The 55,431-nt window shown below is 67.3% G+C and carries 54 protein-coding genes (2 of these 54 cut by a window edge); 27 read left to right on the top strand and 27 right to left on the bottom strand.

Annotated elements, in window-relative coordinates:
• From ubiA to pgsA, 9 genes are all read left to right on the top strand, one after another.
• Positions 1-332: the end of a 4-hydroxybenzoate octaprenyltransferase gene (gene ubiA / locus LY44_RS10580; RefSeq protein ID WP_055211840.1), read on the top strand. 640 nt of this gene lie to the left of the window's left edge; 332 of the gene's 972 nt are visible here — the last part of the coding sequence; its start codon lies off the left edge, out of view; its stop codon occupies positions 330-332.
• A gap of 61 nt (positions 333-393) precedes the next feature.
• Complete coding sequence (locus LY44_RS10575) at positions 394-2,577, top strand: OmpA family protein (RefSeq protein ID WP_055211838.1); 2,184 nt, start codon at positions 394-396, stop codon at positions 2,575-2,577.
• 12 nt (positions 2,578-2,589) lie between these two features.
• Positions 2,590-2,919, top strand: coding sequence for a cation:proton antiporter (locus LY44_RS10570; RefSeq protein WP_013066134.1), 330 nt, complete (start codon positions 2,590-2,592; stop codon positions 2,917-2,919).
• Positions 2,920-2,977: 58 nt separating this feature from the next.
• On the top strand, positions 2,978-3,805 hold the full coding sequence (locus tag LY44_RS10565) for a S49 family peptidase (RefSeq protein WP_055211836.1): 828 nt from the start codon (positions 2,978-2,980) through the stop codon (positions 3,803-3,805).
• A gap of 1 nt (position 3,806) precedes the next feature.
• Entirely contained in the window at positions 3,807-3,974 is a 168-nt protein-coding gene (locus LY44_RS17945; RefSeq protein ID WP_055211833.1) for a hypothetical protein, read from the top strand.
• A complete protein-coding gene (locus LY44_RS10560; protein ID WP_146707228.1) occupies positions 3,953-4,459 on the top strand; it encodes a hypothetical protein in 507 nt (168 codons plus the stop codon). Before LY44_RS17945 ends, LY44_RS10560 begins: the two co-directional genes overlap by 22 nt.
• A gap of 330 nt (positions 4,460-4,789) precedes the next feature.
• The gene (gene uvrC, locus LY44_RS10555) at positions 4,790-6,685 is read left to right on the top strand and encodes an excinuclease ABC subunit UvrC (RefSeq protein WP_055211829.1); all 1,896 of its coding nucleotides are present in this window, start codon (positions 4,790-4,792) and stop codon (positions 6,683-6,685) included.
• Positions 6,686-6,718: 33 nt separating this feature from the next.
• Positions 6,719-7,771 carry a lysine-2,3-aminomutase-like protein gene (locus tag LY44_RS10550; protein ID WP_055211828.1) on the top strand — a complete coding sequence of 351 codons (1,053 nt, stop codon included), beginning with the start codon at positions 6,719-6,721 and terminating at the stop codon, positions 7,769-7,771.
• Between the two features lie 48 nt (positions 7,772-7,819).
• Entirely contained in the window at positions 7,820-8,449 is a 630-nt protein-coding gene (gene pgsA, locus LY44_RS10545; RefSeq protein WP_055211826.1) for a CDP-diacylglycerol--glycerol-3-phosphate 3-phosphatidyltransferase, read from the top strand.
• A gap of 51 nt (positions 8,450-8,500) precedes the next feature.
• Here the strand turns inward: pgsA and plsY are convergent, their stop codons facing one another.
• The 5 genes from plsY to LY44_RS10520 are packed head-to-tail and all read right to left on the bottom strand — an operon-like array spanning position 8,501 to position 12,414.
• On the bottom strand, positions 8,501-9,115 hold the full coding sequence (plsY, locus tag LY44_RS10540) for a glycerol-3-phosphate 1-O-acyltransferase PlsY (protein WP_055211824.1): 615 nt from the start codon (positions 9,113-9,115) through the stop codon (positions 8,501-8,503).
• A 21-nt stretch (positions 9,116-9,136) separates the two neighbouring features.
• Complete coding sequence (gene pyrC / locus LY44_RS10535) at positions 9,137-10,408, bottom strand: dihydroorotase (RefSeq protein ID WP_055211823.1); 1,272 nt, start codon at positions 10,406-10,408, stop codon at positions 9,137-9,139.
• Positions 10,405-10,974, bottom strand: coding sequence for a hypothetical protein (locus LY44_RS10530; RefSeq protein ID WP_055211820.1), 570 nt, complete (start codon positions 10,972-10,974; stop codon positions 10,405-10,407). Before LY44_RS10530 ends, pyrC begins: the two co-directional genes overlap by 4 nt.
• Positions 10,971-11,456 carry a hypothetical protein gene (locus tag LY44_RS10525; protein WP_146707227.1) on the bottom strand — a complete coding sequence of 162 codons (486 nt, stop codon included), beginning with the start codon at positions 11,454-11,456 and terminating at the stop codon, positions 10,971-10,973. The genes LY44_RS10530 and LY44_RS10525 overlap by 4 nt, the downstream gene beginning before the upstream one ends.
• A complete protein-coding gene (locus tag LY44_RS10520) occupies positions 11,449-12,414 on the bottom strand; it encodes an aspartate carbamoyltransferase catalytic subunit (protein WP_013066145.1) in 966 nt (321 codons plus the stop codon). The genes LY44_RS10525 and LY44_RS10520 overlap by 8 nt, the downstream gene beginning before the upstream one ends.
• 93 nt (positions 12,415-12,507) lie before the next feature.
• On the opposite strand from LY44_RS10520, the gene LY44_RS10515 reads away from it, so the two are divergent.
• Positions 12,508-13,320 (top strand): uracil-DNA glycosylase, encoded by an 813-nt coding sequence (locus LY44_RS10515; RefSeq protein ID WP_055211817.1) that lies wholly within the window; start codon positions 12,508-12,510, stop codon positions 13,318-13,320.
• An 8-nt stretch (positions 13,321-13,328) separates the two neighbouring features.
• On the opposite strand, the gene LY44_RS10510 is transcribed toward LY44_RS10515, so the two are convergent.
• Positions 13,329-14,126 carry a protein-disulfide reductase DsbD domain-containing protein gene (locus LY44_RS10510; protein WP_055211815.1) on the bottom strand — a complete coding sequence of 266 codons (798 nt, stop codon included), beginning with the start codon at positions 14,124-14,126 and terminating at the stop codon, positions 13,329-13,331.
• Between the two features lie 142 nt (positions 14,127-14,268).
• Between LY44_RS10510 and LY44_RS10505 the strand changes: the two genes are divergently transcribed.
• On the top strand, positions 14,269-14,820 hold the full coding sequence (locus tag LY44_RS10505) for a YqgE/AlgH family protein (protein ID WP_055211813.1): 552 nt from the start codon (positions 14,269-14,271) through the stop codon (positions 14,818-14,820).
• Positions 14,821-14,968: 148 nt separating this feature from the next.
• On the opposite strand, the gene LY44_RS10500 is transcribed toward LY44_RS10505, so the two are convergent.
• On the bottom strand, positions 14,969-15,928 hold the full coding sequence (locus LY44_RS10500; RefSeq protein ID WP_081024495.1) for an L-threonylcarbamoyladenylate synthase: 960 nt from the start codon (positions 15,926-15,928) through the stop codon (positions 14,969-14,971).
• A gap of 312 nt (positions 15,929-16,240) precedes the next feature.
• On the opposite strand from LY44_RS10500, the gene LY44_RS10495 reads away from it, so the two are divergent.
• The 3 genes from LY44_RS10495 (at position 16,241) to LY44_RS10485 (ending at position 19,529) form a co-directional block, all read left to right on the top strand.
• Entirely contained in the window at positions 16,241-17,743 is a 1,503-nt protein-coding gene (locus LY44_RS10495) for an acyl-CoA dehydrogenase (protein ID WP_394325859.1), read from the top strand.
• Positions 17,740-18,771 carry an MBL fold metallo-hydrolase gene (locus LY44_RS10490; protein ID WP_055211807.1) on the top strand — a complete coding sequence of 344 codons (1,032 nt, stop codon included), beginning with the start codon at positions 17,740-17,742 and terminating at the stop codon, positions 18,769-18,771. The genes LY44_RS10495 and LY44_RS10490 overlap by 4 nt, the downstream gene beginning before the upstream one ends.
• 128 nt (positions 18,772-18,899) lie before the next feature.
• Positions 18,900-19,529 (top strand): hypothetical protein, encoded by a 630-nt coding sequence (locus tag LY44_RS10485; RefSeq protein ID WP_055211805.1) that lies wholly within the window; start codon positions 18,900-18,902, stop codon positions 19,527-19,529.
• Positions 19,530-19,535: 6 nt separating this feature from the next.
• Here LY44_RS10485 and LY44_RS10480 read toward each other — a convergent pair whose 3' ends face one another.
• Positions 19,536-19,877 (bottom strand): AzlD domain-containing protein, encoded by a 342-nt coding sequence (locus LY44_RS10480; protein WP_055211803.1) that lies wholly within the window; start codon positions 19,875-19,877, stop codon positions 19,536-19,538.
• Complete coding sequence (locus tag LY44_RS10475) at positions 19,874-20,593, bottom strand: AzlC family ABC transporter permease (RefSeq protein WP_055211801.1); 720 nt, start codon at positions 20,591-20,593, stop codon at positions 19,874-19,876. The genes LY44_RS10480 and LY44_RS10475 overlap by 4 nt, the downstream gene beginning before the upstream one ends.
• 133 nt (positions 20,594-20,726) lie before the next feature.
• Here LY44_RS10475 and LY44_RS10470 point away from each other — a divergent pair, with 133 nt between their 5' ends.
• Complete coding sequence (locus tag LY44_RS10470) at positions 20,727-21,311, top strand: GNAT family N-acetyltransferase (protein ID WP_055211799.1); 585 nt, start codon at positions 20,727-20,729, stop codon at positions 21,309-21,311.
• A gap of 86 nt (positions 21,312-21,397) precedes the next feature.
• The gene (locus tag LY44_RS10465) at positions 21,398-22,384 is read left to right on the top strand and encodes a P1 family peptidase (protein ID WP_055211797.1); all 987 of its coding nucleotides are present in this window, start codon (positions 21,398-21,400) and stop codon (positions 22,382-22,384) included.
• A gap of 52 nt (positions 22,385-22,436) precedes the next feature.
• Here the strand turns inward: LY44_RS10465 and LY44_RS10460 are convergent, their stop codons facing one another.
• Positions 22,437-23,210 carry an alpha/beta hydrolase gene (locus LY44_RS10460; protein ID WP_081024494.1) on the bottom strand — a complete coding sequence of 258 codons (774 nt, stop codon included), beginning with the start codon at positions 23,208-23,210 and terminating at the stop codon, positions 22,437-22,439.
• Between the two features lie 88 nt (positions 23,211-23,298).
• On the opposite strand from LY44_RS10460, the gene LY44_RS10455 reads away from it, so the two are divergent.
• The 3 genes from LY44_RS10455 to LY44_RS10445 all read left to right on the top strand — a co-directional run bounded on the left by LY44_RS10455 (position 23,299) and on the right by LY44_RS10445 (position 26,172).
• Positions 23,299-24,777 carry an NAD-dependent succinate-semialdehyde dehydrogenase gene (locus tag LY44_RS10455; RefSeq protein WP_055211795.1) on the top strand — a complete coding sequence of 493 codons (1,479 nt, stop codon included), beginning with the start codon at positions 23,299-23,301 and terminating at the stop codon, positions 24,775-24,777.
• A gap of 232 nt (positions 24,778-25,009) precedes the next feature.
• Positions 25,010-25,471 carry a DUF1178 family protein gene (locus tag LY44_RS10450; protein WP_055211793.1) on the top strand — a complete coding sequence of 154 codons (462 nt, stop codon included), beginning with the start codon at positions 25,010-25,012 and terminating at the stop codon, positions 25,469-25,471.
• 56 nt (positions 25,472-25,527) lie between these two features.
• Entirely contained in the window at positions 25,528-26,172 is a 645-nt protein-coding gene (locus tag LY44_RS10445) for an SDR family oxidoreductase (protein WP_055212007.1), read from the top strand.
• Between the two features lie 70 nt (positions 26,173-26,242).
• On the opposite strand, the gene LY44_RS10440 is transcribed toward LY44_RS10445, so the two are convergent.
• Positions 26,243-26,863: a TetR/AcrR family transcriptional regulator gene (locus tag LY44_RS10440; protein ID WP_055211791.1), complete on the bottom strand. Its 621-nt coding sequence runs from the start codon at positions 26,861-26,863 to the stop codon at positions 26,243-26,245.
• Between the two features lie 115 nt (positions 26,864-26,978).
• Here LY44_RS10440 and LY44_RS10435 point away from each other — a divergent pair, with 115 nt between their 5' ends.
• Complete coding sequence (locus LY44_RS10435; protein ID WP_055211788.1) at positions 26,979-29,015, top strand: NADH:flavin oxidoreductase; 2,037 nt, start codon at positions 26,979-26,981, stop codon at positions 29,013-29,015.
• Between the two features lie 221 nt (positions 29,016-29,236).
• On the opposite strand, the gene LY44_RS10430 is transcribed toward LY44_RS10435, so the two are convergent.
• Positions 29,237-30,745, bottom strand: a complete 1,509-nt coding sequence (locus tag LY44_RS10430; protein ID WP_055211786.1) for a pyruvate kinase — start codon at positions 30,743-30,745, stop codon at positions 29,237-29,239.
• 177 nt (positions 30,746-30,922) lie between these two features.
• Between LY44_RS10430 and LY44_RS10425 the strand changes: the two genes are divergently transcribed.
• Complete coding sequence (locus tag LY44_RS10425; protein ID WP_055211784.1) at positions 30,923-32,182, top strand: aspartate kinase; 1,260 nt, start codon at positions 30,923-30,925, stop codon at positions 32,180-32,182.
• Positions 32,183-32,221: 39 nt separating this feature from the next.
• Positions 32,222-34,468, top strand: coding sequence for a phosphoenolpyruvate--protein phosphotransferase (gene ptsP / locus LY44_RS10420; RefSeq protein WP_055211782.1), 2,247 nt, complete (start codon positions 32,222-32,224; stop codon positions 34,466-34,468).
• Positions 34,469-34,486: 18 nt separating this feature from the next.
• On the opposite strand, the gene LY44_RS10415 is transcribed toward ptsP, so the two are convergent.
• The 3 genes from LY44_RS10415 to LY44_RS10405 all read right to left on the bottom strand — a co-directional run bounded on the left by LY44_RS10415 (position 34,487) and on the right by LY44_RS10405 (position 35,961).
• Positions 34,487-34,750 carry a DUF6455 family protein gene (locus LY44_RS10415; protein WP_055211780.1) on the bottom strand — a complete coding sequence of 88 codons (264 nt, stop codon included), beginning with the start codon at positions 34,748-34,750 and terminating at the stop codon, positions 34,487-34,489.
• Positions 34,747-35,064 (bottom strand): DUF6455 family protein, encoded by a 318-nt coding sequence (locus LY44_RS10410; protein ID WP_065118411.1) that lies wholly within the window; start codon positions 35,062-35,064, stop codon positions 34,747-34,749. Before LY44_RS10410 ends, LY44_RS10415 begins: the two co-directional genes overlap by 4 nt.
• A 144-nt stretch (positions 35,065-35,208) precedes the next feature.
• A complete protein-coding gene (locus LY44_RS10405) occupies positions 35,209-35,961 on the bottom strand; it encodes a M48 family metallopeptidase (protein WP_055211776.1) in 753 nt (250 codons plus the stop codon).
• 127 nt (positions 35,962-36,088) lie between these two features.
• Between LY44_RS10405 and LY44_RS10400 the strand changes: the two genes are divergently transcribed.
• Positions 36,089-36,340, top strand: coding sequence for a hypothetical protein (locus LY44_RS10400; protein WP_055211773.1), 252 nt, complete (start codon positions 36,089-36,091; stop codon positions 36,338-36,340).
• Between the two features lie 104 nt (positions 36,341-36,444).
• Here the strand turns inward: LY44_RS10400 and panC are convergent, their stop codons facing one another.
• From panC to LY44_RS10370, 6 genes are all read right to left on the bottom strand, one after another.
• Positions 36,445-37,284 (bottom strand): pantoate--beta-alanine ligase, encoded by an 840-nt coding sequence (panC, locus tag LY44_RS10395; protein ID WP_055211770.1) that lies wholly within the window; start codon positions 37,282-37,284, stop codon positions 36,445-36,447.
• Positions 37,281-38,105, bottom strand: a complete 825-nt coding sequence (panB, locus tag LY44_RS10390; protein WP_055211768.1) for a 3-methyl-2-oxobutanoate hydroxymethyltransferase — start codon at positions 38,103-38,105, stop codon at positions 37,281-37,283. Before panB ends, panC begins: the two co-directional genes overlap by 4 nt.
• 209 nt (positions 38,106-38,314) lie before the next feature.
• The gene (locus LY44_RS10385) at positions 38,315-39,163 is read right to left on the bottom strand and encodes a L,D-transpeptidase (RefSeq protein ID WP_055211766.1); all 849 of its coding nucleotides are present in this window, start codon (positions 39,161-39,163) and stop codon (positions 38,315-38,317) included.
• A gap of 172 nt (positions 39,164-39,335) precedes the next feature.
• Positions 39,336-40,541: an aminopeptidase P family protein gene (locus LY44_RS10380; RefSeq protein ID WP_055211764.1), complete on the bottom strand. Its 1,206-nt coding sequence runs from the start codon at positions 40,539-40,541 to the stop codon at positions 39,336-39,338.
• A gap of 394 nt (positions 40,542-40,935) precedes the next feature.
• Positions 40,936-44,004 carry an efflux RND transporter permease subunit gene (locus LY44_RS10375; RefSeq protein WP_055211763.1) on the bottom strand — a complete coding sequence of 1,023 codons (3,069 nt, stop codon included), beginning with the start codon at positions 44,002-44,004 and terminating at the stop codon, positions 40,936-40,938.
• A 10-nt stretch (positions 44,005-44,014) separates the two neighbouring features.
• A complete protein-coding gene (locus LY44_RS10370) occupies positions 44,015-45,142 on the bottom strand; it encodes an efflux RND transporter periplasmic adaptor subunit (RefSeq protein WP_055211761.1) in 1,128 nt (375 codons plus the stop codon).
• 298 nt (positions 45,143-45,440) lie between these two features.
• Between LY44_RS10370 and LY44_RS10365 the strand changes: the two genes are divergently transcribed.
• The 3 genes from LY44_RS10365 (at position 45,441) to LY44_RS10355 (ending at position 46,764) form a co-directional block, all read left to right on the top strand.
• A complete protein-coding gene (locus tag LY44_RS10365; RefSeq protein WP_223230723.1) occupies positions 45,441-45,845 on the top strand; it encodes a protein kinase family protein in 405 nt (134 codons plus the stop codon).
• A gap of 113 nt (positions 45,846-45,958) precedes the next feature.
• The gene (locus tag LY44_RS17660; protein WP_013066180.1) at positions 45,959-46,141 is read left to right on the top strand and encodes a hypothetical protein; all 183 of its coding nucleotides are present in this window, start codon (positions 45,959-45,961) and stop codon (positions 46,139-46,141) included.
• Between the two features lie 134 nt (positions 46,142-46,275).
• The gene (locus LY44_RS10355; RefSeq protein WP_055211757.1) at positions 46,276-46,764 is read left to right on the top strand and encodes a cytochrome b; all 489 of its coding nucleotides are present in this window, start codon (positions 46,276-46,278) and stop codon (positions 46,762-46,764) included.
• A gap of 6 nt (positions 46,765-46,770) precedes the next feature.
• Here the strand turns inward: LY44_RS10355 and LY44_RS10350 are convergent, their stop codons facing one another.
• The gene (locus LY44_RS10350; protein ID WP_055211755.1) at positions 46,771-47,553 is read right to left on the bottom strand and encodes an alpha/beta fold hydrolase; all 783 of its coding nucleotides are present in this window, start codon (positions 47,551-47,553) and stop codon (positions 46,771-46,773) included.
• Positions 47,554-47,635: 82 nt separating this feature from the next.
• On the bottom strand, positions 47,636-48,928 hold the full coding sequence (gene glyA / locus LY44_RS10345) for a serine hydroxymethyltransferase (protein ID WP_055211753.1): 1,293 nt from the start codon (positions 48,926-48,928) through the stop codon (positions 47,636-47,638).
• A 182-nt stretch (positions 48,929-49,110) separates the two neighbouring features.
• On the opposite strand from glyA, the gene LY44_RS10340 reads away from it, so the two are divergent.
• Positions 49,111-49,872 carry an NAD kinase gene (locus tag LY44_RS10340; protein ID WP_055211751.1) on the top strand — a complete coding sequence of 254 codons (762 nt, stop codon included), beginning with the start codon at positions 49,111-49,113 and terminating at the stop codon, positions 49,870-49,872.
• Here LY44_RS10340 and LY44_RS10335 read toward each other — a convergent pair.
• The 4 genes from LY44_RS10335 to LY44_RS10320 all read right to left on the bottom strand — a co-directional run.
• Positions 49,869-51,245, bottom strand: a complete 1,377-nt coding sequence (locus tag LY44_RS10335; RefSeq protein ID WP_055211749.1) for a sigma-54-dependent transcriptional regulator — start codon at positions 51,243-51,245, stop codon at positions 49,869-49,871. The genes LY44_RS10340 and LY44_RS10335 overlap by 4 nt on opposite strands.
• Positions 51,242-52,762 carry an ATP-binding protein gene (locus LY44_RS10330; RefSeq protein ID WP_055211748.1) on the bottom strand — a complete coding sequence of 507 codons (1,521 nt, stop codon included), beginning with the start codon at positions 52,760-52,762 and terminating at the stop codon, positions 51,242-51,244. The genes LY44_RS10335 and LY44_RS10330 overlap by 4 nt, the downstream gene beginning before the upstream one ends.
• A gap of 146 nt (positions 52,763-52,908) precedes the next feature.
• Entirely contained in the window at positions 52,909-54,804 is a 1,896-nt protein-coding gene (locus LY44_RS10325) for a propionyl-CoA synthetase (protein WP_055211745.1), read from the bottom strand.
• A 202-nt stretch (positions 54,805-55,006) separates the two neighbouring features.
• On the bottom strand, positions 55,007-55,431 hold the 3' portion of the coding sequence (locus LY44_RS10320; protein WP_055211743.1) for an NADP-dependent malic enzyme. It continues 1,855 nt past the right edge of the window; only the last 425 of its 2,280 coding nucleotides appear in the window; its start codon lies beyond the right edge, outside the window; it ends in the stop codon at positions 55,007-55,009.

Here is a 55,431-nt window from a genome sequence, read left to right as displayed (position 1 = left end):
ACGCGCATCAGGACAAGGAAGACGATGCGCTGATCGGGGTGAAATCGACGGCGCGGCTGTTTGGCGCCAACACGAGCCGCTGGCTGGGGCTGTTTCTGGTTCTGACCGTCGTTCTGATGGCGGCGGCGGTGCTGCTGGCGCTGTTGCCGCTGGGCAATCCGGCGGTGCTGGCGCTCGGTCTTTGCGCGCCCTGGGCGATGGGCTGGCACATGCTCTGGCAGATGCGCAAGCTTGACATCGACGATGCCGACACCTGCCTGATGCTCTTTCGTAAAAGCCGCGATACCGGGCTGTTGGCTGCGCTGTTTCTTGCCGGTGCCGCAATCCTGTGATTGATCGCCAGGGGGGCGCCCCTTAAGACGGGGCGAACCCAAGGCGAGGAACGACATCCCCATGCGTGGCCGCATCACCCTCCTGACGACGACGGCTTTCGTCGGCGCCCTTGTGCTTTCGGCCTTCATCGCGGGTGGCTCGGCCACGATCATCGAGCAGCGCTCGCGCAAGGCGGTGAAGCTGGCGCTGGAAACCGCCAGCCATTCCTGGGTGCAGGTCGAAACCGACGGGCTGCAGGTGATCTTGCTCGGCACCGCCCCCTCCGAGGCGGCGCGGTTCCGCGCCGTCACCCTGGTTTCGACCGTGGTCGACAGTTCCCGCATCGTCGACAACACCGATGCCGAGGTGCAAAAGGCGATCGCGCCCCCCGATTTTTCGCTGCAGATGCTGCGCAATGACGAGGGGATCTCGCTGATCGGGCTCGTGCCCTCGGGCACCGACCGCAAGGCGCTGCTCGAGCGGCTGACGAAAATCGCGGGCGAGGGGGCGGTCACCGACATGCTCGAAAGCGCCGATTATCCGGTGCCGGGCGGCTGGAAATCGGCGCTGGATTTCGGCATCGCGGCGCTGACGGAACTGCCCCGCGCCAAGGTCTCGATCCTGCCCGGCAAGGTCGGCGTCGAGGCGATCACCGACAGCCCCGAACAGAAGGCCGAGGCCGAGGCGCTGCTGAACCGGCGCCGCCCGACCGAGATCCGGCTGGACGCCAAGATTTCCGCGCCGCGCCCGGTGATCACCCCCTTCACGCTGCGCTTCCTGATCGATGCCGAGGGCGCCCGTTTCGACGCCTGTTCCGCCGATACCGACCGCGCCGCGGGGCGGATCATCGCGGCGGCGCGCAAGGCGGGCGCCAAGGGCGAGCTGGATTGCACCGTCGGCATGGGCGTGCCCTCGCCGCAATGGGCCGAGGCGGTGACGATGGGTCTGGCCGCGCTGGCGCAGCTGGGTGGCGGCACGCTGACCTTTTCCGATGCCGATATCGCGCTGGTGGCGGCCGACACGACCGATCCGGCGATCTATGACCGGGTGGTGGGCGATCTCGAATCGAACCTGCCCGATGTGTTCTCGCTCAAGGCCGAGCTGGCGAAGAAGGCCGAGGCGAAGGATGCCGTGCCCGAATTCTCGGCGCTTTTGCGCGAGGATGGGCAGGTGGAGCTGCGCGGCCGCGTCACCTCGGACCGCTCGCGCGCGGCGCTGGAAAGCTTTGCCCATGCGCAATTCGGCGCGACATCGGTTTACGGCGCGACGCGGGTCGATACCGGCCTGCCCGAGGGCTGGCCGCTGCGCACGCTGACCGCGCTCGAGGCGCTGCGGCTTATGCATGACGGCGCGGTGACGGTGACGCCCGATCTGGTGCGGCTGACCGGCGTGACCGGCGACCGGCAGGCCTCGGACAAGGCGGCGCGGCTGTTTGCCCGGCGGCTGGGCGAGGCGGCGCCGATCGCGCTTTCGGTGAAATATGACCGCCGGCTGGATCCAACGCTGGCGCTGCCCGATGGCAACGAATGCGTCGCGCGGCTGAACGGGGTGCTGGCGCGCGACAAGATCGGGTTTGAGCCCAGTTCGGCGACGATCAAGCCCGAGGACGGGCCGAAGCTTGACGCGTTGGCCAAGGCGATGGCGCAATGTCAGGATTTCCGCATGGAAGTGGCGGGTCACACCGACAGCCAGGGCAGCGACGAGGGCAACCGCAAGCTGTCGCAGGCCCGGGCCGAAGCGGTGATCACCGCGCTTTCCGCGCGCCGGGTGCTGACGCGCAACCTGACCCCCAAGGGCTATGGCGAAAGCCAGCCCATCGCCGAGAATGACACCGACAAGGGCCGCGAGGCGAACCGGCGCATCGAATTCGTGCTGCTTGATGCCAAGCCGGTGGGCGGGGCCGGGCAGATCGATCTGCCGGTGACGGCGCCGGAACCGCCGAAGCCCGCGCCCGTCGCGCCGATCGAGGCGGTGCCCGATCTGGTGCTGGATGAAAGCGCCATCGCAGGCGCCGCCCCGATGGAAGACGCGCAGGGCGAGCCGATGCCGAACCCGCCCGAGACGCAACTTCCGGCGGCCCCTGCTCCGGCGGCCTCTGCGCCCGGCGTGGCCGCCCCGGAAGCCCCGACGCCGGAAGCGCCAATGACGGAGGCCGCGACGACAGATGGCGCCGAGGCGGTCCCCGTCATTCCGGTCAACCCCGCCGCGCAATCGCCCGGCCGCCCGAAACCGCGCCCGAAGAAACTGGGCGGGCGGGACAACTGAGGAGAGCCGCAGATGAACAGAACCGAATTCGTCATCGCCACGGCGATCATCCTGTTTCTGGCCTTCTGCCTGGGCTGGTTCGCCTCCTGGCTGATCCACCGGCTGACCCGGGTCACCGCGGCCGACATGGGCGAGCTGGAACAGATGGCGCAGGCGCTGCATGAGGCCGAGGAGCAGCGCGATCAGGCCGTGGCCTATGTCGAAAGCCGCGAGGCGGAGCTGACGAACCAGATCAACCAGACCGAGGCGGAGCTGCGCGCGGCGATGGACGGTCTGCGCGACGCCCGCCACGAGGCCGAGGAATTGCGCGCCTATATCGAGCGTCTGCAGGCCGAGCGGTAACGGCGGATTTCGCCGCCGCCCGCTTGCCTGCCGCCGCGCCCGCGCCTACATCGGGGGCATGGACATCACCCGCTTCCTTCCCGCCCCGTTCTTCAACCGCCCGCTGCGCGTGGCCGTCGTCCGGCTGCAGGGCGCCATCGGCCTCAGCCGTCCCGGGGCGCAGGGCCTGTCGGATGCCGCGCTGGCCGAGACGCTGGAGCGCGCCTTCCGCAAGGGCAAGCCGGTGGCGGTGGCGCTGATCATCAATTCCCCCGGCGGCTCGCCGGTGCAATCCTCGCTGATCGCGGCGCGGATCCGGGCTTTGGCGGTGGAGACCGGCCTGCCCGTCCATGCCTTCGTCGAGGATGTGGCGGCCTCGGGCGGCTATTGGCTGGCCTGCGCCGCCGATGACATCTGGGCCGATGCCACCTCGATCGTTGGCTCGATCGGGGTGATTTCGTCGGGCTTCGGCTTTGCCGATCTGATCGGCCGCTACGGGGTCGAGCGGCGGGTGCATACGGCGGGCTGCTCGAAAAGTTTCCTTGACCCGTTCCGGCCGGAAAAGCTCGAGGATGTGGCGCGGCTGACCCGGCTTCTGGAAGACATGCACCGGGCGTTCAAGGCCTGGGTGACCGACCGGCGGGGCGCGAAACTGGCTGCCGGGGCGGATCTGTTCACCGGCGAGATCTGGACCGGGGCGCAGGCGCTTGACACCGGGCTGATCGACGGGCTGGCGCATCCGGGGCCGAAACTGCGCGCGCTTTATGGCGACAAGGTGAAGCTGGTGCCCTATGGCCAACGCCGGTCCTGGCTGCGCCGCTTCGGGGCCGGGATCGCCGCCGAGGCCGCCGTTTCGGTGCTGGAGGCCGCCGAGGAACGGGCGCTTTGGGCACGGGTCGGGCGCTGACATGCTGATCAAGGCCGCGATCCTTTTCGTGCTGGTGATGGTCGGGCTGGCCTTTTTCGGCCGGTTGCGCCTGCCGGGCCGCAAGCCGCCGCTGCTCTTGCGCAAGACCTGCAAGCAGTGTGGCAGGCCGCGGATCGGGGCGGGGCCTTGTCCCTGCGGAAAGGCGTGACGATGCGGGCGTTGCTGACTGACATTCCGCCCGCCCTTGCCGCGCCGCTGACCGAGGCGCTGGCGCTTTGTGATCTGGTGCCGGTGCAGACCGACGCCTCGGTGCTGCTGCTTGGGGCCGGGGATCCGGCGCAAGCCTTGGCGCGGATCGCCGATTTCGCCGCAAGCCGTCCCGAGGCCGGGCGGGCAGGCGCCGACCGGATCGCCAGCGGTCAGGTAGTCTGGCTGCTGCCCGCGGGGCAGGCGGCGGTTCTGCAGGGCACGCTGGCGCGGGCCGCCTTGGCCCATGCGCCGCAGTTGCGGGTGAATGCGCTCCATCTTGCACCGCGCCGTCCGCCGCCTGCGCCCTGGCAGGCGGCCTGGACTGCCGCGACGCAGCATCCGGGGCCGCCGCTCCTGCCGCAGGCCTTGGCGCAGGCGTTGAGGCTGATCGTGCAGGGGCCTGCGCTGACCGGGCAAGTGGTAAATGTCGTGGCTCGCCGTTAACGCATCCCCAACCTTTCCGGGGCTGAAACGGGGGGGCTGGCGTGTTCCTCAGCGGCAAGTTGTCCACGTTTCGCGCAAGTGTAAACAAAGGGTTACAATTCTCTCAATCCTTTCAGGGGCTTGCTTTTGATGAAAATAATTTCCGATCAAAATCAATGCCTTGCAAGTCTGCCCATTTTTTAATCAACCTTGTGAAAGGGGCTTGATTCAAGGGAAATCTGCAGATCCCCAAATCTTTCCCACGAACTTATCCACAGAAACGGTGGAAAGCTTTCCCCTTGAATTTGGCGAAGCATGGTTGCAACCCGGACAGAGAATCAGAGGGCCAGAATGACGGACGGATTTGATCTTCCCGATGATGCCGCGACGCAGCAGGGTCTGCGGTTGAAAGGCCATGCGCTGATCGCGGATTACGTCAGCCGTCTTGACGGATCTCCGGGCGTCTATCGCATGCTCAATGCGGCGCAGGAGGTGCTTTACGTCGGCAAGGCGCGCAACCTGAAGGCGCGTGTGTCGAATTATGCGCGCACCACCGGCCATTCTGGCCGGATCGCGCGGATGATTTCCGAAACCACCCACATGATGTTCCTGACCACGCGCACGGAAACCGAGGCGCTGCTTTTGGAGCAAAACCTGATCAAGCAGCTCAAGCCGCGCTACAACGTGCTCTTGCGCGACGACAAGAGCTTTCCCTATATCCTGATCGCCGGGGATCACCCGTTTCCGATGATCCGCAAGCATCGCGGCGCGCGCAACGTCAAGGGCGCCTATTTCGGGCCCTTCGCCAGTGCCTCGGCGGTCAATCGCACGCTCAACCATCTGGAACGGGCGTTTCAGCTGCGCAACTGTTCGGATGCGATGTTTTCGTCGCGCACCCGGGCTTGTCTGCAATATCAGATCAAGCGCTGTTCCGGCCCCTGCGTGGGCAAGATCAGCGAAGACGACTACCGCCGCACGGTGGCTGACGCGCAAAGGTTCCTGGAGGGGAAATCCTCAAGCATCCAGCAGGAGCTGGCGGCCGAGATGAGCGCGGCCTCGGAGGCGATGGAATATGAGCGCGCGGCGGCGCTGCGCGACCGGATCGGCGCCTTGACGACGGTGCAGCAAAGTCAGGGCATCAACCCGCGCAGCGTGGCCGAGGCCGATGTGGTCGCGGTGCATCTGGAAGGGGGCCAAGCCTGCGTGCAGGTCTTTTTCATCCGCGCGCATCAAAGCTGGGGCAACCACGATTTCTACCCGCGCACCGGCGCTGGCGCCGAGGAGGCCGAGGTGCTGGAGGCCTTTCTGGCGCAGTTCTACGATGCGAAAGAACCGCCGAAGACGATCCTGCTGTCGCATGAGATCGAGGATGCCGATCTGATGGTCGATCTGCTCTCCACCCGCGCCGGGCGCAAGGTGGAATTGGCCGTGCCGAAGCGCGGCGAAAAGGCGGAACTGGTTGAAAACGCGCTGCGCAACGCGCGCGAAAGTCTGGGCCGCAAGATGTCGGAATCGGCGGCGCAGGCGAAATTGCTGCAGGGGGTGGCGCAGGCCTTCGGGCTGGAAAAGCCGCCCGCGCGGATCGAGGTTTACGACAACTCGCATATTCAGGGCGCCCATGCGGTGGGGGGCATGATCGTCGCGGGGCCCGAGGGGCTGATGAAATCGTCTTACCGCAAGTTCAACATCAAGGGCGAGGATCTGACCCCGGGCGACGATTTCGGCATGATGAAGGAGGTTCTGACCCGCCGCTTCGAGCGGCTTCTGCGCGAGGATCCCGAGCGCAAGACCGATCTCTGGCCCGATCTTTTGCTGATCGACGGCGGCGCGGGGCAGGTCTCGGCGGTGCATGAAATCATGGTCGCGCTGGGGGTGCAGGACATCGCGATGGTCGGCGTGGCGAAGGGCATCGACCGCGATCTGGGCAAGGAGGAATTCCACCGCATCGGCCATCGTCCGATGGCGCTGCCGCGGCAGGATCCGGTGCTTTACTACATCCAGCGGCTGCGCGACGAGGCCCACCGCTGGGCGATCGGCGCGCATCGGGCGAAGCGGGCGAAAGCCACGATGGCCAATCCGCTCGATGAGATCCCCGGCATCGGGGCGACGCGCAAACGCGCGCTGCTGGCGCATTTCGGCTCGGCCAAGGCGGTGTCCCGCGCCGGGCAAAACGATCTGATGGAAGTTCCGGGGATTTCTGCCGCCACGGCCGAGACGATCTGGAACTTCTTCAACGATCGGGGTTGACGGAAGGGCGGCCCCGGCGTAGCGCCCGCCCCCATGACCGCGCCCGTGACCACCGCCCTGACCCGCCCCGAAGACCTTCTGACCGAGGGTCTGGTGACGCCCGCAGACATGCCCGCCTTGGCGCAGGTGGCGGGGCATTTCCGCATCCGCGTCACCCCCGCGATGCGCGCGGCGATTACCGCGCCCGCGGATCCGGTGGCGGCGCAATTCGTGCCCACCGCGGCGGAACTGATCACCCGGCCCGAGGAGCGCGCCGATCCGATCGGCGATGCCGTGCATTCCCCCGCGCCCGGGCTGACGCATCGCTACCCCGATCGGGCGATCTTGCACATTACCAAGACCTGCGACGTCTATTGCCGCTTCTGCTTCCGCCGCGAAACCGTGGGCGAGACCGGGCCGCTGCCCGAAGGCGATCTGGAACAGGCGCTCGATTACATCGCCGCGACCCGCGGCTTGCGGGAAATCATCCTGACCGGCGGCGATCCGCTGACGCTCTCGCCCCGCAGGCTCGAAGACGTGCTGACCCGGCTTTCGGCCATTCCGCACCTCACCACCTTGCGCTTTCATTCCCGCGTGCCGGTGGTGGCGCCCGAGCGGATCACCCCCGCGCTGGTCGCGCTTTTGCGCGCGCAACGCCCCGCGGTCTGGGTGGTGGTGCACACGAACCACGCGCAGGAGCTGACCGCGCCCGCCCGCGCGGCGCTTGCGCGGCTGGTCGAGGCGGGCGTGCCGCTTCTGTCGCAATCGGTGCTGCTCAAAGGCGTGAACGACAGCCACGATGCGCTGCGCGATCTTTTCCGCGCGCTGCAGGACTGCCGGGTGAAACCCTATTACCTGCATCATTGCGACCTGGCCCAGGGCACCGGCCATTTCCGCACCACGATCGTGGCGGGCCGCGCGCTGATGGCCGGGCTGCGCGGGCATTTGAGCGGCGCGGCGATCCCGACCTATGTGCTTGATATCCCGGGGGGCTTCGGCAAGGTGCCGATCACCGCGGATCATCTCGCCCCGGGGGCCCGGCCGGGCCTGTGGCGCGTCACCGACTGGCAGGGCGGCGTTCACGATTACGCCGACCCCGCAAGCTGAGTGTCGCACCCCCTTTCCCTTGCACACGCCCGGGGCTAGGGTGCGGGCATGAGATGGAACCTGCCCAATACGCTGACCGTTTTGCGCCTGATCGCCGCCCCCGGCGTCGCGGTGATGTTCCTGTATTTCGCCCGTCCCTGGGCGGATTGGTTCGCCCTGACGCTGTTCATCGGCGCCGCCATCACCGACTGGTTCGACGGCTATCTGGCGCGGGCCTGGAAACAGGAAAGCAAGTTCGGCGCCATGCTCGACCCGATTGCCGACAAGGCGATGGTGGTGATCGCGCTGGTGGTGATCACCGGCTATTCCGGCATGAACCCCTGGCTCATTCTGCCCGCGACGGTGATCCTGTTCCGTGAAGTCTTTGTCTCGGGCCTGCGCGAATTCATTGGCGCCGATGCGGGCAAGCTCAAGGTCACGAAACTGGCGAAATGGAAGACCACGGCGCAGATGGTGGCGATTGCCATCCTGTTCCTTGGCACCGGGCTGGATTATCTGGAAACCGGCCGCGCGCCCCGCGCGGGCGAGGGGGATCTGCCGAATTTCGCCTCGCTGGCCGATCTGGCCAATCACGTCGGTCTGGTGCTGATCTGGGTGGCCGCGGTGCTGACCGCGATCACCGGCTGGGATTATTTCCGCAAGGCGCTGCCCTTCCTGCGCGATCACAAGGACAGCTGAGGGACCGGGACGGCTGAGCGACCGGGACAGCCGGGAACCCGGCCGAAGGCGTTACGCCTTCTTGCCGATCTTCGGTTCGGTGCCTGCCAGGATCCGCTCGATATTGGCGCGGTGCCGCACGAAGATCAGCACCGCCATCAGCGCAGTTACCGGCATATAGGCCTGATCGCCCAGCACGAAGGCCAGCGGCACCGCCCCCGCCGCTGCCACCAGCGCCGAAAGCGAGGAAATCCGCCCGACCGCCGCCGCGATCAGCCATGTGCCGCAGGCGCCAAGACCCAAAAGCCAGTCCAGCGCAATCAGCGTGCCAAGAAAGGTCGCAACCCCCTTGCCGCCCTTGAACTTCAGCCAGACCGGGTAAAGATGCCCGATGAAAGCCGCGCCCCCCGCGACCACCGCCGCGGTGTCGTTGCCCTCCAGAAGCGCGCGGGCGATCAGCACCGCCACCGCCCCCTTGGCGCCATCGAGGATCAGCGTCGCCGCCGCCGCCGCCTTGTTGCCGGTGCGCAGCACATTCGTCGCGCCGATATTGCCCGAGCCGATCTGACGCAGATCGCCCAGACCGAACGCCTTGGTGATCACCACGCCAAACGGCACCGAGCCCAGCAGGTAGCCAAGCCCCGCCACCGCCAGAAGCAGCATTGCCCCCGCATGCAGATCCGCCATCCTTGCCCCCGTCCGTTCTTGTTATGCCTGCCCGTGAACCTGCACCCCGCCGACGAAAGTGGCAAGCACCTTGCCCGTCAGCCTGGCGCCGTCAAAAGGCGTGTTCTTCGATTTCGACGCCAGCGTGAAGCGATCCAGCACAAAGGGCGCCTCCGGGTCGAACAGCACCAGATCGGCCGGACTTCCCTCGCAAAGACGGCCCTGCGGCAGCCCCATCAGCCGCGCCGGGTTGAGCGCAAGCGCCGCAAAGAGCCCCGGCAGGTCGATGCTTCCTGCGTGATAAAGCCGCAGCGCCGCGGGCAGCAGCGTTTCCAGCCCGACCGCACCGGCTGCCGCCTCCTCATAGGGCAGGCGTTTTGATTCCTCGTCGGCCGGGGTGTGCATCGAACAGAGAATGTCGATCACGCCCTCGGCCAGCGCCTGCACCATCGCCAGACGGTCGTCTTCGGACCGAAGCGGCGGCGTCAGCTTGAAGAAGGTGCGGTAATGGCCGACATCGAATTCGTTCAGCGTCAGGTGATGCACCGAGATCCCCGCCGTCACCGGCAGCCCGTCGGCCTTGGCGCGCGCCAGCGCGGGCAGGGCGCGGGCGGTGGTGATCTGATCGGCGTGATAGCGCACCCCGGTCATCTCGACCAAGGCCAGATCGCGATCGAGCCCCATCCGTTCCGCCATCGGGCTGACCGCGGGCAGGCCGCGCAGGGACGCGAACTTGCCCGAGGTGACGGCGGCGCCTTTCGACAGCCCCGGCTCCTGCGGGTGGCACAGCACCAGCGCCCCCAGACTGCGGGCATAGGTGAAGGCGCGGCTCAGAACCTTGGTATCGGCGCAGACGTGATCGGTGTCGGTGAAGGCGATGGCGCCCGCATCCATCAGAAAGCCGATCTCGGTCATTTCGCGGCCCGCGCGGCCCTTGGTCAAGGCCGCCATGTGACGGATGCGGACCGGCGCCTCGGCGGCGCGGCGGGTGACGAATTCCAGTGTCTCGGGCGTGTCGATGGCGGGGCTGGTGTCGGGACGGGCGATGATCGTGGTGACGCCGCCGCGCGCGGCCGCCAGCCCGGCGGTGCGGAAGCTTTCCTTGTGGCGTTCCCCCGGCTCGCCGATCTTCACGCCGATATCGACGATCCCGGGCGCCAGGCATTTGCCGCCGCAGTCGATCACCCGGGCATCCGCGGGGGCCTGCATCTGCCCGATCGCGGCGATGATGCCGCCATCCACCACCAGATTGCCCAGCGTCTCGGTGCCCGCTTCGGGGTCGATCAGCCGGGCGTTTTCGAAGAAAAGGGTCATCGCAGCGCCTCCCGGGCGTTTCGCAAGATCGCAAAGACTTCGGGCGCATCGAGGATGCCCTGAAAGCCGATCTCCTGAGTTTTCGTGCCGCGCAAGCGGCTGGCAAAGATCACGCCGCCCGTCTTGTCGCCGCCCACAAGCCGCAAGGGCATCTCGGCGGTGATCGGATGGATGTCGAGCTGTCGCCCCCTCAGCGGATGGCGCCGCGCGATATAGGCGGCCCGCGTCGACAGGGTAAAGGCGGTTCCGGTGCGTTGCAGCCGTTCGGCCCAAAGGGCTGCTGCGGCAAGGCCAAGGCCCGCCGCGATCAGCACCCCGCCCGTCAAGTCCGAAAGCACCGCCCCCGCAACGACCAGCCCCCCCCCCGCCAGCAGCGCCGGAGCAAGGTGTTTCCAGCCGATCCGGCGCAACGGATGGCCCTGCCACAGAATGCGTTCGCCCGGGACCATCACGCCCTCCCAGCCTTCGGGGACCGCGGTCGGATCATGCGGGACCTCGGTCAGGGCCCGTTCGGATGGCGGCAGCGGCGGCTCCGCCCCCCGCGGGGTGGGGCGCGGCGGTCTCATCGCACCTCCCGGGCCCGGCGGGACTTGGCCGCTTCGATCGCCGCGACGACCGGCGCGGCTTCGGCCAGATGCCGGATCAGATGCTTGTCGCCCGATTTCGTCACGATCTGCACATCGCCGATCAGCGAGCGCACCCTCTCGATTTCCAGCAGCATCGCCTGCTTGCCCTGCGGCCCGATCAGGCGGCGGTCGGTCAGCTGCCAGCGCCGCGCGAAGGCCTCGGATCGGAACCACGCCGCCCGCGCCGCCATGCCGATCAGGATCGCGAGGATCGCCACCGGGATCTGCTCGGTCTTGCCCAGCCAGACCAGCACCGCCGAGACCAGCACTGCCCCCAGCCCGCCCAGCACCAGATGGTCCATCCAGTAGCGGCGCAGATCGGGCAGGAACACCTGAGAGACCTTCTCGCCGGGTTCCAGCGGCAATTCGCTGTCGGTTCCGGGGCGATAGTTGAGGACGGAATCGCGTTTCATCTCAGACATGCGCCGCCTCCAGCGCGGCGCGGCCGCGTTCGGCGCGCAGGTTCTGCGCCAGCAGATCCATCACCGCCATCCGCACCGCGACGCCCATCTCGACCTGCTCCTGAATCACCGAACGGTTGATGTCATCGGCGATCGTGCCGTCGATCTCCACGCCGCGGTTCATCGGCCCCGGATGCATCACGATCGCATCGGGTTTCGCATAGGCGAGCTTTTCGGCATCGAGCCCGTAGCGGTGGAAATATTCGCGTTCCGACGGGATGAACCCGCCGTCCATCCGCTCCTTTTGCAGCCGCAGCATCATCACCACATCGGCATCGCGCAGCCCTTCGCGCATGTCGTCGCAAATCTCGGCGCCGATATCGCCAAAGCCCGCGGGCATCAGCGTCGGCGGCCCGACCAGCCGCACCCGGTTTTCCATCTTGCCCAGCAACAGCAGGTTCGACCGCGCCACCCGGCTGTGCGCGACATCGCCGCAAATCGCCACCGTCAGCCGCTGGATCCGGCCCTTGGCACGCCGGATCGTCAAGGCATCCAGAAGCGCCTGCGTCGGGTGCTCGTGCCGCCCGTCGCCCGCGTTGATCACCGCGCAATTCACCTTCTGCGCCAGAAGATCGACGGCGCCAGACGAGGGATGCCGCACCACCAGCAGATCGGGATGCATCGCGTTCAAGGTCAGCGCGGTGTCGATCAGGGTCTCGCCCTTTTTCACGCTCGAGGTCTGCATCGACATGTTCATCACATCGGCGCCCAGCCGCTTTCCGGCCAGCTCGAAACTGGATTGCGTCCGCGTCGAATTCTCGAAGAACATGTTGATCTGCGTCAGCCCCGCCAGCGCATCGGTGCGCTTCACGGTGCGGCGGTTCAGATCGACATAGCTGTCTGCAAGATCAAGAACGGAACGGATGTCTTCCGGCGAGAGATGCTCGATCCCCAGAAGATGGCGGGCGCGAAAAGCCATGACGTCCTCCGATGTTGTCGGGCCGCTTATGGCAAATGGGGGGGGCTGCGTCCAGCGGCTTTACCCCCGTGTCGGGGCATGCGATGGAAAGCCATGGAGACTCGCCCCGGCCCCGAGATCAGCTACGATGCCGCCCTTGCCGCTTTCGAGTGGCTGATCGAGCTTGGCGCCACCGATCCGGTGGGCGATGAACCGGTGAACCGCTACGCGCTTGTGACCCCCGAACCCGCGCCGGCCCCCCCGCCCGCCACCGAGACCCGCGCGCCGCGCCCCGCGCCGGTGTTGGTGCCGGTCGACACCGTCGATCCGGTGGCGGTGGCCCGCGGGCTTGCCGCGCGGGCGATGACGCTTGAGGATCTGCGCGAGGCGATCCTCGGCTTTCCGCATTGCCCGCTGAAACTCGGCGCCCGCAACACGGTCTTTTCGGATGGCAACCCGAAAGCCCGGGTGATGCTGATCGGCGAGGCCCCGGGCAAGGATGAAGACGCGCAGGGCAAGCCCTTTGTCGGCCGCGCCGGTCAGCTGCTTGATCGGATGCTGGCGGCGGTGGGGCTGGATCGCGGCTCGCCCGATCCGGCGACGGCGGTCTATATCACCAATGTCATGCCCTGGCGGCCGCCCGGCAACCGCGAGCCGGAGCCCGCGGAAATCGCGATGATGGGGCCGTTTCTGGCCCGGCATGTCGAGCTGGTCGATCCCGATCTGATCGTTCTGATGGGCAATACCGCCTGCGCGGCGGCGCTGAATGCGCGCGGCATCACCCGGCTGCGTGGCACCTGGGCTACGGCCTTTGGCCGCCCCACCCTGCCGACGCTGCATCCGGCCAATCTGTTGCGCACGCCGATCAACAAGCGGCTGGTCTGGGCCGATCTGCTCGAATTGCGCGCGAAGCTGAACGCGCTCTAGGGGCCGGGTCAGGGCGCCGGGCAGCCGTCGATCTCGACCGCATCGCCGTGGCTGACCACCGTGATGCGCAGATCCTTGCGGTCCAGATCGAAGGGCTGCGCGTCCTCGGGCACGAAATCGACGCTGGCCAGAAGCGCCGCGCCCTGCCGGTCGATCTCGGGGTCCGAAACCCACATCGGCCGCGAGCGCAGCTCGAAAAGCGCGGTTTCCCCCGCCGCTTGCGGCAGGTCGATCCGGGCGGCGACGCGGACGCCGTCGCGAATGGGGGTCAGGGTGCAGCGGGCCAGCCCGGGCGCGGGGCGCGGGGCGGCCGCCATCGCCGCCGCGATTTCGGGATCTTCGGCGCCGGGGCCGGACAGGTCTTTCGTCAAGGCGACGCTGACCGGCACGCAGACCTCGTCGCAGATGCCGAAATCCAGGCTGGCGGTCAGCGAGACCGGCGCCTCGGGCGCCTTCGGGGTGATCTGCAACGGCAGCACCAGCGTGTCGTGATAGCCGACGGTGTTCATCCCGTCGCTTTCGAAAACCTCGGGGGCGGGCCAGATCAACTGCAGCGCCGCGACATTGCCCGAGGCGGAGAAATCGAACTGCGGCGGCACGCCGACATCGCCCGGCACGCGCCAATAGGTCTTCCAGCCCGGGGCAAGGACAATGCGGATCGCGGCGATGCGGCTGCCGTCCCTTTCCTGCCAGCCCGGCAACAGCGCGGCGGACAAAAGCCCCTCTCCCAAAGGCGGGACGTCCTCGGCCGCGGCGGCGACGGCAAGGCTCTGGCACAGGACAAGGGCGAAAATGGGCAGTCGCATGATCCTGCGATAGCCGCGGCTCCGGGATCGGCCAAGTCACAAACGCGACAGGAGAATGCGGACAGGGCGTCGCCGGGGCTTGATTGCAACGCCGAGCGGGACCACCTTTGACAAAGGGGCAGGGCAGGCGCGGGAGAGCGGCATGGATCTGAGCGGCAAACTTCTGATCGCGATGCCGGGCATGGGCGATCCGCGGTTCGAGCATTCGGTGGTGGCGATGTGCTCGCATTCGGCCGAGGGGGCGATGGGGATCATCGTCAACAAGCCGCTGCCGAAACCGCCGATGGAGGATCTGCTGGATCAGCTCGGGATTGCCGTGACCGCCTCGGACCGCGGCTCGGCGCCGCTGTTCTTTGGCGGCCCGGTGGAGACCGGGCGCGGGTTTGTCCTGCATTCGGCCGACTGGTTCGCTGCGACGATGCCGGTGGGCGAGGGGCTGGCGATGACGGCGACGCGCGACATTCTGGAAGAGATCGCCGCCGGGCGGGGGCCCTCGCGGGCGATTCTGGCGCTGGGCTATGCGGGCTGGGGGCCGGGGCAGATCGAGCGGGAAATCCTCGACAACGGCTGGCTGGTGGCCGAGGGCAATGCGGCGCTGGCGCTGGATGGCGATCACGCGACGAAATGGACGCGCGCGCTGGGCACGATGGGGATCGATCCGCGCACGCTTTCCGCCGCGGCGGGCCACGCCTGAGGCCGGGCTGGGGGGCGCTGCCCCCCGTCCTGCGGACTCCCCCCGGGATATTTGAGGCAAGATGAAAGCCAATCCGGGTTTTGGTTCATCTTGCCTCAAATATCCCGGGGGTGAATTTTGGCGCAGCCAAAAGAGGGGGCAGCGCCCCCTATCCCCGCGGGGCGGCGGCGCGGCGCAGCCGGTCGTTGATCGCGCGGCCAAGCCCGGTTTCCGGGATCGGCGCGATGGCGATGGTGGTGGCGCCGCGCGCGGTGGCGAGCTTGTCGGCCACCCGCAGCATCGCGAAAAGCTTCGTCGCCGCCTCGACCGGATTGGCCGTCGCCGAGAGTGTCAGATCGGCCGCGGGGCCGGGGCCGAAGCCAAGGTAGATCTCGCCCGGGCGCTTCTCGGTCGCCTCAAGCCGCACCGCCGCACCGGGGGCGTAATGCGAGACCAGCTGGCCGGGCGCGTTCGGCTTGACCGCATCGCCGCCAAAGGCGAGCGGCTGGCCCAGAGCCTTTTCCAGCGTTTCGACATCGACCCCGCCGGGGCGCAAGAGCGTCGGCGGCTCCAGGCCGAGGATGGTCGATTCGACCCCCACCGCACAGGCGCCGCCATCGACCACCGCCGCGATCCGGCCCGAGAGCCCCTCGAGCACGTGATCCGCCTCGGTCGGGCTGACCTTGCCGGACGGGTTGGCCGAGGGCGCCGCGAGCGGCCCGCCAAAGGCCGCAAGCAGCGCCCGCGCCACGGGATGCGCGGGCATCCGCACCGCCACCGTGGCCAGCCCGGCGGTGACCAGATCGGAGATCCCGGCCTCGGGGCGCGCGGGCAGAACCAGCGTCAGCGGGCCGGGCCAGAACCGGGCAGCGAGATCGCGGGCCTGATCCGAGAAGATCGCGACCTGTTCGGCCATCGCCATGTCGGCCACATGCACGATCAAGGGGTTGAACTGCGGGCGGCCCTTGGCGGCATAGATCGCCGCGACGGCCGCCCCCTGACGCGCATCACCGCCCAGGCCATAGACCGTCTCGGTCGGGAAGGCGACCAGCTGACCTGCCCGCAAAAGCGCGGCCGCGCGGGCCAGCCCCGCGGCATCCGTCCCAAGACGTTCGGTCATTTCCTGCATCCCACCCTCGTGACGCTGCGTTGCGGTGGACGGGGGCTTCCCTTGCGGTAACCTTTCCCCGAAACCGACCCGAATTTGCCCCACGCATACGCGCCCCGGCCCCGTTTGCCAAGCGCGCCACAGGAGACCGTCATGGCCTATCGCTCGCCCGTTGCCGATATCCGCTTCATCCTTGACAAGGTGGTGCCGCTGGCCCCGGTGGCGGCGACCGAACGCTTTGCCGAGGCCACGCCCGAGACGGTGGAAGCCGTGCTGACCGAGGCCGGAAAGCTCTGCGACGAGGTGATGGCGCCGCTTTTGCGCGCGGGCGACCTGCATCCGGCGCGGCTGGAAAACGGCGTCGTGCGGAGCTCGCCCGGGTTCAGGGAAGCGTATCAGCAGATCGCCGAGGGCGGCTGGATCGCTGTCGCCGCGCCGCATGACTATGGCGGCATGGGCCTTCCGCAGACGATCTGCGTGGCGGTGAACGACATGATGTCGGGGGCCAATCTGGCGCTGCAGCTCAATCCGCTGCTGACGCAGGGCCAGATCGAGGCGCTGGAACACCACGCCAGCGAGGAGATCAAGGCGCTTTACATTCCGAAGCTGATTTCGGGCGAATGGTCGGGGACGATGAACCTGACCGAGCCGCAGGCGGGCTCGGATGTCGGCGCGCTGCGCAGCCGGGCGGAGCCTTTGGGCGATGGCACCTATGCGATCACCGGGCAGAAGATCTTCATCTCCTGGGGTGATTCCGATGTGACCGAGAACATCTGCCATCTGGTGCTGGCGCGGCTGCCCGATGCGGCGCCCGGCACCAAGGGGATCAGCCTCTTCATGGTGCCGAAATATATCCCCGACGCGGCGGGCAAGCCCGGGGTGGCGAACACGCTGGGGGTGGTGTCGCTCGAACACAAGATGGGCCTGCATGGCTCGCCCACCTGCGTGATGAGCTTTGACGGCGCCAAGGGCTGGATGGTGGGCGAACCCGGCAAGGGCATGGCGGCGATGTTCACGATGATGAACAACGCCCGTCTGGCGGTCGGCGTGCAGGGGATCGGCGTGGCGGAAGCGGCGTTCCAGCAGGCGCTGAGTTATGCGCAGGAGCGGGTGCAGTTCTCGCCGATCATCCAGCATGCCGATGTGCGCCGGATGCTGGCCGAGATGCGCGCCGAGATCTTTGCCGCGCGCGCGATCGCGCTTGCCTGTGCCGTCGCGCTCGACATGGGGCGGGCGACGGGCGAGGAGCATTGGCTGGCCCGCGCCGCGCTTTTGACGCCGATCGCCAAGGCTTACGGCACCGATACCGGGATCTGGGTGGCCGAACAGGGCGTGCAGGTGCATGGCGGCATGGGCTTCATCGAACAGACCGGCGCGGCGCAATATTGCCGCGACGTGCGGGTGACGGCGATCTATGAGGGCACGAACGGCATTCAGGCGATGGACCTTGTCGGGCGCAAGATGGCCGATGACGGCCGGGCCGCGTTCCGTCTGCTGCAGGAAATCGAGGATGCCGCGAAAGCCGCGCGCGAGGCTTTGCCCGATCTGGCCGAGGCGGTCTGGCAATCGGCCGAGACCCTGCGCGAGCAGACGGAATGGATGATCGCCCAGGGCACGCAGGACCGTTTCGCCGGGGCCGTGCCTTACCTGCGTGCCTTTGCGCGGGTGCTTGGGGCGCATTACCACCTGCGCGCGGCGCTCGAAGGGGGCGCGCATCAGAAGCTGGCAGCCGTCTACATCCGCCGTCTTCTGCCGCAGGCCGAGGCGGCTTTGGCGGCGGCACGGGCGGGGGCGGTTGACCTTTTCGCGCTTTCCCCCGAAGACCTTGGGGCATGAAACAACGATCCGGTCTGAGCTTCCCCTTTGAAACCGCCCCCGCCTTCGGCGAGCCCCTGGAGGTCGCCGAGGGCGTGCTTTGGCTGCGCCTGCCGCTGCCGATGGCGCTTGATCACGTCAATGCTTACGCGCTGGATGACGGCGACGGCTGGACGCTCGTTGATCCCGGCATCGACAGCCGCGCCTGCCGCGCGGCCTTGCAACAGGCGCTGGATGGGCCGCTGGCGGGCAAGCCGGTCACGCGCGTCATCGTCACCCATTACCACCCCGATCACATCGGTCTGGCGGGCTGGCTGCAGGCCCGCGGTGCCGAGCTTTGGACGACGCGGACGAGCTGGCTTTTTGCCCGCATGCTGATGCTGGATGAACAGCCCCTGCCGGTGCCCGAAACGCTGGCCTTCTGGAAAGCCGCGGGGATGGACCCCGACCTGTTGGCGCGGCGGGCGCAGGAACGGCCCTTCAACTTTGCCGATTGCGTGCATCCGCTGCCGCTTGGCTTTCGCAACATGGTCGAGGGCGATCTGATCCACGCCGCCGGGCGGCGCTGGCGGGTGCGGATCGGCCAGGGCCATGCGCCCGATCACGCCACGCTCTGGAGCGAGGACGACGGGCTGATCCTCGGCGGCGATCAGCTTCTGCCCGGGATTTCCGCAAATCTGGGCGCCTATGCGACCGAGCCGCTCGCCGATCCGGTGGCCGACTGGCTGGCCGCCTGCCGTGCCTTCCAGCCGCTGGCGCGCGAAGATCAGCTGATCCTGCCCGGTCACAAGCTGCCCTTTCTTGGCCTGCCGCTGCGCCTGCACCAGATGATCGAGAACCACGAGGGCGCGCTCGCCCGCTTGCGCGCGGTTCTGGCCGAGGCCCCGCGCAGCGCCACCGACTGTTTCCCGGTGCTGTTCAAGCGGCCGGTCGGCGAGGCGGAATATGGCATGGCGCTGGTCGAGGCGGTGGCGCATCTCAACCACCTGTTCCTGCGCGGCGAGATCACCCGGCAGGCCCGCGACGGCGTCTGGCTCTGGTCCGCCTGAGGCCCGTGGCGCCGAATAGACACTTTTCGGGAAAACGCGCCCGTGGTCCGCGCGGCCGGTTGCCCCTGCCCGCGGGGCGTGCTTAACCCCCTTTCGACGTTCATTTCCTGCCGCCGAGGGGTCCCCGGATGCGCCGCCTTCTTTCCTGTCTGGTCCTGCCGCTTGCGCTGGCCGCCTGTGCCGAACCGAAATGGGCCCCGGACGAGGCGGTGCAGGCCGCGCGGTTTTCGACCGGCAATCCGCCCTCGGTGACGCTGTTCACGGTGATTTCCACCAATACCGGGGCGGGCGGCCATTCGGCGCTGATGATCGACGGGCAGGAGCGGGTGATCTTCGACCCGGCCGGGACCTGGTATCACCCCTCGGTGCCGGAACGGAACGATGTCGATTTCGGCATCACCGAGCGGATGTACAAGTTCTACATCGATTATCACGCCCGCGAATCCTGGTATGTGCGCGAACAGCGCCTGGCCGTGACCCCGCAGCAGGCCGCGGCGCTTCTGGCGCGGGTGCAGTCGAACGGCGCGGTGGCGAAAATGATGTGCGCCAATGACACCTCCTCGGTGCTGCGGTCGATCCCGGGCTTTGAAAGCATCCCGGCGACCAGCTCGCCCTTGAAGCTCTCGAAGGCCTTCGGGCAGTTGCCGGGCGTGGTGACCGAGGATCATTTCGACAATGATCCCGACGACAATTCCGGCGTGCTGATGATCCAGCAGGCGCCGGTGCGGCATGGCACGGGGTTCGGCAAGTCCGAGTGACCGGGCTCAGCCCAAAAGCCAGAGCGCCAGATAAAGCGACGTCAGGCCGCCGAGGATCGCGGCCAAGGTGTTGCGGCTGGCCAGCCCCACGGCCAGCGTCGCCCCGGCCGCGATCAGCCGCGCCGGATCGGGCTGGCCGTCCGTCGCCGCAGGCCAAAGGACAAGCGGCGCGACAAGGCCGGGCAGCACCGCGACGGCGGTATAGCGCAGATGCCGCAACGCCCATTCGGGCAGCGGCCGGTTGCCGATCCAGCCCAGAAAGGAATAGCGCAGCACGAAAGTGCCGATGCCCAGCGCCAGGATGATCAGCCAGATCGTCGGGCTGCCGTAAAGCTCTGCAACGGTCATTGCGCGGCCCTCCGGCGGATCAGCCAAAGCTCGGTCTGCGCCCCCGCCGCCATCGCGCAAAGCGCGGCCAGGATCAGCCCGGTGCCCGCGGGCAGGACCGAAAACGCCAGCGCCATCACGATCGAGACCGCCGCGGCGACCAGATGCGGCAGCGACCGCAGCATCGGCGCGATCATCGCAAGGAATGTCACCGGCACCGCGAAATCCAGCGCGAAGGCGGGCGGGATCGCCTTGCCCAGCCAGGCCCCGGCCAGCGTGGCGACATACCAGAGCGGACAGACCGGCGTGCAGGCCCCGGCGTAATAGGCAAGCTTTTCGGCCAGGCTCTGTTTCGGCGCGCGCTCATACTCGGCATTGGCCAGCGCAAAGACCTGATCGACCATGAAATAGGCCACCAGCGCCCGGGCCCAGCTTGGCGCCGCTCCCAGATGCGGCGCCAGCGAGGCGGAATACATCGCCATCCGCAGGTTTACCGCCAGCGAAGCCAGGATCACCATCACCGTGCTGGCGTGATCGGTCATCAGCTGCACCGCGGTGAATTGCGAGGCCCCGGCGATCACCAGGATCGAAAAGCCCATCACCTCGGCCAGCGACAGCCCGGCCTCGGTGCCCGCGACGCCGAACAGCAGGCCGAAGGGCAGGATCACCAGGACGAAGGGCAGACCTTGGCGGCAGCCGCGCCAATAGGCGGAGGACAGGGGGCTTGGGGCGGTCATCGAGGCTTTTCCCGGGGGGCTTGTCTGGCGGGGCTTGTCTGAGGGGAAGGGATGCGCGAGTTCTAGGGGCAGCCCCGCAAGGCACCAAGCGGGCGATTGTATCGGGCGCAATTCTCGGACCGGGGGCGGGGGCATGAAGGTTCGGCTTCTTCAGGGGCTGACGGCGGATCAGCGGGCCGAGGCGGCGGCGCTTTACTGGCGCGCCTTCGGGGCGAAGCTGGGCCGGGTGATGGGGCCCGAGGTCAAGGCGATGGCCTTCATCGAGCGGGTGATCGACCCCGCCCACATGATCGCGGCGGTGGATGCGCGCGGCCATGTGCTGGGGGTGATCGGCTTTCGCACCCGCGACGGCGCCTTTGTCGGCGGTGACCGCGCCGATCTGCGGGCGGTCTATGGCCGGTTCGGCGGGTTCTGGCGCGGCCTGGCCCTGCAGGCGCTGGCGCAGGATCTGGCGCAGGGCACGCTTTGCGTCGACGGTTTCGCGGTGACCGAGCCGATGCGGGGCAGAGGGCTCGGCGCGGCGCTGATCGAGGCGCTTTGTGCCGAGGCGCAGGCCCGCGGCTACCGCGTGCTGCGGCTTGACGTGGTGGATGAAAACCTGCGGGCAAAGGCGCTTTACCACCGTCTCGGCTTTGCGGTGACGGGCCGTGTCGATCGCTGGCTGACGGCGGCGATCTTCGGCTATCGTACCGCCGTGGCGATGGAGCGGCCCTTGTGATGCGGCCCGGGCGCCTCTCGCCTCGGGCGGGGGGCGGGACCGTGGTGATCGTCGGGACCAAAGGAAAGCCAAAGGGAGGGCCGCGCATGAAACCCGGACCGCGCAATCTGATCACCGATGTCGCCGGGCTGCGGGTCGGCACGGCCCATGACGCGGCGCTGCGTTCGGGCGTCACCGTGCTGACGGCGGAGCGTCCCTTCACCGCCGCCGTACATGTGATGGGGGGCGCCCCGGGCACGCGGGAAACCGACCTGCTTGCCCCCGACAAGCTGGTGGAAAGCGTCGATGCGCTGGTGCTTTCGGGTGGCTCGGCCTTTGGTCTGGACGCGGCGTCGGGGGTGATGGCGGGGCTGCGGGCGATGGGGCGCGGCTTTGCCGTCGGCCCGGCGCTTGTGCCGATCGTGCCCGCGGCGATCCTGTTCGATCTTCTGAACGGCGGCGACAAGGACTGGGCGGAAAACCCCTATGCGGGGCTGGGCCGCGCCGCCCTTGCCGCGGCGGCGGAAGATTTCGCCATCGGCAGCGCGGGCGCGGGTTTCGGCGCGCTGACGGGCCGGCTCAAAGGCGGGCTCGGCTCGGCCTCGGCGGTGCTCGACAGCGGTTTCACCGTCGGCGCGCTGGTGGCGGTGAATGCGCTCGGCTCGGCCACCGTGGGCGAGACGCGGCATTTCTGGGCCGCGCCTTGGGAATTGGGCGCCGAATTCGGTGGCCTCGGCCCCGCGCCCCTCTCTCCGGCCTCGGCCGAGCCGCTGCCGATGAAACGCATGGGCGAGGCCACGACCATCGCCATCGTCGCCACCGATGCGGCGCTGAGCAAGGCACAGGCGCATCGGCTGGCCGTCGCGGCGCATGACGGCATGGCCCGCGCGCTGGTGCCCAGCCACACGCCGCTTGATGGCGATCTGGTCTTTGCCGCGGCCACGGGCGCCAAGCCGCTGACGGACCCGATCACCGATCCGTTCCAGCTTGGCCATGCCGCCAGCGCCTGCCTTGCCCGCGCCATCGCCCGCGCGGTCTTCGCCGCCACGCCCCATCCGGGCGATCTGCAACCCTGCTGGCAAGACCTGCGCTGATCCCTTTCATCTTGCCGCAAATATCCCGGGGGGTCTGGGGGGCAGCGCCCCCCTAGCCGATCAGGGCAGCCAGCAGCGGGCTTTCGGCTTCCAGCCCCTCGATCACGTCGAAATGGTGCCGCCCCGGCTCGATCGTCAGCGGACAGGCCCAGGCCTCGGCCAGCCCCCGCGCCTGCTCGAGGAAGACCGGACGCTCCTCCGCGCCGACCCAGACATGCACCGGCACCCCGGGCACCGGCTGATGCACCGGGCTTTCGCGCGCGGCTTCGGCCGCATCCAGTCGCAGGGTCTCGTTCATCGAGGTCCGCAGAAGCGGCGCCAGATCCGACACCGGCGAGATCGGCACCACCTTTTCGATCCGCTTCGCCACCTCGTCAGGCAGCATCCCCGGCGCCAGCATCCGCGCCACCAGATGCCCCCCCGCCGAATGGCCGACCAGCCGGATCGGCCCGCTGAAGCGGCGCGCCAGTTCCGCCACCGCCATCGCGATCAGCGCGGTGATCTGCTCGATCCGCATCCCGGGCGCCAGATCATAGCCGGGCATCGCCACCACCCAGCCCGCCTCGACCGCGCCCTTGGCCAGATGCGAGAAATCCTGCGGGGAAAACTTCATCCAGTAGCCGCCATGCACGAAGATGATCAGCCCCTTCTGCCCGCCCATCGGCAAAAACAGGTCGATCTGCCGCCGCACCCCGGGGCCATAGCCCACCTGCACCATCATCGCCTCGTCGCGATAATCGGCTGCGGCCCTGGCCCAGCGGGCCGGATAGTCGGCGCCCCCCGGGATGTAAGGCATATTGGCATAGGCATCGTCCAGATCGGTCACTTCCTCACCCTTTCTTTCCACGGCGGCCAATTTACATCCGCGCCGCCCCGTGCTTCCCTCTCATATCCCTCAAACCATGAGATGCGCCATGCTCGACACCGCCACCAATCTGAAATCGCTGCTCAAGGATCCGAGCCTTCTGTGCACCCGGGCGCTTGTCGCCGGGGAGTGGGTCGATGCCGAGGACGGCAAGACCTTCGCGGTGACGAACCCGGCCCGCGGCGACGTGATCTGCACCGTGCCCGATCTGAGCCGGGAGGAGACCGCCCGCGCCATCAGGGCCGCCGAGGTCGCGATGAAGGACTGGGCCGCCCGCACCGGCAAGGAACGCGCCGCGGTGATGCGCAAATGGTTCGAGCTGATGATGGCGAACCAGGAGGATCTGGCGCTGATCCTGACCGCCGAAATGGGTAAGCCCCTGCCCGAGGCCCGCGGCGAGATCGCCTATGGCGCGTCGTTCATCGAATGGTTCGGCGAGGAAGCCAAGCGCATCTACGGCGAGACGATCCCGGGACACATGCGCGACAAGCGCATCACCGTGCTGAAACAGCCGATCGGGGTGGTGGGGTCGATCACGCCCTGGAACTTCCCGAATGCGATGATCGCGCGCAAGGCCGGTCCGGCGATCGCGGTGGGCTGCGGCTTTGTCTGCCGTCCGGCGTCGGAAACCCCGCTTTCGGCGCTGGCGATGGCGCTTCTGGGCGAGCGCGCCGGTCTGCCGAAGGGGATCCTTTCGGTCATCACCTCCTCGCGCGCCTCCGACATCGGCAAGGAATTTTGCGAAAATCATGCGGTGCGGAAGCTGACCTTCACCGGCTCGACCGAGGTCGGCCGCATCCTGATGCGGCAGGCGGCGGAACAGGTGATGAAATGCTCGATGGAGCTGGGCGGCAACGCGCCCTTCATCGTCTTCGACGACGCCGATCTGGATGCGGCGGTCGAGGGCGCGATGATGTCGAAGTTCCGCAACAACGGCCAGACCTGCGTCTGCGCGAACCGGATCTATGTGCAGGCGGGGGTTTATGATGCCTTTGCCGGGAAGCTGGCGGCGGCGGTGCGCAAGCTGACCGTGGGTGACGGGCTGAAAGACGGCGTGACCACCGGGCCGCTGATCTCGGCCGAGGCAGTCGAAAAGGTCGAGGACCATATCGCCGATGTGGTGGCGGGCGGCGGCACCATCGTCACCGGCGGCGCGCGGCACGAACTGGGCGGCACCTTCTTCCAGCCGACCGTCGTCACCGGCGTCACGCAGGAGATGAAAGTCGCGACCGAAGAAACCTTCGGCCCGGTCGCGCCCTTGTTCAAATTCGAGACCGAGGCGGAGGTGATCGAAAAGGCCAATGCCACGATCTTCGGTCTGGCCTCCTATTTCTATGCCCGCGACGTCGGCCGGATCACCCGGGTGCAGGAGGGGCTGGAATACGGCATCGTCGGCGTGAACACCGGGATCATCTCGACCGAGGTGGCGCCCTTTGGCGGGGTCAAGCAATCGGGCCTGGGTCGCGAGGGCAGCCATCACGGCGTCGAGGATTATCTGGAACTGAAATACATCTGTCTGTCGATCTGAGGGCGCTGCGGATTTCGCCTCGGGCTTGCGCCCGAGGCGACCCGCCGGGGGCTCCGCCCGTCGTCCATCGGGTCTTGAACTGATGGCGCCCCAATGGACGACCCCCCGGGATATTTTGGGCAAGATGAAGGGGGAGGTGTCGCCGCGGTTGCGGGGCTTCGGGGTTTTGCGACGGCGCTTGCAATTTCCGGGCCGAGCCTGTCAGATGTGAGCCTTCGAAACGGGCCCGACGATGATCCGCTACACCCTGAAATGCGACAAGGAGCACAGCTTCGACAGCTGGTTCGCCTCGGCTGCGGCCTATGAGGCGCTGCAGGCGCGCGGCATGGTCAGTTGCACCATCTGCGGCTCGACCACGGTCGACAAGGCGCTGATGGCGCCCGCCGTGCGCCCGGCGCGCAAGGCCGCCGCCGCGGCCGCGCCCGAGGCCAGAGCCGGGGCCGGGGCGGAGGCGCCGCTGAGCGCGCCGCAGACCGGCATCGAGGAGGCCTTTGCCGCGATGCGTCAGGCGGTCGAGGCCAATTCCGATTATGTCGGCGTCAATTTCGTCGCGGAAGCCCGCGCGATGCATGAGGGCGCCATGCCCGAACGCGCGATCCATGGCGAGGCCCGGCTTGATGAGGCCAAGGCGCTTCTGGATGATGGTATCCCCGTGATGCCGCTGCCCTTTTTGCCCAAAAGGTCGCGGAATTGATTCAGGTCCTTGCGCTTGCCTGAAGGCTGGCCATGATGGCCGGACAGGAGGCGACCATGACAGTTCTCATCACCGGGGCGAACCGCGGCATCGGCGCCGCGCTTCTGGCCCATTACCGCCACACCGACACCGCGGCCTTCGGCACCGCGCGCAATCCCGAGGGCGATCTGCTGCCGCTCGACGTCACCCAGCCCGAGAGCGTCAGGGAATTGGCGCGGCGGCTGAACGGGCTGCCGATCGGGCTTCTGGTCTGCAATGCCGGGGTCTATGCCGATCTGGGGCAGTCGCTGGAAAACGGCTATGCGCCGATGCTTTGGGCGCGCAGTTTCTCGACCAACGTCATGGGCGTGTTCCTGACGATCCAGGCGCTGTTGCCGAACCTGCGCGCGGCGCATGGCAAGGTGGCGATCCTGTCCTCGGCGATGGGCTCGGATGCCCGCGCGCCCGGCGGCAGCTACATCTATCGCGCGTCGAAGGCGGCGGTGCTGAACCTGGGCCGCAACCTGGCCACCGATCTGCGCCCCGAGGGGATCGCGGTCGGCATCTATCACCCCGGCTGGGTGAAGACCGACATGGGCGGGCCGCAGGCCGAGATCACCGTGGCGCAATCGGTGTCCGGGCTGACGACGCGGTTCGACGCGCTCAACCTGACCAATTCGGGCTGTTTCGAAAGCTATGACGGGGCGGTGATTCCGTTCTGAGGCGCTGGCGGGTCAGCCCGCCAGCCCCGGCCCTGCCGGATTGCGCTTGGCCGGGCCGGGGAAGGCGTTTCTATCCGCCCGCCCTCAGCCCCGCTTCGAACCGCGCCAGTTCCGCCGCGCTTGGCGGCTTGCCGGTATAGACCTCGACATAATGCGCGATCCGCGCCAGCCGCGTGTCCAGGCTTTCGCGCGTCTGCATCGAGATATAGCCGATCTGCACCAGATAGATCGTCCGCGCCCGGACGTCGGCATCGTCCGGCGCATGGCCCCAGCGCCGCAGCAGCGCGACCAGCGCCGCCAGCCGTTCGGCATCGGCCGCGTGCAGATCCGCCGCCACCGCAGGATCGGAAAAGCCCCAGCTGCGCAGCGCGAATTCAAAGCGCGGATCGAACCTTTCCGACAGGAAACAGGCCAGCAGGTTCAGCATCGCCTCGGTCTCGGTTTCGGCATAAGCATTTGTCGCGGAAAGCAGAACCTCGGTCGTCACCGCCCGCCAGCGGTCCCGCAGCGCGGCCAGAAGATCCTCGCGGTCGGGGAAGAACCAGTAAAACGATGTCCGCGACAGGCCGAGTTTCTTCGCCAGGGCCAAGATCTTCACCGCCGCGACGCCGCCCTCGATCAGGGCGTCGCAGGCGGCTTCCAGCCACCCCTCGCGCGAGCCGCGCCAACCGCTGTCTTTCGTCTCCGTCATCCCCCGACCCTAGCCCGGGCCGCGCCCGGGCTCAAGAAAATGTTCAGGCGTGATTGCAAACTTGACATGTGTGAACATTTCGCAAATCCTGCCCGCAGGAACCCCGGAGGCCCCGATGTCGAACGACCCGCTCTTGCAGCCTTACCAGCTGCGCCACCTGACTTTGCGCAACCGCATCCTGATCACCGCGCATGAGCCCGCCTATGCCGAGGACGGCATGCCGAAGGAGCGCTACCGCGCCTATCATGTCGAACGGGCGCGGGCCGGGGTGGCGCTGACGATGACGGCGGGCTCGGCCTCGATTTCCCGCGACAGCCCGCCGGTCTTCAACAATATCCTCGCGTGGAAGGACGAGGTGGTGGGCTGGATGCGCCAACTGGTCGAGGAATGCCACGACCACGGCGCGGCGGTGATGATTCAGCTGAGCCACCTTGGCCGTCGCACCCGCTGGGACAAGGCCGACTGGCTGCCGGTGGTGGCGCCCAGCCATGAACGCGAGGCGGCGCATCGGGCCTTTCCGAAGCGGGCCGAAGAGTGGGATCTCGACCGGATCAAGGGCGATTTCGCCGATGCGGCCGAGCGGATGAAGGCCGCGGGCGTCGATGGCATCGAGCTGGAGGCCTATGGCCATCTGCTCGAACAATTCTGGTCGCCGCTGACGAATGATCTCGACGCCCCCTACGGCGGGTCGCTGGAAAACCGGCTGCGCTTCACGATGGAGGTTCTGGGCGCGATCCGGCACCGCTGCGGGCCGGATTTCATCGTCGGGCTGCGCTATACCGGCGATCAGGGTCTGCCCGGCGGCATGGACAGGGCCGAGGGGCTGGTGCTGTCGAAAAAACTGCGCGACTCCGGGCTGGTGGATTTCCTGAACGTCGTGCGCGGCCATATCGACACCGACCCGGGGCTGACCGATCTGATCCCGATTCAGGGCATGCGCAACGCGCCGCATCTGGATTTCGCGGGCGAGATCCGGGCCGCGACCGGCTTTCCGACCTTTCATGCCGCGAAGATCCCCGATATCGCGACGGCGCGGCATGCGATCGCCAGCGGCAAGCTTGACATGGTGGGCATGACCCGCGCGCATCTGGCCGATCCGCATCTGGTGGCGAAGCTGATCGCGGGGCGCGAGGACGATATCCGCCCCTGTGTCGGCGCGAATTACTGCCTTGACCGGATCTATCAGGGCGGCATGGCGCTGTGCCTGCACAACCCCGCCACGGGGCGCGAATTGACCGAGCCGCAGGTGATCCTGCCCGCTTTGACGAAAAAACGCGTCACCATTGTCGGTGCCGGGCCGGGGGGGCTGGAAGCCGCCCGGGTCGCGGCGGAACGCGGCCATGCGGTCACCGTCCTCGAGGCCGCCGATCAGCCCGGCGGGCAGGTGCGGCTGACCGCGCTTGATCCGCGGCGGCGCGAGATGGCGGCGATCACCGACTGGCGCTATCAGCAATGTCTCAAGCGCGGGGTGCGCTTTCATTTCAACAGCTTCGCCGAGGCTGAGGACGTGCTGGCCACCGCTCCCGAGGAGGTGGTGATCGCCACGGGCGGCCTGCCGCATACCGAGGTTTTGAGCGCGGGCAATGATCTGGTCGTGTCGACCTGGGACATTCTTTCGGGCGCGGTGAAGCCCGGGCGCGAGGTGCTGGTCTTTGACGATGCGGGCGATCATGCCGGGCTGATGGCGGCCGATCTGATCTCGGCCAGCGGCGCGAAGGTGGAGATCGTCACCCCCGACCGCGCCTTTGCGCCCGAGGTGATGGCGATGAACCTTGTGCCCTACATGCGGGCGCTGCAGGGGCGGGATACGACCTTCACCGTGACCTGGCGGCTGGTCTCGGTCACGCGCGCGGGCAACCGGTTGCAGGCGGTTCTGGGCAGCGATTACGGCCCGGTGACGCGGGGGCGCGAGGTCGATCAGGTGGTGGTGAACCACGGCACAAGGCCGCTGGACGCGCTTTATTTCGCGCTGAAACCGCTTTCGTCGAACCAGGGCAGCGTCGATTACGAGGCCCTGGCGACGGGCCAGCCGCAAGCCGTGGTGGCGAACCCCGAGGGGCGGTTCCGGTTGCTGCGGATCGGCGATGCGGTCGCTGCGCGCAACACCCATGCGGCGATCTACGATGCGCTGCGACTGATGAAGGACGTGTGAGACGGTGGGGGCGGGCGGAGAAGGAAAGGCGCCGCCTTTCCCCGCCCGCTTGCGGCCGCGCCGTGGCGGGACCGGTGTGTCCCGCGCAACAGAGGCCAGCGTCCCGCCATCGGCGGCGCGAAAGCGCCCGCCGATGGCGGGGCGGGCGGCTCACCGAGTGCCTTTGGGCCCTCGGCGGTCAGGGGGCGGATGTGTCGCAGGGCCTCGGCCAGATCATCGGGTCACAGGTCGTGCCAGAGCCCCAGCGCCCCCAGCCGGGGCGATTTCTTCGAGGTGTGCCGGTCCATCCGCATCAACACATCGCGGAGGAACGTCACCGCCTGCACAAGATGCGGGCCCTTGTTCAGCATCACGCATTCGGCGCGCTGGCTCATCGCGGCGTCCGTCATCTCGGCCCGGCTGGCTTGTCCTTCCTTGACCATGCCTTCCAGCACCTGCGTCGCCCAGACGACGGGAACCTCGGCCGCTTCGCACAGCCACAGGACTTCCTCCTGAATCTCGCTCAGCCGCTCGAAGCCGATCTCCACCGCCAGATCGCCGCGCGCGATCATCGCGCCCACCGGCACCCGTCCGCCCGCCTCGACGATCAGCGCGGGCAGGTTGCGCAGCGCCAGCGGCGTCTCGATCTTCAGCATCAGCGCCGGCCAGTCGCGCGCGGTGCCGCCATCGGAACGCGCATCGAGTTCCGCAAAGAGCGCCCGCAGATCGGTGCCGGTCTGCACGAAGGAAAAGCCCAGAATGTCGGCATGGCCCAGCACGAAATCGAGATGACCCAGATCCGCCTCGGTCAGCGCGGGCACGCGCAGATCGACGCCGGGCAGGTTCACCCCCTTTTCGACCTTGATCTTCGCGCCCTTCGAGGGGGTTGAGGTCACCTCGGCCAGCACCTTGCCGGGCCGCACCTTGAGGATCTTCGCCCGCAGCTTGCCGTCGTTGATCCAGATCGCGCCGCCCTCGGCCATCGCCTCCATCAGCGCCGGATGCGAAAGCCGCACCTGCGGCAGATCGGCGTCATGGCCGAGCGTCTCGACCACTTCGAACCGATCGCCCTCGAACAGCCGCCCGGTCTCCTCGACGCTTTCCGAAAGCGCCTCGACCCGCAGTTTCGGGCCTTCGATGTCCATCTGCACCGGCACCCGCCGCCCGGCCTTCATCGCCGCATGGCGGACCTGACCGATCATCGCCGCCCAGACATCGGGGTTGTCATGGGCGCAATTGATCCGCACGCAATCCGCCCCGGCCGCGATCAGCCCGCCGACCAGATCGGGGTTCACCGCCGCCTCGGTCGGCAGCGTCACCATCACCCGCGAGCGCGGCGCCTCGCGCCGGGCGCCAAAGAGCGCATCGCGCCGCGCCGCCAGACGCGCCGGGCCCGCGGCAAAGGTCTCCACCGTCGGATAGCTTGCGATCCCCTCGCCGCCGATCATCGCCAAGGACGCCAGAACCGCATCGATCGAGGGGCGCACATGCGCCTCGGCCCGGCCGAGCGAGGAGAGGCCAAGCGAGGCCAAGGGCGCCTGAAACGGCACCAGATCGCCGCGCCGCAACGCCAGATAATCGGCCAGATTGCGCGCCGAGGGCAGGAATTCCGGCCGCCGCACCAGCCCCTCCCAGCCCTCCATCGTCGCATCCGACCGCCGCACCAGATCGTCGCGCAACGCCTCCAGCGCCCGTTGCAGCCCACGCGCCTGCGCCCGCCTTTCGCGGTATTCAACCTCATCGAGACTCATCACGTCCTCCTGCCCTGATCGGGGCAAGCTTGCCCGGCCCGCATGACAGGGGAATGACGGGGCCATGACGGCCCCCGCAGGCGTTTCGCCGCAGGCAAACCCTTGCAAGCTTCGCCCCCTTCCGATAGCAGAAGCGCGACGCCGGACACAGGGTCCGGACCAGAATTGGGGGGGAAGATGCCGCTTCTCGTGATGAAATTCGGCGGCACCTCGGTGGCGGACCTCGACCGCATCGCGAATGCGGCGGCCAAGGTGAAGCGCGAGGTCGACCGTGGCTACGATGTCATCGTGATCGTCTCGGCGATGTCGGGCAAGACGAACGAGCTTGTCGGCTGGGTCGAGGGCACATCGCCCCTTTATGATGCCCGCGAATACGATGCCGTCGTGGCTTCGGGCGAGAATGTCACCGCCGGTCTGATGGCGCTGCGGCTGCAGGAAATGGGCATCCCGGCGCGCAGCTGGCAGGGCTGGCAGGTGCCGATCAACACCACCTCGGCGCATGGCTCGGCCCGGTTCAAATCGATCCCGCGCGAGAATATCGACGCGAAATTCGCCGAAGGGATGAAGGTCGCGGTCGTTGCCGGTTTCCAGGGCCTGTCGGCCGAAAACCGCATCACCACGCTGGGCCGGGGCGGCTCGGACACGACCGCGGTGGCCTTTGCCGCCGCCTTCGCCGCCGAGCGTTGCGACATCTACACCGATGTCGATGGCGTCTACACCACTGATCCGCGGATCAGCTCGAAGGCGCGCAAGCTTGACAAGATCGCCTTCGAGGAAATGCTCGAACTCGCCAGCCTTGGCGCCAAGGTGCTGCAAACGCGCTCGGTCGAGCTGGCGATGCGCTTTGGCGTGCGGCTGCGGGTGCTGTCCTCCTTCGAGGACACCGACGAAACTTCAGGAACCCTTGTCTGCGGGGAGGATGAAATCATGGAATCGAAAGTCGTCTCGGGGGTCGCCTATTCGCGCGACGAGGCCAAGATCACCCTCTTCACCATCGAAGACCGTCCGGGCGTCGCGCAGGCGATCTTCGGGCCGCTCTCGGAAGCGGGGGTCAATGTCGACATGATCGTGCAGAACATCTCGGAAAAGGATTATGACGACAACCATCCGGGCGCCGTCACCGACATGACCTTCTCCTGCCCGATCAATCAGGTCGCGCGGGCGCAAAAGGCGCTCGAAGATGCCAAGACCGCGGGCAAGATCAAATATGACGAGCTGATCATCGACACCGATGTCGCCAAGGTCTCGGTCGTCGGCATCGGCATGCGCTCGCAGGTCGGCGTCGCCGCGCGCACCTTTGAAGCGCTGGCCGCCGAAAACATCAACATCAAGGTCATCTCGACCTCGGAGATCAAGATTTCCGTGCTGATCGATCGGAAATATATGGAACTGGCCGTGCAGGCCCTCCATGATGCATTCGAGTTGGAGAAGGCCTGACACGCGGTTCAGGCCTCTAGAAACGGGGGCGCTCAGGCCATGGTGGATCGCAGCGAAAGTGACAGCCGCACGCTGTTGCGCCGGTTGCGCGATACTTTGGCCACCCCCGGCGACGGACAGGACCGGCTCGACCGGATCACCCATCTGATCGCCCATTCGATGCGGACGCAGGTCTGCTCGATCTATCTGTTCCGCGACCCGGAAACGCTGGAGCTTTGCGCCACCGAGGGTCTGAACCCCGAGGCGGTGCACAAGACCCGGATGCGGCTGGGCGAGGGTCTGGTGGGCCGCGTCGCCCGCACCGGCCAGCCCGCCAATACCGCCAATGCCCCCGCCGAGCCCGGTTTCCGCTACATGCCGGAAACCGGCGAGGAAATTTATTCCAGCTTCCTTGGCGTGCCGATCCAGCGCGTCGGCGAAAAGCTGGGCGTGCTGGTCGTGCAATCGCGCGAGGCGCGGCTGTTCTCGGATGACGAGGTCTACGGGCTCGAAGTCGTCGCGATGGTGCTGGCGGAAATGACCGAACTCGGCGCCTTTACCGGCGATCAGGGCGGCATCGGCGCGGCGCATCGCTTCCCGGTGATGTTCCGCGGCTCGACGGGCCAAGAGGGCGCGGCCGAGGGCCGGGTCTGGCTGCATGAACCCCGCGTCGTGGTGACGAACCCGGTCGGTGACGACCCGGATGCGGAAAAGGCCCGGCTCGACGAGGCGGTCTCGACGCTGCAGGCGCAGATCGACGACATGCTGATCGGCTCGGCCAGCATGGACAAGGAACAGCGGCAGGTTCTGGAAGCCTACAAGATGCTGGCCCATTCGCGCGGCTGGGTGCGGCGGATGAGCGAGGACATCGACCTTGGCCTGTCCGCCGAAGCCGCGGTGGAAAAGGAGCAATCGACGGCGCGGGCGCGGCTGGAACAATCCACCGATGCTTATCTGCGCGAACGTCTGCACGATCTGGATGACCTGTCGAACCGGCTGTTGCGGCTTCTGACCGGGCAGGGCAAGGACACCGGCGCCGAACTGCCGGAAAACCCGGTGCTTGTGGCGCGCAACATCGGCCCGGCCGAATTGCTGGATTACGGCCGCAAGCTCAAGGGGGTGGTGCTGGAGGAGGGCTCGGTCGGCAGCCATGCCGCCATCGTCGCCCGGGCGCTGGCGATACCGCTGGTGATCCATGCCGCGCGGCTCACCAACGAGGCGCTGAACGGCGATCCGATTCTGGTCGACGGCGATCAGGGCATCGTGCACCTGCGCCCCGAGGAAACCGTGGCCGCCGCCTTCCGCGACAAGATCGCGATGCAGGCCGAGGCGCAGAAACGCTATGCCGATCTGCGCAACCAACCAGCGGTGGATCGGGCGGGCAACCGGGTCAGCCTGATGATGAACGCCGGGCTGATGGCGGATCTGCCCTCGCTCAAGGGCTCGGGCGCCGATGGCGTCGGGCTGTTTCGCACCGAATTGCAATTCCTGATCCGCTCGCGCGTGCCGCGGCGGGGGGAATTGGCGGCGCTTTACAAGCGGGTGATCGATGCGGCGCAGGGCGCCAAGGTGCAGTTCCGCACCCTCGACATCGGCTCGGACAAGGTGCTGCCCTACATGAAGCCGCAGGAGGAGCCGAACCCGGCGATGGGCTGGCGGGCGATCCGGCTCGGCCTTGACAAGCCCGGCGTGCTGCGGATGCAGTTGCAGGCGCTGATCCGCGCCTCCGAGGGGCGGCCGCTCTCGGTCATGTTCCCCTTTGTCGCCACGCCCGACGAATTCGACGCGGCGAAAGCCACGCTGCTGCGCGAAATCGACCGCGAGGCGACCTTGGGCCGTCCGGTGCCCTCGGATCTGCGGGTGGGGGCGATGCTGGAAACGCCCTCGCTCGCCTTTGCGCCCGACAGTTTCTTTGCCGGCTGCGATTTCATCTCGATCGGCGGCAACGACCTGAAGCAGTTCTTCTTTGCCGCCGACCGCGAAAACGAACGCGTGCGGCGGCGCTACGACACGCTGGATGTCAGCTTCCTGGGCTTCATCGAGCAGATCATCGGCCGCTGCACCGCCAGTGACACCGCGCTCAGTTTCTGCGGCGAGGATGCGGGCCGCCCGATCGAGGCGATGACCTTCGCGGCGCTGGGCATCCGCAAGCTGTCGATGCGCCCGGCCTCGATCGGGCCGGTCAAGCATCTGTTGCGCCGGGCCGATCTGACCGAGCTGAAAGCGGTGATCGATGCCGCGCGTGCAAGCGGCGTGCAGACCGTCCGCCCGGCGGTCACCGCCTATCTCGCCGGGCTGCAGGGCTGAGACGCCGCGGCGCGCGGCTCAGCCCATCGCGCGGATTTCGCGCAGCAGGTTGCCGTTGCCGCACCAGTCCGGGGCCGAGCCGCGTTCCTCGGAATGTTCCGACAGATAGGCCAGACAGCCTTCCGACCCGGCGCAGCAGCGGCAGCGGTTGATCATCTGCGCGAAATCCGCCTGTGTCAGCAGCCCCTCGTGCATCGCCTCGGTGATGTTCACCCCCAACCGCCGTCCCATGCCGCGGGCAATCCAGAAATACAGATCGATATTGCCCTGAATGCCCATCATTTCTCTCCTTCGGCGTCTGCAAGAACCTGATCCGCGGCCAGCGCCGCCCGCAGCCGGGCCATCATCTCGCGATTGGTGCAATAGTCCGGCGCCTCGGCCGCGGGCTTCGCGCGCCCGCTCTCCTCGTCATGCTCCGACAGCCAGTGCAGGCAGTCGGTCGGCTCCGGGCAATCGGAACAGCGCACCACCGCCTCGCGCCAGTCGTCACCGCCCAGCTTCCCTTGCAGCATCATCTCGGTCAGATTGACGCCAAGCGCCTGCGCCATGCGGTTCATCAGGGCAGCATGCCGATTGAGGGTCTTCCGTCCGTGCATAAGCCATTCCTTGTTCCGGGCAGCATCGCAGGAAGCATCCGCCGCGGCGGCTGAATTGCCATGATTCAGATCAATCTTTGCGCGAGGGGCGGGGTGTTGCCGCTCGCGCCGGCGGATATGCCGGGGAATTGGGCAGATTGCGGATCAGAAACCGCGGAACGTGCCCTTGCGCAGCGCCGCGGTGACCCGGTGCACCACTGCGATGCGCTCGCCATTCGCCGGATGGGTGCCCAGAAAGCTGTGCCCGGGATCGGGCAGCCGGGTAAAGAACAGCGCCCCGCGTTCCGGGTCGTAGCCCGCGTTCCAGGCGATCACCGTGCCCAGCGCATCGGCCTGCAATTCGTAATCCTTGGAATAGGCCCGCGCGCCCATTTCCGCGCCGAAATCGCGCGCCTGCGCGACGCCATCGGCATCCGCCCCCGAGGCCGCCGCCAAGGCCCCCAGAATCAGCGCACCCTTGGAGGCATCCGAGCTTTTCTGCTCCAGATGCCCCAGAATGTAATGCGCCGCCTCGTGGCCCATGACAAAGGCCAGCTCGTCGCGGTTGCGGGCCTCGGCGATCAGCGCGAGGTTGAAGGCGACGATCGGACGGCCGCGGTCATCCAGCGTCTGAAAGGCGTTCGGCTGCGGCTCGGGGCGTTCATCGACCATCACCTGATAGTCGCAATTGCGCCGCCCGTGCGAGCGCGCCAGACATTCGCTTTCGATCCGCGGCTCCATGTCCTGCGCCACGGCGAGGAAATTCGCCGCTGCCGTCCGCGCATCGGGGCCGGTTTCCACCGTCACCACCGGCGGCTTCGGGCGCGGCAGCGATGCGCCATTCATCCCGGAATGCGGGGTGTCGCAGGCGGCCAGCGCCAGCGGCAGGGCAAGAACGACAAGGAAGCGGCGCGGCATGGATCGCAGGCCCGGAACAAACTGTGACGCGATAGTAACGGGGCTGCCCGCGGGTGCAATCACCTTCGGCCAGATCACCGAAATGTTTGCCCTTTTCGTGCTTCGCCCGCCGCGCTAGCATGCCCACATGTTCACCATCGAGCACGAATTCGACGCCACCGTGATCACCCTCGTCGACGAGGGGGACGATCCCCGCGACTATCTGCAGGAAGACATCACCATCCAGTCCTTCGAGGATTGCGTGGTGGTCGAGCAACTCGACGAGACCACCGATACGGTGGTGCGCGTGGTGTTCTCGCATGCGCAGCTGCGCGAACTTGCCGCCGCCCTCGACCTGCCCGAGGGGGTCTATCGGTTGCAGTCAAAGCCCCAGGCCTGATCCCGGCCCCGCCCGCGCAAGGGCGTATTTGGACCAGGAAAAGCCATGGTCTTTTTCTTGGTGCAAATACGCCGGGGGTCCGGGGGCAGCGCCCCCGGCCTTTGTCACACGGCGATATTGTCGATCAGCCGCACATCGCCGAGGTAAACCGCGGCCAGCATCCGCGCCGGTTCCGACAGCTCGGTCATCGGCCGCAGCCCCTCGGCGCTGCGCAGCTCAAGATAATCCCAGCTGCCGAAGCCCGCGGCGCTGATCGCGGCCTTTGTCGCCTGCAGCGTCGCGGCCACCGGGGCCCCGGCGCGGATCGCCGCCGCCGCCGCCTGCATTTCCGCATGCAGCCGCGGCGCCACGGCGCGCTGCTCCGGGTTCAGCCGCACATTGCGCGAGGACATCGCCAGACCGTCTTCCTCGCGGATGGTGGGGCAGGGGATGACGCGGATCGGCACGTTCAGATCCTCGACCATGCGCTTGACCACCTGCACCTGCTGCCAGTCCTTCTCGCCAAAGAAGGCGCGGCCCGCCTGGGTCATGCCGAAAAGCTTCGACACCACCGTCGCCACGCCTTCGAAATGGCCGGGGCGGAAGGCGCCTTCCAGCGGCTCCGACACGCCCGAGACGGCGACCACGGTGGCGAAACCGTCCGGATAGACCTCGTGCACGCCCGGGGCAAAAAGCACATCCGCCCCCTCGGCCTCGAGCAGCGCCAGATCGTGATCCTCGTCGCGCGGATATTTCTCCAGATCGTCCTTGTTGTTGAACTGCATCGGGTTGACGAAGACCGTCACGATCACCCGGTCGGAGTGTTTGCGGGCCTCGCGCACCAGGCTCATGTGGCCGTCATGCAGCGCCCCCATCGTCGGCACGACGCCCACCAGCATCCCCGAGCGCTTCCAGGTCGCCACCTTCTCGCGCAGTTCGGCCGAGGTGCGGATCACTTGCGTCATTTCTTCACCTCGTCGAAGAAGGAATATTCCGGGGCGGGAAAGGCCCGGCTGCGGACTTCGGCGGCATAGGCGGCCACGGCCTCGGCGGCGGTGCGGCCCAGTTCCGCATAGCGCTTGACGAATTTCGGCCGGAAATCGGTGAACAGCCCCAGCATGTCGTCGATCACCAGCACCTGACCGTCGCAATCGACCCCGGCGCCGATGCCGATCGTCGGAATCGCGATCATCGCCGAAATCTCGCCCGCCAGTTCCGCCGGCACCTTTTCCAGCACCACCGAAAACGCCCCGGCTTCGGTCACTGCCAGCGCATCGGCCTTGAGCCGGTCACCATCCGCGCCGCGGCCCTGCACCTTGTAGCCGCCAAGCGTGTTCACCGATTGCGGCGTCAGCCCGATATGCGCCATCACCGGGATGCCGCGCGCCACCAGAAAGGCGATGGTCTCGGCCATGTGCACGCCGCCTTCCAGCTTCACCGCGCCCGCGCCGGTTTCCGCCATCAGCCGCGCCGCATTGCGGAAGGCCTGCTCCGGCCCTTCCTCGTAGCTGCCAAAGGGCATGTCGATCGCGACCAGCGCCCGATCCGCGCCGCGCATCACCGCCCGGCCGTGCAGGATCATCATCTCCATCGTCACGCCCAGCGTCGAGGGCAGGCCATGCAGCACCATCCCCACCGAATCGCCCACCAGCAGCACGTCGCAGGCCGGATCGGCCAGCCGCGCGACGGGCGTCGTATAGGCGGTCAGCACCACCACCGGCGCCTTGCCCTTCAGCGCCAGAATATCCGAAGGCATCAGCCGTTTCAGGCTTGCGGTCGCGCTCATGCTTGTCTCCCTCTCCCTTGCCCGCTTCCTAGCCGTTCCATTCGGTAAATGCAAAGTGACAACGCCGCGATGCAGCATCCGCCGCAGCCGCAAGCCGGGCCGTCGCGCCTGTTTCACCTTGGGGCAAATATCCCGGGGTCCGGGGCAGAGCCCCGGCCGCCCGGGCCCGCGTGACCGGCCCGCCCGGGGCCGGGTTTCGGCCCGTCCGGTCAGTTTCCGGCCCCGGCCTTCCGCGCGGCCGCGACCGCGGCGGCATGCTGCTGCGCTTCCAGCACCGCCGGATCGGTGATCTGACCGGCGGCCCAGGCGGCGTCATCGGCGGCAATCAGCGCCACCTCTGCCTCGGGCACGACATAGCCGGTGTGCAGCTCATGCATCGGCCCTTCCAGCTCCAGGCTTTCGGCGAGGCTGCGGACCTTGACCCTTGTTCCCAGCGGCGCTTCGTCGAACATGTCGATGATGTCCTGGTTGAACAGCCGGATGCAGCCCGCCGAGGTGGCCTTGCCGATCGAGCTCGGGTCCATCGTGCCATGGATGCGGTAATAGGTGTCGCGGCCGTTGCGATAGAGATACAGCGCCCGCGCACCAAGCGGGTTGTCGAGCCCGCCCGAAAGCCCGCCCGCCAGCGGCCCGTAAAGCGCCGGATCGGCGCGGACCATCCGCGCGGTGGGTTGCCAGGACGGGTATTCTTCCTTCCGCCCGACCACCGCCGCGCCGGAAAAACCCCGGCCCGCCTTGCCGACGGCAATGCCGAAGCGCATCGCCTTGCCCGGTTCGACGACGTGGTAAAGCACCCGCGCATAGGGGTCGATGATGATCGTGTCCTTGCCCTCGGAACCGGCATAGTCGACCCAGCGGCGGCGGTTGCGTTCGGTCAGATAGACCGGGTTTACCGCGGGCACGACGCGCTCGCCATCGGGGCGGGCCTGATATTCGGGCGGCACCCCCCGCAGCGAGGGCGCATTCGCGGCCTTGGGATCGGCGGCGCAGCCCGCCAGCAGCGCAACGGCGAGACAGCCCGCAAGCGGGACACGGAAGGCAAGCGGAAGACGGGACACGGGGCAGCACCTGTCGTGAAATGAGCGAATCCCCGCGTCAGCGGAGCGTATGAGCGTCGATCAGGGGGTGGGGCCGCCCCAAGGTCAAGCCCTCGCGTGGTTGTGATCGCGAAAACCGTGACATTTCCGCTCTCTGTGGCGAAAGGGGCGGCGCCTGCCGCCCCCGCCGATCTTATCCGACCAGGTTGAAGCCGGGGCCATAGGGATATTTCGTGATGTCCTCGGCGCCGGTCTCGCCGATCACCAGAATGTCGTGTTCGCGGTAGCCGCCCGCGCCGGGCATGCCTGCGGGCAGGGTCAGCATCGGCTCCATCGAAATCACCATGCCGGGTTCCAGAACGGTGTCGATGTCCTCGCGCAGTTCCAGCCCCGCCTCGCGGCCGTAGTAATGCGACAGCACGCCGAAGGAATGGCCATAGCCGAAGGTGCGATATTGCAGCAGGTCGCGCTCGGCGAAGAAGGCGTTGATCTTCTGCGTCACCTCGGAGCAGACGGCGCCCGGCACCAGCAGCGACATGCCGTAGTCATGCGCGGCGACGTTCGCCTCCCAGATCCTCAGGCTGGCCGGGTCGACTTCGCCCAGGAACATCGTGCGTTCGAGCGCGGTGTAATAGCCCGAGATCATCGGGAAGCAGTTCAGCGACAGGATGTCACCGCGTTGCAGCACCCGCCCCGTCACCGGGTTGTGCGCGCCGTCGGTGTTCAGCCCGGACTGGAACCAGACCCAGCTGTCGCGGTATTCGGCCTCGGGGAAGCGCTTCGCGATTTCCGCCTCCATCGCGTCGCGGCCTGCCATCGCCACGTCGATCTCGCGCAGGCCTTCCTTGATCGTGTCGCGGATCGCATAGCCGCCGACATCGGCGACGGCGGCGCCGTGGGTGATCAGCGCGATCTCGGCCTCGGATTTCACCATCCGTTGCGTCATCGTCGCGGGCGCGATGTCCAATCCGCGCTTCGGTTTCAGGAAGTGGCTGAACTTTTCCGCGTTCAGCATCGTCAGGTGGTCGGCCTCGCAGCCCACCGCCTTGCCCGTGCCGATCACATGGACGACGGCGCGCCAGTAATTGTCGCGCGCCCAGTCGGTATAGGTCAGGCTTTCGCCATGGCTGCGCCGCCAGGGCTGGCCCGCATCGATCCCGGCCGAGATCACCACGGATCGGTCCCGCGTCACCACCAGCCCGTAGGGGCGGCCGAAGCTGCAGTAAAGGAAGCCCGAGTAATAGGCGATGTTGTGCATCGAGGTCAGCAGCACCGCATCAAGGGAGTGCAGCTCCATGATGTCGCGCAGGCCCGCCAGACGGGCCTCGTATTCGGCGGCCTCAAACGGCAGCACCGCCTTGGGGCCGTTTTCGCAGCTGTAGAATTCGGGTCGTTGCATGATCTGTCCTTTGGGCCCGTGGGACCCCGAAAGATCCCGGCGTTCAGGACGTAAGCAGGGGAACCCCGCAAGCATCGGGCCATGCCCGGTGGCGACGCCATCGCCACGGCTCAGGGCAAGCATGCCAAAGGGCAGGGCGGCTGGCAAGTGGCGGCAGAGTGCCGTGTTTCGGGCGGATCAGGAAAAGCACCGCTTTTCCCCGCCCGTCAGCGCCGCGCAGATGCCGCGACCGTTTCCTCAGGCACGACAGAGGCCGGCGCCCGGCCCGGCGGGCGACAAGCGCCCGCCATGGGCGGGGCGGGCGCTGGCCGGGGGCCTTTGGGCCCCGGCGGGAGTTGCTGCAGATGTCCGGCGCATGGCCGCGTCACGGGCCGCGGCCAAAGATGCGGCAGGCTCAGCCCGCCGCCAGCCGTTTCTCTTCCGCCGCCTTCATCGCCGCATCCGAGGGTGCGATGAAGGTGTAGAACATCGGCACGACGAAGAGCGTGAACATCGTCCCGATCAACAGGCCCGAGAACATCACGATCCCCATCGCCTCGCGCGCCGCCGCCCCCGCGCCATCGGCGATCACCAGCGGCACCACCGCCAGCGCCATCGCGGCGGTGGTCATCAGGATCGGCCGCAGCCGGGTCTTGGCCGCCAGCACGATGGCGTCCTGCCGGTTCAGCCCGTGATGCTCGCGCTGCTGGTTGGCGAATTCCACCATCAGGATGCCGTGCTTGGTGATCAGCCCGATCAGCGTGATCATCCCCACCTGAGAATAGATGTTCAGCGTGCCCAACCCGAGGTTCAGCGGCAGAATCGCGCCGAAGATCGTCAGCGGCACCGACATCAGGATGATGAACGGGTCGCGGAAGCTCTCGAATTGCGCGGCCAGCACCAGATAGATCACCAGCACCGCGGCGGCAAAGGCGATCATCAGCGTGTTGCCCTGGGTCTGTTCCAGCCGCGACTGGCCGGAATAATCAAGGAAGAACCCCTCGGGCATCACCTCGTTGGCGATCTGGATGATCGCCGCCAGCCCGTCGCCCGAGGATTGCCCGGGGATCGGCAGCGCCGAAATCGTCGCCGAATTCAGCTGGTTGAACTGCTCCACCTTCGAGGCCATCGAGCCGGTGTCGATCTTCACAACGGAAGACAGCGGCACCATCTCGCCGCTCGCCGCGCGGACGAAATAGCGGCCCAGATCCTCGGGAGTGCCGCGATACTCCTTGGGCACCTGCAAGATGATGTCATAGCTGTTGGAATCGCGGTCGAACTGCGCCACCGAGCCGCCGCCGACCAGAAGGCCCAGCGTCGCCCCGATGTCCGAGATCGGCACGTTCAGCGCCGCCGCCCGGTCGCGGTCGATCGTCACCCGGACCTCGGGCGCGTCGAAGCTCAGCGAATTCTGCACGAAGATGAACTTGTGCGTCGCCTGCGCCTTTTGCCGGATTTCCTCGGCCACTTCGGCGACCCGGTCCGCCCCGTAGATCGACTGCACCACCACCGAAATCGGCAGGCCGCCGCCCGCGCCCGGCAGGGTGGGGGGGGCAAAGGCGAAGCCCTCCATGCCGGTCGAGGCGTCGATCGCGGCCTGAATGTCCTTTTGCACCTGTTCCTGCGAGCGCTCGCGGTCCGCCCATTTGTCGAGCGCCCAGATATAGATCCCCATGCTGTCCGAGCCGCCGAAACCGGCGATCGAAAAGGCGGTGCGGACTTCGGAGATGTCCTTGGTCGCCTGCCCCAGCCGGTCGATGTAATGCGCGGTGTAATCGGCCGTGGCATAGCGCGGCGCCTGCACCATGGCGATCACCGCGCCCTGATCCTCGTCGGGGGCCAGTTCGGTCGCGGTGCGCTGGAACATGAAGCCCATCGTGCCCACCAGCACCACGACCACCAGCAGCGTCACCGGCCGGTATTTCAGCGACCCCGCCACGCGGCGTTCGTAAAACCCGGCGAACCGGTCGAAGGTGCGGTCGACGAAGGCGGCAAAGCCGGTGGCGTGGCCCTCTTTCAGGATCCGGCCCGACATCATCGGCGTGATCGTCAGCGCGATCACCCCCGACAGGATCACCGAGCCCGCAAGGGTGAAGGCGAATTCGCGAAAAAGCGCCCCCGTCACGCCGCCGGTAAAGGCGAGCGGTGCCAGCACGGCGGCCAGCGTGATCGTCATCGCGACGACGGCGCCGGTGATCTCCTTCATCCCCTGCACGGCGGCGGGGATCGGTTTCATCCCCTCCTCGATGTGGCGGTGGATGTTCTCGACCACGACGATGGCGTCATCGACGACCAGCCCGATCGCCAGCACCATGGCGAGCAGGGTCAGAAGGTTGATCGAATAGCCAAGCGCCAGCAGCACCGCCATCACGCCGACCAGCGAGAGCGGAATGGTGACGATCGGCATCGCCACCGAGCGGATCGAGCCAAGGAAGAGCAAGATCACCACGACGACGATGGCGACCGCCTCGGCGATGGTCTTGAACACCTCGGTGATCGAGGCGGAGATCTGTTCGGTCGTGTCATAGACCATCTCGATCGTCATCCCCTCGGGCAGGGTGTCGGCGATCTTCGGCAGCTCCGCGCGCACCGCGGCGGCGGTATCGAGCGGGTTGGCCGAGGGCGTCTGCGACAGGCCGATGAAAGTGCCCCGCGTGCCGTTGAAGGTGACGATCTCGCCGCTGTCATCCGAGGCGAGTTCCACCCCCGCCACATCGCGCAGCCGCACCACCGCATCGCCCTCGGCCCGGATCGGCAGCGCGCCGAAGGCCTCGGGGGTCTGCAGCGTCGATTTCAGCGTGATCGACTTCGCGACATAATCGTTTTCGGTCTTGCCGGGCGCGGCCAGATAGTTCGAGGCCTTGATCGCCGCCAGCACTTCCGACGCCGTCACCCCGCGCGCCGCCAGCTTCATCGGGTCAAGCCAGACCCGCATCGCGTAATTCGCCGCGCCGATCACCTCGATCTCGGCCACGCCCGAAATCGTCGACATCCGCGGCCGCACGACGCGTTCCAGATATTCGGTCAGCTGCTCGGTCGTCATGTTCGGGTTCTGCGCCGCCAGATACATCAGCGCGAAGGTCTGGCCGGTGCCCTTGACGATCACCGGATCCTCGGCCTCGGAGGGCAGCTGGCCGCGCACCTGCTGCACCTTGGACAGAACCTCGGTCAGGGCGGTGTCGGGATCGGCGCCCAGCTTCATGTTGACCGAGACCTGCGACACCGAGGGCATCGAGGTCGAGGTCACGTAATCGATGTTTTCCGTCGTGGCGACGGCGGCCGAGATCGGCGCAGTGATGAAGCCCTGGATCAGCTCGGGGGCGGCGCCGGGATAGGTGGTTGTGATGGTGACGACGGTCTCGTCCACCTTCGGATATTGCCGCACCGGCAGGCTCATGAAGGCCTGAAAGCCCAACAGCAGCATGAAGGCGCCCAGCACCATCGACAGGACGGGGCGGCGGATGAAGAGTTCGGAAAAATGCATCCCGCGTCCCTCAGTTCCCGCCCATGCCGGGCAGCGATTGCGAATTGTCGATCGTGACCGTCGCGCCCGAGGACAGCTTGTTCTGCCCCGCGTTCACCACCAGATCGCCCGATTGCAGCCCGGTGCGGATCTCGACCTTGTCGTCGAAATGGCGGCCGACCTTGATGAAGACCTGCCGCGCCTGCAGACTGGTCGTGTCCGATCCCCCGGCCTTTTCTCCCTCGGCCTTTTCCTCGCGCACAACAAAGACGCTGTCGCCGTAAAGGCTCGAGGACACCACCGTCTGCGGCAGGGCGATCACGTCCTTTTCCACTGGCAGCGCCACCCGCACCCGCAGGAACTGGCCGGGCGTCAGCTTGTCGCCCTCGTTCGGCACATCGGCGCGCAGGGTCACCAGCCGCGAATTCGGGTCGATCTTCGGCTCGATGCCGGTGATCTTGCCCTCGGCCGAGACATCGCCGACTTCCGAGGTCACGGTGACCGACATGCCGGGCGTGACCAGCGCGGCCTCGCTTTCGGTCAGGGTGAAATCGACCCGCATCCGCGAGCGGTCCTGCAGCGTCGCAAAGCCGGTGCCCGGCGTCACATAAGACCCGATCTCGATCTGCGGAATCCCGATCGTGCCGGCAAAGGGCGCGGTCAGCTGCTTGGTCGAGAGCGTCGCTTCCAGTTTCGCCACGGTGGCGCGGGCCTCGATCGCCGCGGCCTCCGCTTCATCGAGCGCCGAGCTCGCCGAGACCCCCTTCAGCCGCAACTCCTTGGCCCGGGTCAGCGCGGTTTCGGCCAGCGTTTCCGCCGCCCGTGCCGCGTCCAGATCGGCGCGTTCCTGCCGGTCGTCGATCTGCACCAGCGCCTGACCCTTTTCGATGCGGTCATTGGCGGCAAAGCGGATCTCGCGCACGATGCCCGCGGCTTCGGTGGCCAGATCGGTGCCCTGCACGGCGGCGGCGGTGCCGATGGCTTCCAGCCCCGGCTGCCAGTCGGCCGCGACCACCTTCGTCACCGAGACGGCGACGGGCGGGGCCTTCATGTTGGCAAAGATGCCGGCGATCATCTTGCCGACAAACAGGTTGTAGCCGATGATCCCCCCCGCCACGATGACAAGGGCGACAATGGCGATGAGCAGACGTTTGATCATGGGCGGCTCCGCAGTCGGGACGTGAACAGGCGCGACGCAAAGCCACGCATCCCCGCTCGGACAGGTTCGGAGCGGAAGATTTCCGGGCTCAACATGTGGTGCGAAAAGCCGAAAGACAAGCCACCGGATTCCTGCAATTCCGCACAGTTGCCCCGCCGCCCCGGTTTCGCCCGAAAGCGGCGCGGATCGCCCCGCCGCGGGGGTAAAAATCTGCCCCAACGGGTCACTTTAACGCTTGATTAACCAGAATGCGCCAAGCTCGCCCCGTGCCGTCCGCCCGCCCCGCCCGGAGGTTGCGATGCTGTCCGATCCGATTGCCCCCCGCCTGCCTGTCGAGTCCGCCTCCGGTCCCGTCGCGACGCCGCGGCAGCTTCCGGCGTCGTGGCTGTGCGGGACGCTGCTTTGGGCGCTGCTGCTTTCGGGCTGCGGCGCCTCGCCCGCGCCGCCGTTTTTTGACGCCACCCGGCACGATGTCACGCTGCAGGGCATTCGCTTCGCGGTTCTGGTGAAAGGCGAAAATGCCGAGGTGATCCGGCTGGGCTATCTGCCGCGCGCCGCGCGCGGGGTGGTGCCGGGGTTGATGACCGTCGCGGCCGAACAGGCCTCGGGCTGCAGGGTCACCGGACCTGCCGCCGGGATCTACCGCTCGCCCTCGCTGCCCGGCGACACCGGCGAGGCGCGGTTCCAGCTGGATTGCCCTTGATGCAATGGTCACGGATGCGGCGTTTCGCCGCGTCCGGGCGTGACGCAGATCAAGGCGGGGTCATCTGCAAACATATCTTCCTTTGCATGAAACGCGCTGCACCGGAGGATCCCATGACCCGCCTTTTTGGCATCATCTACGCCCTTGTCGGCCCGACCGTGGCCGGCGTCCTCATCGTCGTGGCGCTGACGATGAACATGTATGACATGAAAACGATGATCTATGCCGCCGTGATCGGCTTTGTCGCCGCGCTGCCCGTCGCCTGGATCGTGGCGGGCAAGATCAACGACGCCTGACCCGGACAGATCGGGCGAGGCGCGGCGCTGGGAAGGCACTGCCCCTGCGCTGATCTATCCGCTTGCGGGGCAGGGTGGGCTGTGCAAGCCTTTCCTGCCCCGTTTCATTTCCGGAAACCCGCCAGGAGGTCCCCATGCCCGTTTCCCAAGGATACAGCCGCACCCAGATCCTGCTGCACTGGGCGGTTGCCGTTCTGATCATTCCGCAATTCCTGCTGGGCGAGAACATCGCCGAGGCCTTCGGCAAATGGATGTCGAACGAGCCCACCCCCTTCAACCCGGCCGTGGTCTTTCACGTCATGACCGGCCTGACGATCTGTGCGCTGGTGATCTGGCGTCTGGTGCTGCGCCTGCGCCACGGCGCGCCTGCGGCGCTTGATTCGGGCAGCCCGGTGATGAACAAGGTCGCCTCGGGCGTGCAGCACACGATGTATCTGGTGCTGGCGCTGATGGTGGTCAGCGGCGCCACCGCCTGGTTCGGTCTGATCGGCCCGGCGGCGGGCGTGCACAATGTGCTGAAGCTTGTGCTGCTGCTCTTGATCCTGATCCATGTCGCCGGTGCGGTGAAGGGTCAGTTCGTGCTGAAGAACGGCATCATCCGCCGGATGATGAAGGCCGAATAAGCGGTCCTAGCGGCCAAGGAAGCTTTCCACGGCCGCTTCCACCTCGCGCGGGCGTTCGGCATGCAGCCAATGGCCCGCGCCTTCGACAGATTGCAGATCCGCGTGCGGGAACAGCGCGCGGATTTTTGCGTGGCTTTCCGGGCGGACATAGCTTGACGCCGTGCCATAAAGAAACAGCGCCGGGCCATTGAAGGGCTTGGCATCCGCGGGCAGGGGCTCGGGCCAGTCGAGGATCGCCGAAAGGTTCGCCGCCAGCGCCGCAAGGTTGAACTTCCAGCGCACCGGCCCGTCGCGCAATTCCAACGATTGCAGCAAAAAGGCCCGGGTGCCGGGGTCTTGCACCGTTTCCGAAAGACGGCGGTCGGCCTCGCTGCGCGTCGTCAGATCATCGAGCTTCATCGCCTGCATCGCCGCGATCAGCCCGCCATGCGCCGCGGCGTGGCCGTAAGCCACCGGGGCCATGTCGGCCACCACCAGCCGCGCAACGAGACCCGGCCGGGTCAGGGCCAGCATCATCGCCGCCTTGCCGCCCATCGAATGGCCCATCACGTCGCAGGCGCGGCCCTCGGCCTCGATCACCGCGGCCAGATCTGCAGCAAGGTCGGGGTAGGTGTGGCTGTCAGCCCAGAAACTATCGCCGTGATTGCGCATGTCCAGCGCCAGCACGCGCCGCCCGGCAGACAGCCGTTTCGCAATCACGCCCCAGTTCCGGCCCGAGCCGAAAAGACCCGGGGCAATCAGGAGCGGGGGCAGGGCGGTATCGGGGCCATGGGCGGTGAAACTCAGCATGGCCCGGATCTAGCGCGCAGACGGCGCCCGGACAATGAAAAAGGCCCCCGAAACCGGGGGCCCTTCCGATCTGATGAGTCGATCAAAGCGCCGGATAAAGCGGGAATTTCGCGCAAAGCGCCGAGACTTCCGCCCGCACTTCGGCTTCGACGGCGTCATTGCCCTCTTCGCCATTCGCGGCCAGCCCGTCGACGACCTTGATGATCATCCGGGCGATCTGGCGGAATTCCTCTTCCTTGAAGCCGCGGGTGGTGCCCGCGGGCGTGCCCAGACGGATGCCCGAGGTCACGGTCGGCTTTTCCGGGTCGAACGGGATGCCGTTCTTGTTGCAGGTGATATGGGCGCGGCCCAGGGCCTTGTCGGTGGCGTTGCCCTTCACCCCTTTCGGGCGCAGGTCGACCAGCATGACATGCGTATCGGTGCCGCCGGTGACGATATCAAGACCGCCCTTCATCAGCTCGTCGGCCAGCGCCTGCGCGTTGGTGATGACCTGCTGCGCATAGACCTTGAATTCGGGGCGCAGCGCCTCGCCGAAGGCGACGGCCTTGGCGGCGATCACATGCATCAGCGGCCCGCCCTGAATCCCCGGGAAGATCGCCGAATTGATCTTTTTCGCGATCTCTTCGTTGTTGGTCAGGATCATGCCGCCGCGCGGACCGCGCAGCGTCTTGTGCGTGGTGGTGGTGGCGATATCGGCATGCGGGAAGGGCGAGGGATGCGCGCCCCCGGCCACAAGACCCGCAAAATGCGCCATGTCCACCATCAGATACGCGCCGACGCTGTCGGCGATCTCGCGGAATTTCGCGAAATCGATTTGCCGCGGAATCGCCGAGCCCCCGGCGATGATCAGCTTCGGATTATGCTCTTTCGCCAGACGGGCGACCTCTTCGTAGTCGATCCGGCAATCCTGCTGACGCACGCCATATTGCACGGCGTTGAACCATTTGCCCGACTGGTTCGGCGCCGCGCCATGGGTCAGGTGCCCGCCCGAGGCGAGGTTCATGCCCAGGATGGTGTCACCCGGTTTCAGCAGCGCGGTGAACACGCCCTGGTTCGCCTGGCTGCCCGAATTCGGTTGCACGTTGGCGAAAGAACAGCCGAACAGCTCGCAGGCCCGCGCGATCGCCAGATCTTCGGCGATATCGACGAACTGGCAGCCGCCATAGTAGCGTTTGCCCGAATAGCCCTCGGCATATTTGTTCGTCATCACCGAGCCCTGCGCTTCCATCACCGCGGCAGAGACGATGTTTTCCGAAGCGATCAGCTCGATCTCGTCGCGCTGGCGGCCAAGCTCGCCACGGATGGCGGCGAAAAGCGCGGGGTCACGGCTGGAAAGGGTCTCGGTAAAGAACCCGGCGTCGCGTTGATCGGTCATGGGCAACTCCAAAGGCAAAGGTCGTGGTCCGTTTATCGCAGAATTCCCCGCCCCGAAAGCGCCCAAAGCGACAAACGGGCAATTTGGCGCGTCACCCGCGGCCTGCGGAAGCCGGGGTGGCCGGAAACGGGCTTGTCATTCCGGCCCCGGCTTGTCACACCAAGGGGAACCGGAGGCAGGCCGTGAACCGACCCGAGAAGATCCATTTCGCGGCCTCGCAGGCCGACAGCGCCCAGGAGGCGCTGGAAGATCTTGCCGCCCGCTACGGTCAGGCGCCGCTGGTCGAGGCTGATGTGATCGTGGCGCTGGGCGGCGACGGCATGATGCTGCACTGCCTGCATGCCGGATCGGGGCTGCCGGTTTACGGGATGAACCGCGGCTCGGTCGGCTTCATGATGAACGATTACCGCGTCTTCGATCTGCCCGAGCGGCTTGCCGCGGCGGAAGAGGCGCTGATCAACCCGCTCGCGATGCGGGCGAAGACCGCCGACGGGGTGATCCGCGAGGAACTGGCGATCAACGAGGTCTCGCTTCTGCGCGCCGGTCCGCAGGCGGCGAAGCTGCGGATCTCGGTGAATGGCCGGGTGCGGATGGAGGAGCTGATCTCGGATGGCGCCATCGTCGCGACGCCTGCCGGATCGACCGCCTACAATTATTCCGCGCATGGGCCGATCCTGCCCATCGGCTCGGATGTGCTGGCGCTGACCGCGATTGCGCCGTTCCGGCCGCGGCGCTGGCAGGGCGCGATCCTGCCCAGTTCCGCCACGGTGCGCTTTGACATTCTGGAAGCGGCGAAGCGCCCGGTGATGGCCGATGCCGACAGCCGCTCGTTCAAGCCGGTGCTCTGGGTCGAGATCCGCTCGGAGCCGACGATCACGCATCGCATCCTGTTCGATCCCGGCCACGGGCTTGAAGAACGGCTGATGCGGGAGCAATTCGCCTAATCGGTGCGCCAGCTTTCCAGCTTGCGATAAAGCGTCGAGGGTGCGACGCCCAGATCGGCGGCGGCCCTTTGCACGGCGCCGTCATTGCGGGCCAGCGCCGCCTCGATCGCGGCGCGTTCGACCTCGGCGAGGGTCAGGCCGGAGAGGTCGGGGACGGTCGTTCGGCCCGCGCCCGAAACGGCCGGGGCCGGACCGGCCAGCTCGGGCGGCAGCATCGCCGCGGTCAGCTCCTCGCCTTCGTGCAGCACCGTCGCCGCGCGCAGCACATTCGACAATTCCCGCACGTTGCCGGGCCAGGAATAGGCGCGCAACAGGCTCATCGCCTCGGGCGAGATCCGGGTGAAGCTGCGCCCCTCGATCGCGGCGAAACGGGCCAGGAAGGTTTCGGCCAAGGGCACGATATCCTCGCCGCGGCGGCGCAGCGGCGGCATCTGCAGCCCGACCACCTGCAGCCGGTAGAACAGATCCTCGCGCAGTTGCCCCATCGTCACCGCCTCTGCCAGCGGCAGGGTCGAGGCCGAGAGGATGCGCAAGTTCACCCGCCGCGCGGCTTCGGCGCCCAGCGGATGCACAAGCCCGGTCTGCAGGAAACGCAGCAGACGCGGCTGCAGGGTCGGGTTCAGCTCGCCCACCGCATCCAGAAACAGCGTGCCGCCATCGGCCAGTTCCGCCGCGCCCGGCCGGTCCGACAAGGCGCCGACAAAGGCGCCGCGGCGATGGCCGAACAGTTCGGATTCCATCCGGTCGGGCGGGATCGCGCCGCAATCAAGGGTGACGAACGGCCCCTGCGCCCGCGCCGAGAGCCGGTGGATCGCCAGCGCCGCCAGCTCCTTGCCGGTGCCGCTTTCGCCGCAGATGCAGACCGGCGCCATCGAGCGGGCGGCGGCGCGGATCCGGTCATAGACCTCGTGCATCGGCGCGGACTGGCCGATGAAATCGGGCAGCGGCGCCCGGGCGGCGGCGGAATGCGGCGGATGGGCGAGGTTTGCTGCCCGCCGCGCCGCCTCGACCGCCTCCATCAGCCGCGATTCCGTCACCGGCTTGACCAGATAATCCAGCGCGCCCCTGCGGATCGCCGTCACCGTCCGGTCGGTCGAGCGTTCGGCCGCGACCACGACGACCGAGGTCTCGGGCCGCATCTGCAGCAGATCGACCAGCAGGTCGAGCCCGTCGCGGTCGGGCAGCATCAGATCGAGCAGCACCACCGAGATCGGATGCACTCGGAACATCTCCAGCCCCTCGGCCGCGGTGCCCGCCGAAACCGTGCGATAGCCCGCGCGGCGCAGATGCGATTCATAGATCGTCCGCATCGAGGCGGTGTCCTCGACCAGCAGGATGTCGGGCCCGTCAGGCATCGGCAGCGGCAGGTTCATGCGCCGACCTTTTCGAACTGGCGCTGGCGGCGCCCGGCATAGGCGATCAGCCGGTCGATCTGCGTCAGCACCGCGCGCCCGATCAGCTGCATCGCCACGGTGTCTGCGCGGCGGGCGGCGGCGCAAAGTTCCTCGGCCAGCTCCTGCAGCCGCAGCGCGCCCACTGCGCCCGCCACCGACAGGAGCACATGGCTGTCGGCCCGCACCAGCTCCAGATTGGGCGCCGAGAGCCCTGCCACCAGACCGCGTTCGACCCGGCTCAGATCGGCGATCAGCCGGCTCAGCAATTCCTGTGCCGCGTCCGGACCGGCGATGCCCAGAAGCGCTTCGAACACCGCCTCGTCGACGATCGGCGGGCAGGGCCGGTGGCCGTCGCCATCATGCCGTTCCAGCGCCTGGGTGATCGCCTCGGCCAGCGGTTCGATCGCCGTCATCGGCTTCGAGACGATCGCATCCGCCCCGGCGGCGACGATCGCCTCGCGGTTGGCGCGCAGCACGTAGGCGGTGCAGACCACGACCGGAATCGCGCTGTGCCGCCCGCCGCTGGCGCGCAGGGTGCGGATCAGATCGAGCCCGGACAGCCGCGGCATCTCGGCATCGATCACCGCCAGATCGTAGCTGCCGTTGTCGAGCATCTCGAGCGCCTCGACCCCGTCGGCGGCACTGTCGCAATGCGCCCCCATCGCCGAAAGCATGTGCCCCAGAACCGCCTGATTGAGCGCGCTGTCCTCGGCCACCAGAACCCGCATCCGGCCCAGATCGGGCAGGGGGGTGTCGATCGCCATCTCGGGCGGCATCAGCCCCGCAAGCGGCAAGGACAGCGCCACGCAGGCACCGCCCTCGGCCCGGTTCGAGACCTCGATCCGGCCCTCGAGCCGTCGCGCCATGTCGCGCGAGATGAACAGACCGAGCCCGTTGCCCGCCTTGCCCGGAACCTCGCCCCGCGCCCCCTGCCGGAACAGCCGCCCGCGCAGATCCGGATCGAAGCCCGGCCCGTCATCGAGCACGGAAAACAGAAGCCGGGTATCGGCCTCGACCGTCAGCGCCAGCCGCACCGCGCCCTGATCGGTGTATTTCACCGCATTCGACAGCATGTTTGACAGAACCCGTTCCAGCGCGATCCGGTCGAGCCGCACCAGCACCGGCACGTCGGGGGCCATGGCGACGTGAAAGCCGAGGCCCTTTTCCTGCGCCCGCCCGGTCCAGCGCATTTCCAGATCATAAAGCAGCCGCGCCAGCTGCACGGTCTGGCGCAGCGGCCCCACGGCCTGATCGGTGACGATCTCGAAGCCTTCCTCGATCAGCCGGGCCATGTCGTCGCCCGCGGCGCGCATCCGTTCGAATTGCAGCCGCATGCCGGGGCTCAGATCCTCGTCGGCCAGAAGATGCAGCCCGCCCAGAATGTCGGAAACAGCCGCGCGCAGATCATGCCCAAGCAGCATGATGCGGGCAATCTGAGCCTTGTTGTCCGAGGCGTCGCGGCGGACGGCATCGGAGGGCAGACCAATTTCATTCATGACGATACCCCGACCGGCCCATCTTCCCGCCCGGCGTTCGCAAATCAAGTCCCGAGACTGCGGGGCACGGTAAAGAAGCTGGGAAACACACGTTTTACAAGAATTTCAACGGGGCCCCGCACGCTGGGGGCCCCGCCGGGCGGAAATCAGGCCGCTTTTTCGGGGTAGCCGATCGCTTGCAGCGCCGCGGTGATCTCGTCGAGAATCGCCGGATCGTCGATCGTGGCGGGCATCTTGTACTCGAGCCCGTCGGCGATCTTCGCCATCGTGCCGCGCAGGATCTTGCCCGAGCGCGTCTTCGGCAGGCGGTCGACGACGACCGCCAGCTTGAAGGCCGCCACCGGGCCGATCTGGTCGCGCACCAGCCGCACGCATTCCTTGATCACCTCGGCATGCGGGCGGCTGCAGCCCTTGGTCAGGCACAGGAAACCCATCGGCAGCTGGCCCTTGAGTTCGTCGGCCACGCCGATCACGGCGCATTCGGCGACATCCTTGTGCGAGGCCAGAACCTCTTCCATCGCCCCGGTCGAGAGCCGGTGGCCCGCGACGTTGATCACGTCATCGGTCCGCGCCATGATATAGACATAGCCGTCTTCGTCGATATAGCCCGCGTCGCCGGTTTCATAATACCCCGGGAAATGCGACAGGTAGCTTTTCTTGAAGCGGTCATCGGCATTCCACAGCGTCGGCAGCGTGCCGGGCGGCAGGGGCAGCTTGATCGCGATGGCGCCCAGCGTGCCCGGGGCCACCGGATGGCCGCCCTCGTCCAGCACCTGCACGTCATAGCCCGGCATCGGCTTCGTCGGCGAGCCGACCTTGACCGGCAGAAGTTCGATGCCGAGCGGGTTGCCCGCAATCGCCCAGCCGGTTTCGGTCTGCCACCAGTGGTCGATCACCGGCACGCCCAGATGTTCCTGTGCCCATTTCACCGTCTCCGGGTCGGCGCGTTCGCCCGCCAGGAACAGCGCCTGCATCTCGTGCAGCTTGTAGCGCTTGATATATTCGCCGTTCGGATCCTCGCGGCGGATCGCCCGCAGCGCGGTGGGGGCGGTGAAGAACGACTTGATGCGGTGGTTCTGGATGATCCGCCAGAACACGCCCGGATGCGGCGTGCCCACGGGCTTGCCCTCGAAGACGACGGTGGTGGCGCCAGCCAGCAGCGGCGCATAGCAGATATAGCTGTGGCCGACGACCCAACCCACGTCCGAGGCGGCCCAGAACCGGTCCCCGGCCTCGATGTTGTAGATCGCCTTCATCGACCAGTTCAGCGCCACCAGATGCCCCGCGGTCGGACGCACGACGCCCTTGGGCGCGCCCGTGGTGCCCGAGGTGTAAAGGATATAGGCCGGGTGGCTGCCCTCGACCGGCACGCATTCGGCCGGTTTCACGCCATATTGAAAGCCGTGCCAGCTGAAGTCGCGGCCCTCGACCAGCTTTGCAACCTCTTGTTCGCGCTGGAAGACGACGCAGAATTCGGGCTTGTGGCTGGCCTGGTCGATGGCGGCATCCAGGAGCGGCTTGTAATGCACGACGCGGCCGGGTTCGAGCCCGCAGGAGGCCGCGATGATCGCCTTGGGGGTGCAGTCGTCGATCCGCACCGCAAGTTCATGCGCCGCGAAGCCGCCAAAAACGACCGAGTGGATCGCGCCCAGACGGGCGCAGGCCAGCATCGCTTCCAGCGCCTCGGGGATCATCGGCATGTAGATGATGACGCGGTCGCCCTTTTCGACGCCGCGCATCCGCAGCGCGCCCGCGAGGCTGGACACACGTGCCTGCAGCTCCTTGTAGGTGATGCCCTTGGTCGCATGGGTGATCGGGCTTTCGTGCATGATCGCGATCTGATCGCCGCGACCGGCCAGAACGTGACGGTCCACCGCGTTGTAGCAGGTGTTCACCATCGCATCGGCGAACCATTCCCCGGCCGGACCCTGCTCGAAATAGGCCTTGGAGGGGCTTTGCACCCAGTCGATGCCCTTGGCCGCATCCATCCAGAACCCTTCCGGGTCCGCCTGCCACGCGGAATAGACTTCCTTGTATCCCATGGTATTCCTCCTCCAAACTTGCAAGCTTGTTACGCAGGCGGAAAGGTTTGTGCAAGAATGTTACCGCCGCAGCTGCACGGTTGGCCCGAAAATTTGCAGAATGCGGCGGGAATTCCGCCGCAAACTTTTGCAAATGGCTTGCGTTTTTGAAGGAGGCGGGGAAAGCGAAGCGCGTTTTGCAAATTTGCTTCACTTTGCAGGTTCAGCCGTAGGCGGCCACCGGGGTTCCGGCCAGCACGGCCACGTTCAGAAGCCCGCGCGTGGTGATCGAGGGGGTCACGATATGCGCCCGGTTCCCCATCCCCATCAGAATCGGCCCGACCTCCAGACCGTTCGCCTTTGCCTTCAGAATGTTGCGCACCCCCGAAGCGGCGTCGGTATTGGCAAAGACCAGCACATTCGCCGCGCCCTCCAGCCGCGATTCGGGCAAGAGCCGGGCGCGAATCTGCGGCTCCAGCGCGGCGTCGATATGCATCTCGCCCTCGTAGACGAAATCCGGTTCGCGGGCATCGAGCCGCTCCAGCGCCGCGCGCATCCGCCGCCCCGAGTCGGTGTCAAGGTTGCCGAACTGGCTGTGCGAGCACAAGGCAACCTTCGGCGCCAGACCGAAGCGGCGCACGTGCCGCG

It is taken from the genome of Rhodobacter capsulatus (assembly GCF_003254295.1).
Classification (GTDB): Bacteria; Pseudomonadota; Alphaproteobacteria; order Rhodobacterales; family Rhodobacteraceae; genus Rhodobacter; species Rhodobacter capsulatus.
The sequence above is the reverse complement of the archived record's forward strand: the minus strand, read 5'-3'. Positions and strand labels throughout refer to the sequence as shown.

What these genes read in the sequence shown, in the direction of transcription:
- LY44_RS10575 (WP_055211838.1), top strand. Translation starts at nt 394, where the DNA reads ATGCGTGGCCGCATCACCCTCCTGACGACGACGGCTTTCGTCGGCGCC.
- LY44_RS10570 (WP_013066134.1), top strand. Translation starts at nt 2,590, where the DNA reads ATGAACAGAACCGAATTCGTCATCGCCACGGCGATCATCCTGTTTCTG.
- LY44_RS10565 (WP_055211836.1), top strand. Translation starts at nt 2,978, where the DNA reads ATGGACATCACCCGCTTCCTTCCCGCCCCGTTCTTCAACCGCCCGCTG.
- LY44_RS17945 (WP_055211833.1), top strand. Translation starts at nt 3,807, where the DNA reads ATGCTGATCAAGGCCGCGATCCTTTTCGTGCTGGTGATGGTCGGGCTG.
- uvrC (WP_055211829.1), top strand. Translation starts at nt 4,790, where the DNA reads ATGACGGACGGATTTGATCTTCCCGATGATGCCGCGACGCAGCAGGGT.
- LY44_RS10550 (WP_055211828.1), top strand. Translation starts at nt 6,719, where the DNA reads ATGACCGCGCCCGTGACCACCGCCCTGACCCGCCCCGAAGACCTTCTG.
- pgsA (WP_055211826.1), top strand. Translation starts at nt 7,820, where the DNA reads ATGAGATGGAACCTGCCCAATACGCTGACCGTTTTGCGCCTGATCGCC.
- plsY (WP_055211824.1), bottom strand. Translation starts at nt 9,115, where the DNA reads ATGGCGGATCTGCATGCGGGGGCAATGCTGCTTCTGGCGGTGGCGGGG.
- pyrC (WP_055211823.1), bottom strand. Translation starts at nt 10,408, where the DNA reads ATGACCCTTTTCTTCGAAAACGCCCGGCTGATCGACCCCGAAGCGGGC.
- LY44_RS10530 (WP_055211820.1), bottom strand. Translation starts at nt 10,974, where the DNA reads ATGAGACCGCCGCGCCCCACCCCGCGGGGGGCGGAGCCGCCGCTGCCG.
- LY44_RS10525 (WP_146707227.1), bottom strand. Translation starts at nt 11,456, where the DNA reads ATGTCTGAGATGAAACGCGATTCCGTCCTCAACTATCGCCCCGGAACC.
- LY44_RS10520 (WP_013066145.1), bottom strand. Translation starts at nt 12,414, where the DNA reads ATGGCTTTTCGCGCCCGCCATCTTCTGGGGATCGAGCATCTCTCGCCG.
- LY44_RS10515 (WP_055211817.1), top strand. Translation starts at nt 12,508, where the DNA reads ATGGAGACTCGCCCCGGCCCCGAGATCAGCTACGATGCCGCCCTTGCC.
- LY44_RS10510 (WP_055211815.1), bottom strand. Translation starts at nt 14,126, where the DNA reads ATGCGACTGCCCATTTTCGCCCTTGTCCTGTGCCAGAGCCTTGCCGTC.
- LY44_RS10505 (WP_055211813.1), top strand. Translation starts at nt 14,269, where the DNA reads ATGGATCTGAGCGGCAAACTTCTGATCGCGATGCCGGGCATGGGCGAT.
- LY44_RS10500 (WP_081024495.1), bottom strand. Translation starts at nt 15,928, where the DNA reads ATGCAGGAAATGACCGAACGTCTTGGGACGGATGCCGCGGGGCTGGCC.
- LY44_RS10490 (WP_055211807.1), top strand. Translation starts at nt 17,740, where the DNA reads ATGAAACAACGATCCGGTCTGAGCTTCCCCTTTGAAACCGCCCCCGCC.
- LY44_RS10485 (WP_055211805.1), top strand. Translation starts at nt 18,900, where the DNA reads ATGCGCCGCCTTCTTTCCTGTCTGGTCCTGCCGCTTGCGCTGGCCGCC.
- LY44_RS10480 (WP_055211803.1), bottom strand. Translation starts at nt 19,877, where the DNA reads ATGACCGTTGCAGAGCTTTACGGCAGCCCGACGATCTGGCTGATCATC.
- LY44_RS10475 (WP_055211801.1), bottom strand. Translation starts at nt 20,593, where the DNA reads ATGACCGCCCCAAGCCCCCTGTCCTCCGCCTATTGGCGCGGCTGCCGC.
- LY44_RS10470 (WP_055211799.1), top strand. Translation starts at nt 20,727, where the DNA reads ATGAAGGTTCGGCTTCTTCAGGGGCTGACGGCGGATCAGCGGGCCGAG.
- LY44_RS10465 (WP_055211797.1), top strand. Translation starts at nt 21,398, where the DNA reads ATGAAACCCGGACCGCGCAATCTGATCACCGATGTCGCCGGGCTGCGG.
- LY44_RS10455 (WP_055211795.1), top strand. Translation starts at nt 23,299, where the DNA reads ATGCTCGACACCGCCACCAATCTGAAATCGCTGCTCAAGGATCCGAGC.
- LY44_RS10450 (WP_055211793.1), top strand. Translation starts at nt 25,010, where the DNA reads ATGATCCGCTACACCCTGAAATGCGACAAGGAGCACAGCTTCGACAGC.
- LY44_RS10445 (WP_055212007.1), top strand. Translation starts at nt 25,528, where the DNA reads ATGACAGTTCTCATCACCGGGGCGAACCGCGGCATCGGCGCCGCGCTT.
- LY44_RS10440 (WP_055211791.1), bottom strand. Translation starts at nt 26,863, where the DNA reads ATGACGGAGACGAAAGACAGCGGTTGGCGCGGCTCGCGCGAGGGGTGG.
- LY44_RS10435 (WP_055211788.1), top strand. Translation starts at nt 26,979, where the DNA reads ATGTCGAACGACCCGCTCTTGCAGCCTTACCAGCTGCGCCACCTGACT.
- LY44_RS10430 (WP_055211786.1), bottom strand. Translation starts at nt 30,745, where the DNA reads ATGAGTCTCGATGAGGTTGAATACCGCGAAAGGCGGGCGCAGGCGCGT.
- LY44_RS10425 (WP_055211784.1), top strand. Translation starts at nt 30,923, where the DNA reads ATGCCGCTTCTCGTGATGAAATTCGGCGGCACCTCGGTGGCGGACCTC.
- ptsP (WP_055211782.1), top strand. Translation starts at nt 32,222, where the DNA reads ATGGTGGATCGCAGCGAAAGTGACAGCCGCACGCTGTTGCGCCGGTTG.
- LY44_RS10415 (WP_055211780.1), bottom strand. Translation starts at nt 34,750, where the DNA reads ATGATGGGCATTCAGGGCAATATCGATCTGTATTTCTGGATTGCCCGC.
- LY44_RS10410 (WP_065118411.1), bottom strand. Translation starts at nt 35,064, where the DNA reads ATGCACGGACGGAAGACCCTCAATCGGCATGCTGCCCTGATGAACCGC.
- LY44_RS10405 (WP_055211776.1), bottom strand. Translation starts at nt 35,961, where the DNA reads ATGCCGCGCCGCTTCCTTGTCGTTCTTGCCCTGCCGCTGGCGCTGGCC.
- LY44_RS10400 (WP_055211773.1), top strand. Translation starts at nt 36,089, where the DNA reads ATGTTCACCATCGAGCACGAATTCGACGCCACCGTGATCACCCTCGTC.
- panC (WP_055211770.1), bottom strand. Translation starts at nt 37,284, where the DNA reads ATGACGCAAGTGATCCGCACCTCGGCCGAACTGCGCGAGAAGGTGGCG.
- panB (WP_055211768.1), bottom strand. Translation starts at nt 38,105, where the DNA reads ATGAGCGCGACCGCAAGCCTGAAACGGCTGATGCCTTCGGATATTCTG.
- LY44_RS10380 (WP_055211764.1), bottom strand. Translation starts at nt 40,541, where the DNA reads ATGCAACGACCCGAATTCTACAGCTGCGAAAACGGCCCCAAGGCGGTG.
- LY44_RS10375 (WP_055211763.1), bottom strand. Translation starts at nt 44,004, where the DNA reads ATGCATTTTTCCGAACTCTTCATCCGCCGCCCCGTCCTGTCGATGGTG.
- LY44_RS10370 (WP_055211761.1), bottom strand. Translation starts at nt 45,142, where the DNA reads ATGATCAAACGTCTGCTCATCGCCATTGTCGCCCTTGTCATCGTGGCG.
- LY44_RS10365 (WP_223230723.1), top strand. Translation starts at nt 45,441, where the DNA reads ATGCTGTCCGATCCGATTGCCCCCCGCCTGCCTGTCGAGTCCGCCTCC.
- LY44_RS17660 (WP_013066180.1), top strand. Translation starts at nt 45,959, where the DNA reads ATGACCCGCCTTTTTGGCATCATCTACGCCCTTGTCGGCCCGACCGTG.
- LY44_RS10355 (WP_055211757.1), top strand. Translation starts at nt 46,276, where the DNA reads ATGCCCGTTTCCCAAGGATACAGCCGCACCCAGATCCTGCTGCACTGG.
- LY44_RS10350 (WP_055211755.1), bottom strand. Translation starts at nt 47,553, where the DNA reads ATGCTGAGTTTCACCGCCCATGGCCCCGATACCGCCCTGCCCCCGCTC.
- glyA (WP_055211753.1), bottom strand. Translation starts at nt 48,928, where the DNA reads ATGACCGATCAACGCGACGCCGGGTTCTTTACCGAGACCCTTTCCAGC.
- LY44_RS10335 (WP_055211749.1), bottom strand. Translation starts at nt 51,245, where the DNA reads ATGAACCTGCCGCTGCCGATGCCTGACGGGCCCGACATCCTGCTGGTC.
- LY44_RS10330 (WP_055211748.1), bottom strand. Translation starts at nt 52,762, where the DNA reads ATGAATGAAATTGGTCTGCCCTCCGATGCCGTCCGCCGCGACGCCTCG.
- LY44_RS10325 (WP_055211745.1), bottom strand. Translation starts at nt 54,804, where the DNA reads ATGGGATACAAGGAAGTCTATTCCGCGTGGCAGGCGGACCCGGAAGGG.